Origin of the sequence: Capnocytophaga sp. oral taxon 902 (assembly GCF_013394735.1) — a bacterium.
Classification (GTDB): domain Bacteria; phylum Bacteroidota; class Bacteroidia; order Flavobacteriales; family Flavobacteriaceae; genus Capnocytophaga; species Capnocytophaga ochracea.
The window spans coordinates 1,002,844-1,060,514 of record NZ_CP058261.1 but is presented as its reverse complement, the minus strand read 5'-3'; the positions used below and the strand labels follow the sequence as shown (position 1 = coordinate 1,060,514).

Here is a 57,671-nt window from a genome sequence, read left to right as displayed (position 1 = left end):
CAAAAAGTCCTCCCCGAAAGGCATATCCTCAGTAGTGTGAGGTAAAGTTAAGCAAAAATCTCTAAAGGTTTCTATGTTCATTTCTTTCGAATGTTATATAATTCTCCGCCACTATCACTGTCTTTATAAATCAAGACCCTATCGCCCCAAAGGTCTTTTATTTGTATTATTTTCCGTGAGCTTTTGGTGTTCCATTTAAATTGGATAGAGTCATTGCCTATCTTAAAAGTATAGTATTTATAGCCGTAAGGATAAAACCAAAATGCAAAATGATTTCCTCCGCCCTGATTCCCCAAAACTACCTGATCAAATGAGTACAAATTATTGGTGATTTTATTATCTACTAAATGCTTATAGCTTGGTGTTTGAGTATATTCTATTTCATAAAAAGTATTGTATTTATAATCTTCCGTAAAATATTCGCCTTTGCTTCCTATACACACAATAGACGAGAAACCTACAGGAATTATTTTTTGTATTACACCTAATTGCTCGTCAATATATTGTCTGCCTATCTTTCTAATAGCTTCTAAATCATATTTTCCATTCTTATCTTTTGGAATAGAGTAGTTTTTAATAATACTATCGTGGCCTAAATACTGTAATTCCTTTACTTTTTCAGCTTTTGTCCAAGGATAAGTGTATTTATAGATAATATCCTTATATTTTTCATCTTCTTTCTTATCATAAAAAGTTTTATTTCCCTGAAAAACACCTTTAGCATTTATCTTTTGTTTGATTTTAAAGTTTTTATCAAGTAAAAACCAATCGTATTCTTTGTTTAAATATATAAAATCGTCAGTTGGGTCGTAGATAATCCTATCAGAGCTCATAACATCTTCTTCAGTAAGTAGTGTATCTACTATAAAAAGATTTTTGTCAAAGCCGTTAAACTCAGGAATCTCAGGGTGCTTGTCTTTCCCTGGTACTTCATAACCGCAACTGCTATATAAAAATAGTATTGCTAATAAAATTACTGTTTTCATATGTGAATTATTGTTTTATTCTGGTTATCTTTCGCTGAAAGCTTAAACAGATTTCTTCTATTGATGTTTGCTTAGTATTAAACACGAACTAGGAGAATCGCACCAGTAGGGGATAAATCTATTAATGAGCCGATTGGCAAATTAGCTAATTGCCAAATTACTCTTCACCATCTTGTATTTTTTCCTTTCTCCTTCAACAGTGGCTACTACTTTAAAACCAAGTTTTGTATAAAGACCTTTAGCTATGGAGTTGTCATCAAATACATTTAGGCTAATAGAATGAACTCTTTTATCCTCAAAAAGCATTGCGATAAATAACTGCATTGCTGAGGTGCCTAATCCTTTTCCTGTAAGCGAAGGATTGATAAGAAATCTACCAATATGTACGTTGCTCCCTTCTACTCTTATTTGCTGAATCATCCCTATAAAACTACCCTCTACCTCAATACGAAAACAGTGAGGCAAAGCATTGAGTGCTTCTATGGTAAGAGGATAAGGCAAAGCATCTCCCGCCCATTGTTGCAAGAAATAAGCATCTTTGCTATTTGTCCAGCGTATAATAGCTTGCTTATCTTTAGTTGATAATCCTTCAGTTATTCTCATTTTTCACTTACTAATACTGACATTCCGGGTCTTAAATCCTTTACTTTTTGAGTAGGGTAGGCTTTGATAGCAAAAGTTTTCTTGTCGAAATCGCCTTTGCTTTTGGTAGCTGTCCAAGTGGCGAAATCGGCTTGTACGGCGATGTGTTTTACTTCTAATTCTATCTCCTGATTGCCCAAAGCGGGCACAATACCTTTGAATTTAGTACCTATCTTAAAATCTGCCATTTTATCTTCGCGTATGTTGAACACCACCCACTCGTCTTGGGTATCAATGAGGTTCATCACAGGATAACCCGCATTTACGATTTCGCCTTCATTGGGGATAATGGTTTGTATCTCGGCATCGGCAGGAGCGAACACTTTAGCACCATCTTTATAGGCATTTACCTCAGTAATAACCCCTTGCGCTTGGGCTACAAGGGCTCGGGCAGCGGTTTTATCCTCTACACGAGCTCCGTTTTTCGCCATTTCGTATTGTGATTTGGCTGCTTCGGCTTGTTTTTGTAAGGCAACCATTTGGGTATAAGCCTCATCTTTCTTTTGAGCAGGCAATACCTTATCGTTATAAAGGTTGCTCACACGCTGATAGGTTTTTTCAGCAAGCTGGGCAGCCGCTTCGGCTTGTTGCCATACATTGTAAGCCCCTTGAATTTGTTCGCTGCGGGCACCGCGTTGTGCTTTATCGGATTGAGCTTGTGCAGCTAAACGTGCTGCTTCGGCTTGAGAGAGTTTGGCATCGAGTTCAGTGCTTTCTAGTTCCAAAAGGAGGTCGCCTTTGTGCACTTGGTCGCCTTCCTGCTTGTAGATAGCTTTCACCCTACCAGGTACTTTGGGAGCAACGTTGATTTGTTTGGCTTCTACTTGTCCTTGCAAATATACAGGTTCGCGATTACTAAAAAAGTAGATAGAAAGAATAAGAACTACTGCAAATACAGTGATTGTTACAATAAGACCGGTGATGTTTTTCTTTTTCATTGTTTATTTAGTTTAGCCCCCGTTCCCCCGAAGGGAGACAATCCATAAATAGGATAAAAATGAGGGTATTATTATGGTTATTATTTTTGTAATGTATTAATTCTGCTTGCGGCTTCGGCTTCCTTCGAGGCACGAGCTACAAGCTCGCGCCAGCGTATGATTATCAGGGTAGTCAACTTTGGCAAAGTTTTAGACCAAAACTGTAAGGAAGATTTATAAAGCACTGATTTTTAACTATGTTTTTTTGTAGGAATACTGTGTAAGTATTATCTTTGCAAAAAAAAGTTATGACCACTATAATAAAGAATAGAAAAAGAATTTCAAATATCTTTTCTAAGATAGAAGATAAAGAGTTAGAATTTCTTGTAAAAGAAACAGGAGTCGATAAATATAGCAAAAAACTTAAAGGAATAGAAATATTTAAGTTGCTAATTTTCGGTGCTTTGACAGATGATAGAGCTAGTCTAAGAACCTTTGAAAACTTTTATATCACAAATTTCTTTAAAATGATTGCTAAGATATCACTTACTAAAGTCATATCACACAGTAGCATTGCAGAAAGGATTGCTAAAATAAATGTAGTTTTCTTTGAAAGACTTTTTGCTTATTGCGTAAAGAAGTATGCACCTTTTTTAGAAGAAGGAATTACTTCTAAAATAAGTAGTTATGATTCTACAATAGTGAGTATCTCATCCAAACTACTCCATTTAGGAATGCAAAATGGACAGAAGAATAAAAAAGATGAGCAAGGAAAGCTAAGCTTAAAATTCACCATTGGATTTTCAAACTTACCATTCAAGTGTAAAATTCATCACCAGCAAGAAATGATAAGTGAAGATTTAGCACTTGGTGATATTCTCAAGGAACATACTGCTAATAAGGAAGATATAGCAGTGTTCGACAGAGGAATGAAAGACAGAAAGGTAATGGATGAGCTTTCAGATGAGCAGACTCAATATTTTGTCACCCGAATTTACAAAGACTCAAAGTATATTTTAGCAGAAGGGAGTCAAGTAAAGAAATTAGCTGAGCAAGATGAGCATCTGCGCTTAATTAGCAGTCAGAAAGTACATCTTTTCACTAAAAGTCAAAGGAGGACAAAAAATACCTTTCGTTTGATAGAGGGTAGACTGCTAAAGAAGGATGAGAAGAGAGGAGAAATTAAAGAAGAGAAGATACTGTTTTTAAGTAACTTAACCGATGATTTTAGTGATGAGCAAATAGCCGGAATTTATAGAAATCGTTGGAAGATAGAGCAGTATTTTCGTTTCATAAAACAAGAGCTTAACTTTAAACATTTCTTTTCAAGAAATCTCAATGGTATACAAGTGATGATGTATGTAATATTAATAGCATCAATATTACTATTGACATACATAAAAGAAGAAGGATTGAAAGGCTATAAAATCCCTAAAAGGCGATTTTGTTATGGTTTACAAGATGAAATAATTAAAGAAATTGTAATCCATTGCGGAGGAGATCCTTCAAAAATGTATTCTTATTCAGATAGTTAAAAATGTTCCTTACAACCTTAGTTTTAGACTTTGGCAAAGTATAGCGATATAAGAGGTAAGAGCATTTGTGTCGCTCTACCTTACTTGTTCGCTGAATTTATCGCTCATTCCGCAGGTTTCGAGGAGCTGGGCGAGGGTTTTGTCCATTTCAAAAAGGGCTTGGTAGCGTTTGATTTTAATAGAAGCCAAATAAAGGTTGGCATCGGCTACATCGGTGGAGGTGGAGAGACCTTCGGCAAAAGCTTTGTCGCGGGCACGTACGAGCTCTTCGGCAAAACGCAAACTCTCTTCTAAGCTGAGGTATTGTTCACGTTGCTTTTCAATCTCGGTGTACTGTTTTTTCACTAAGGTTTGTACGTCTTTTTCGGCTTGTGCAGTGATGAGCTCCACACTCTCACGCATTGCTTTGGCTTGGGCTATCTTGTTTTTGTCCTGCAAACCGTTGAAGAGATTCCACTGTAACCCTACGCCTACTACCCAGTTATCGGGTTCGGTTAAAGGTAGATTTTCGCTCCACAAGTATTTCTTGCCTACTACGGCTACATCGGGCAAATAAGCGGCTTGTTGCGCTTTTACACTTTGGGTAGCCATTTGGGCTTTCAGCTTGGCTTGCACAATCATAGGATAATGTTCTTTGGCTTGCTGTTGGTAGTACTCAAGCGATTGGAGAGGGGCTACTTCAAAGAGTTCGGTGGTGAGGGCAGTGAGCGGTTGCTCGGTAGTTCCCATTACGCCATAGAGCGCTGTTTGCGCTAATTGTATGTCCTTTTCAGCAGCCATCACCTCACGCTCGGCATCGGTAACGGCTTTTTTAGCTTGCATTGTTTCTACGGAAGCTATCATTCCGTTCTTTTCGAGCTTTTGGGCATTTTCATAGTGATGTTGTGCTGTTTCAAACGACTGTTTTCTCACTTCCAACGCTTTTTGGGCTAACTGTACTTGAAAATAACGTTCCGCCAACTCACTGATGAGGGCATTTTCGGTTTTTTTGCTCTCTACGGTGGCTATTTCGGTGTTGAGCGCACTCACGCGATTGCCTACACGCACCTTTCCACCAGCAAAAAGCACCCATTTGGCATCGGCGCTTACTTTCCAAATGTCTTGTTTCTGGAACTCATAGCGCCAGTCTTGGGCAAAAAGTGGTTGTATTCTGCCAAGTAGGGGGGTGATTAGCGGACGCATAGGGGCAGGCACTTGGGTAGCGAATCCCTGTAAGCCACTTTGCAGGGGCGCCTTATACTCGTTGAAGCTCAACGAAAGCGGGTCGGAGAGGTGCATATAGCTCGCATTGAGACTCAATTGGGGCAGATAGAGCCCACGGAATGACTTGCGATTATAATCGGCTGCTTCAGTTTGTTTTTCGATGCCTTTGAGTTTTTGGTTGCCTGAACGCATCTGGTTAAGCGCATCATTGAATGAGAGCGATTGCGCTCGTAATGAAGCTGTTATCCCTATAACGAAGAGGCATAGTAAAGTATATTTTTTCATAAAAGAAAACTTTTTATTTCTACGGGGCAAAATTACGGCGATTTTTCCAGATGAACGACTCGTTTGTTTGCAAAGTTTTTAAGATAGATTAAAAAATAAAGCCTCTTAATTTATTTCTTCTCTATTTGACAGCCGTATGACTTTGTTTTATCAAAGGTTAAAATATATCGTTTTCCTTGGTAGGTAAATCTTACCCCTATTTGAGCTGTATTTTCAAAGGTTTCAGTGCGGGGTAAATCGGGAAGAGCTGTATCGCCTACTTGGATAATATGCATAAACAAGTCTTCTTTAGAAGCTGTTTGTGGGCTCACTTCTATACGCCAATGTCCCAATTGTGGGTGATTGGCGGGAGGGAGATTCATATTATACCCGTAATCTTGTGGAGTGAGTTTGGGTAGAGGCCAGTTGCGTCCGTCAGACCAGAAATCCTTTCCACTTCCACCTATTTTAGTAAGTGTAGCATTGGCAGGGAATAAAGTACGGCAAATCATCTTACCTCCGTCGGAAGTTTCCGAGAACTCTCTGCTACCTTTCATCACAGGTTCGTTGATGGTGTGTATCAGCCACGTTTTGGGATAATTTTTGTCGGTAGATGTTACCCTATCGAACACTACAAAAAGGTCGGGGTAGAAATATATAAACTCACGTACGACTAACGAGGCTTTTTGGCTGTTGTAGCTTTTAGTAGCGTCGGAGGCGAGATATACATAATCGTCAGTGATACGCTTCTCTTTCAGCACAGAGCCTAATATGTTGTTTTGTCCGCCATCGTTGGGGATAGGTTCGAACTTGTTTTCGGTAGAAGCCCCTCCGCCCCAGTATTCGGGCATTTTTTCATTGGGCATTCTGATGGTTACGCAGTTATGGGCTACAGTACGGGCGTAGTAATGCGACAAATGCCAGCCAGGTTCGGGGCGGGTACCTGTATCTAACGCACGGTAACCTTTTTTGTAGATAGTGAAATGATTGTTATCGAAGTGCTTGTGGTAAGAGGTTTTGCCTCCGCTCACAAAAAGAGCATAAGTGTCGTTTTCGCCCGTTCCTGAACGCATAATGACTTCTCCCGTACCCTCGAAATACACGGCACCTTTACCTGAAGGTGTCGCTCCCTGAGTTCCTTGAGGATATTTTTGTAAGAACGGCATAAAGGGTAGTCGTTCTGTATAGTGTTTCTTATCGAATAAGCCTAACAGGCGTTGTATATTGGTAGAACTTCCATAAAGAGAGGCTATCTCTCTCAGGTGATAATTGATGTCTCTTTCGGGGAGCAAGCAATCGTAGTGATAACTGTCGCCAAAGCCAAACTCGCGATTGTTTGGTAAGCGATTCCAATCGATATAGTCCAAATATTTGAATACGTAGTTGAGCCTTTGAGAGAGGTCTATGCCTGTGGCTGCGCGATGACTGCGAATGAAATTGAAATCGGCGATAGGATAAGCACCTAACGAATAGCCTACACACCCTGTGACAGCCCCTCCGCTCATACCGATAATACCACGACGATATTCTGCCATTTTCATATTCAGAGCAAATCCTTTTTGAAACATATCTTCACAGCGTGCGTTATCAATACCGTCGTTGTGAAAGGTGATACCTATATACCACGGTAGGGCGTCTGTGCCATAAAATCCTGTATTGTATCCCCCTGTATTCTCCCGATTGCGCTCTGGGCGTAATCCTTTTCCGTGCCAAGCAATATCCATCATTACCTGATAAAGAGGTTTGCCTATTTGCTCGCGTTCTTTGGGGGTTAAGTAGTTGTAAATCCAATCATAAGCACATAATGCATTGATTTGAGGGAACACATACCAATCAGCATTCAAGTTGTGACTTACCCGAAGGCGGTAATATTCAGTGATTTTTTGTAAGAATTTTTTGGTATAGTCGAGATATTTTGCTTCACCCGTTATCAAATATAATATGGCGACTTGCGATACTTTGGAGATTTTCAAACCGTTATCAGTACCATTCACCGCGGTAGGATTTTCAAAAGAGATAGGTTCATTTAAGAGCTTATCCACATCTCTTTTAGTTTCGGTATACGTATCCAGAGCCGAGCTTTGGGCAGCGTTTTTGATATTCGGAATATCTTCTTTAGTAATAAAAAGGCGTGGGTGTTCGGTGCGAACAGCACCTGTTATCTCTTGCTCATTAGGGTCTGTATCTTTACGACACGATAGCATCGCTATTAACAGAGTCCATAGCATCATAAATACTGCTTTTTTCATAAGTAAAGAATGTTTTTAGTTTATTTAATTGTTCTTGTTGCTTTGCTATATTTAAGGTGAGTTCGACGTGAGAAAAGTGTAGCTTGCGCTACAGAAATCTTACAAATATTTACAAATCAAACAAATGGGCAACAAGTTGCCTTTAGACACATACTCTGCTATGCCAGCTCGCAGACTACACACAGATTACACGGATTGCACGGATAGTCTTTCAATTGACAATTGACAAATGTGATGGGCACGAATTGGCAACTGCGTTGCTGGATTTCACAGATTATAATATAAACACAACTGTAAATCAGTATTATATATAGAACTGACGTTATTTAAGGTGAGTTCGACGTGAGAAAAGTGTAGCTTGCGCTACAGAAATCTTACAAATATTTACAAATCAAACAAATGGGCAACAAGTTGCCTTTAGACACATATTCTGCTATGCCAGCTCGCAGACTACACACAGATTACACGAGTTTGACTCGGATATTGTTTATAAATGGAATGTGATTTGTTTCAACGATGCAAAGTTACGATGAAAAAATGAGATAAGCAACTGTAGCAAGACAGGTGGGAAAATTAGAAAATTAGAAAATTAGAAAATGAGAGAATTAACAAAGGGGGAGGGTTGAGGAGTTCGGAAGAAAACGGAGATTTTCAGAAGGAGGTTGAAGGGAATTTTGATGAGAAAAGGGTGTAAGGAGGGTGGGGTTAGCTTATAGAGAGCTTATAGGAAGCTTATACGAATCTTGGACGATTGGTATAGAAAGGGTATATAAGTAATTGACTTATAACACGATATAACAGTGCTAAAAATGTTAAAATAGGGGTTTCGAGGCGAAAGAAAGAGAAAGTAATAATGCTCTCACCTGCCCTCTATTTAAGAAAAAAATATAGAGAGGTAAAGGTTAGGGCGGAAAAATATAAAAGTACGAAAAACTTTTTTTAAAATCAATATTGACAGGTGTTTATTATTTTATATCTTTGTACCTTATTAATGTTATACTTTGTATTTTTTAAAGGCTTGAGATATGAAAGCAAGAAATATTATAATCTTTATCTTAATTTGCATTGCGTCGTTTTTCTATGTAAATTTCTTTTATGCTATAAAAGTTCCTTATTTTAGCTATGAGGCGATGTCGAAAACATTTTCTGTGCTAATCTTCCCTTTTGTGGGGATGTTTGTGTTCTTTTGGTTTCAAAAAAGAGGTTCTGAGCATTCTTGAGAGTCTTCTTCCGCTACGCTTTCAAAAAAGATTGATAATAAAAGTTATATTGACGTCGGTTAGACATAAAGTAGCTGGGGAGGTGAGAGGCTAATCATTGGAAATCAGGGCTACGAATTACGAAATGGCTTTTTAAGACTTCGATTGAAGATTAGAATTTGGGTAAAGTTTGAGACATTATCAGAATGAGAGGCACAAAGGAAGAAAAAAGCGCCTAATATATGGTATTGCTTCAACGTATTTTGTGATTATGTATAATATTATAAGTGTAAACAAATTGAAATAGAGATATGAAGACAAGTGTTATTTTATTTATAGCAGGTGTTGTGCTTATTGTTTTAGGAGCTCTTGCTAAGATATTGCATTGGGAAGTGCCTGTTAGTGGTTCTTTATTTATAGCATCAGGTTTTATACTGGAAATAACAGCTTTATGCTCACTTTTAGCAAGAAGTAGGAGAAGCAGGTAGTCTTTCTTGATAGTTAGGGATTTTCCTTATAAAAGGAAGTAAAAAAGCACCAAAGGTAAGGGAGAATAGTTCTTCCTTACCTTTGGTGCTTATAGAAAACGGATTTTAGATTCTATTTTTTGCTATTTTGTTTGCCTAAATAATGGTCGAGAGCTACGGTCATTGAGGGGCTCTCAGGTGAGGGAGCTTTAATATCAATGATAAGACCGGCTTCTTCGGCGGCTTTTAGGGTCGCATCGCCATAGACGGCTATTTTGGTTTTCTTCTGTGAGAAATCGGGGAAACTTTTAAACAGTGCCTCTATTCCTGCGGGCGAAAAGAAAGTAAGAATGTCGTACTTATTTTCTTTAATAGCTGAAATATCGCAATATACAGTGCGATAGAACACTACGCGTTCCCATTTTATCTTGATGTCGTTTAAAGCTGCGGTAGCCTCTGGTTTAGGGGCATCGGAACCTGGGAAGAGGAATTTCTCTTCTTTGTATTTTTTGAGGATAGGCAAAAGGTCAGCAAACTCTTTTTTACCTACGTATATTTTGCGTTTGCGATAGGTGATGTACTTCTGCAAATAGTAAGCGATGGCTTCGGACTGACAGAAATATTTCATAGTTGTAGGCACCTTAAAGCGCATTTCTTCAGCAATACGAAAATAGTGGTCTACCGATTTACGGCTAGTGAGGATAACGGCTGTAAAATTAGTAAGGTCAATCTTCTGCATTCTGACGTCCTTAGCGGTCATTCCTTCGACCTTAATAAAGGGCACAAAATCCACTTTTACCTTGTGGTTTTCAATAATTTGTGCATAAGGTGAGCTTTCGGCTTTCGGTTCTGGTTGCGAAACTAATATCGATTTTACCTTCATAAATGTTATTTCTTTACACCTCCTAACGCCCTATTATGAAACAAATTGAGCCATTTTCTGTACTTCAATTAAGTATTTTGTTCCATAGATGAGAAAGATATAGGGTGCGATTTCGAGGGTGCAAAGATACAAAATAAAATAGAATAAATAAGGTTTTATTTCTTTTTGATTGTTTTTTATGATTTTAATCCAACCTAATACATTGATTGCTAACAATATGGATACTAACACAAAAAGTAATAAAAATAGCTGATTTTTATTGGTGAAAGGGATATAAACTCCCAAAAAGAGGAGTATAACCATTACAATTGCGGCATAAGATGAATAAGAAACCCTGGTGAAGATGTAATCTCTTGCGAAATCATAAAGGTCGAACAGGCTACTAATCCATTGTTGTAAGAGGAGTTTTGTGATTAACAGTGAGAAGACTACAAGCACCAATTCCAGAAACATAAACTGAGAGTTGTAAAGTTCTGTGATGCCAAAATTCTTTAGCATAACATAGAAAAGAAGAGCTAAACACACACATTGCAGGAGAAAAAGCACTGTCATAAAGAGGTGCAATCGGCGTTCCTTTTTGCCGTAAATTACAATATATTTATTGTTAAACAGTAAGTTTTGATAATCGGCAAAGTGTTTAGGGTAGAATATACGCAGGAAAGCCACCAACCCAAAGATGAGTAGGAAGGCAGGAAATATCCACGAAAGATAAGACTGATGTAGTTCTAAGGCTTCCAAATACTGTATTTTATTATGGTTCGACTGTTGCTGGGTTCTCTTTTAGGGTCTCTAAGGGTAGCTTTCCAATGCTATCGCGTTGTTTTTTGAGTTTTTCTTCTACCTTTTTCACTATACGGTCATAGTCTTTAGGCAGGGAGGCGTAATAAACCATATTTTGTGCGAGCGAAAGGCTATCGAGCTGATATTTCTTGTAGATGAACTGTTGCGAATTGAATTGTAAAGAATCTAGCATTTGGGCTTGTGAAACCTTCATAGATTCTAAAACAGCCAAATCGTAGAGCAGACTTTCCATTTGCTTTTCGTCCAAAAACTTATCGGGTTTGGGTACGATGTTCTTTTTGCAGGCTACTACAATGAGTAGCAAAGCGAATATATAAATGATTTTTCTCATAGTCTTATCTGTTAAAAGTGATGCGTTGCCCCTGAGGCTCTGCAATTACCTTGCCATTGTGGTACACCTCTTTGCCATTTACGAAGGTACTCACTACAGCCGAGTGAAATTGTTGCCCTTCGAGCGGACTCCAGCCACATTTATACAGCAAGTTGTTTTTCTGTACCGTCCACTGTGTATCCATATCCACCAAAACAAGGTCGGCGTAATACCCTTCGCGTAAGAAACCGCGTTCTTTTACCTGAAAAAGGATTGCAGGATTATGACACATTTTCTCTACTATCTTTTTGATAGAAATAGTACCTTTGTAAGCTTTTTCGAGCATTGCCACGAGCGAGTGTTGCACCAAAGGTGCCCCCGAAGGGATATTCAGATAGCCCTTGCGCTGTTTTTCTTCAAGGGTATGAGGTGCGTGGTCGGTAGCAATCACATCGAGACGGTCGTCTAAAAGGGCTTGCCACAGCACAGTACGGTCATCGGCAGTTTTTACAGCAGGATTCCATTTAATGAAAGCTCCACGAGTAGTATAGTCTTCATCAGTAAACCACAAGTGATGCACACACACCTCAGCGGTGATTTTCTTGTCCTTTAGCGGAATATCATTGCGGAAGAGCTCGGTTTCTTTAGCCGTAGAAAGGTGGAACACGTGAAGACGTGCGCCCGTTTTTTCAGCCAAAGCAATGGCATGTGAAGAGGACAGATAGCAAGCCTCAGCACTGCGAATATGAGGGTGCATCGCAATAGGGATATCCTCGCCGTACAATTCTTGATAGTGGGCTAAGTTCTTTCGGATAGTCGCTTCATCTTCGCAATGGGCAGCAATTACTAAATCGACATTATTGAAAATAGCTTCTATGGTTTTCTCGTTGTCTACAAGCATATTCCCCGTAGAAGAGCCTAAGAAAAGTTTCACCCCTGCACAAGCATTTTTATTTAAGCGTTTCAATTCTTCGAGGTTGTCGTTTGTTCCTCCCAAGAAGAAAGAATAGTTTGCAAACGACGATTGTTTGGCAATGGCAAATTTCTCTTCCAAAAGCGGAATCGTTACGGTTTGAGGTACGGTGTTAGGTTGCTCAAAAAAGGTAGTTACGCCCCCTGCTATCGCAGCACGGCTTTCGGTAGCGATAGTAGCTTTATGAGTAAGCCCAGGTTCTCGGAAGTGTACTTGATCGTCAATCACCCCAGGGAGGAGATATTTACCTTCGGCTTCCACCACCTTATAATTCCCTTTAGGAGTGATGTGAGTACCTATTTGGGCAATGCGCTCTCCCTCAATCAGGAGGTCGCCTTGAAAGAGGGTATTTTCGTTTACGATGATTGCGTTTTTGATGAGGGTTTTCATTGTTTTACCACTTTTTATCTTTGAGCTTATTATAATTTCTTTCTTGATAAAAGGTTAAGAAACTATTATCTGTAGCTGGAAATTCTTTTAATATTTCATCTTTGATATGTGTGAGCACTATATTAGCTATACTATCTGCATATTTACCTCTCAAAGCCTTTTCATACCATTCTACCAAATTACTTTCTGTAATAATACTTTGTATTTTTGATTTCCAACCTATTTGATTTAAGAGAGAAACTATTATTTTTTCTTCTGCATCTTTACACACAATAATAATTCTATCAGCAGTAATTGAAGAAACAATATTATGTGCTAATTCTTCTGTCAAAGACAAATGTTTAATTTGAATAGCCATACCAAAATTTGCCCACATATCTAATCCTCTATCAGCTGCATTAGTAACTCCTACTCTATTAATTTTAGCTTTTTGTTTATATTCAGAAGTATCTAATGACAATAATAATACATTTTTAGAAAAGTCTTCAAATTCTTTTAAAATATCCTTCTTTTTAGAATTATATTTCACCTCTACTGTTACTTCAATAGCTTCTACTAATGCTGAAAATAAAGAATATACTACAATTTCATATATCTTATCAATACTTCTTCGCAAGCCTGCTTCTTTCCAGAATAAGTTTAAAAACTCTGTTAACTCAAAAGTATCTTTTAAATGTTCTTCACAATAAGATAAAGCAGAAGACATTTTGCTAAATCTTTCAAAAAATTTTTTATAAATATAAGCTTCTACTATCCCTTTTTTCTTTTTATTTTCTTTAGATAATACATTCAACAAACGAGGCGGTACTGCATTATTATTAAAAATATCATCTTGATATTTAGCAGAGGAAGTAGATATTCTTCCTAAAAACTGAAGAGATATTTTATCTCTCCACTTTTTTGAAATATTTCTATAGGTCTCTAAATCAGAAATAGTAATATCACAATACACTCTATCTCTATACAATATTTCAGCTATCTGTATAGGTTTATAAAAGTGTACCCTTGCTTTTGTAATAATCTTATCTAATGCCTTTTTTGCTTCTTCTAACTCCATAAGCTTAATTGTTGGTTTATATTATCGGTTTTTTGTGTATTTTGTTCAAGTGAATATAACATTTCTTTTGCTATAGCTTTAATCACAGGGACTGTTACAGAGTTCCCTGCTACTTTTCTAAGTTGAGAGTAAGGAATGTTTATTTTAAAATTCTCAGGAAATCCTTGTAGTCGTAACATTTCTCTATCGGTAAGTCGTCTAATTCCATTTACAACTAAATAGTTATAACTACCTCCAGCTCTAAGGGCACAAGAATAAGGTAAAGCTGAAATATTACCTCCTATATTTTCATGCCAAATAGAAGGAAAAGGAGGATCTTTTTTTATAGCATTAAGCCTTTTTTGTTTCATTTCTTCTGAAAGAAAATAATTTTGAGAGACATTTTTATCATCTTCAAGAATATCTTCAAGAGGTTTATAATAACCTAATGGTTTAGGAAACTTAAAAGCTAAAGAATCTCGAAATCCTACTATATAGATGCGTTCTCTTTTTTGAGGAACTCCAAAATGTAACGAATTTAATACTTTATAATAAACTGTATAGCCTAATTCATTTAATTTATCAAGAATTACTCTGAATGTTTTCCCATTATCATGTGTAGTAAGTCTTTTTACATTCTCTAAAAGAAATGCTTTAGGTTTCTTCTCTTTTAAAATAGATTGTATATTAAAAAATAATGTTCCCCTTGTATCATCAAATCCAAGCCCCTTGCCTGCAATACTAAATGGTTGACAAGGGAAACCTGCTAAGAGAATATCATGAGAGGGAATGTCTTTAGGAGATATAAGATTAATATCACCAAAAGGTTCCTCTCCAAAATTCTCTTTATACATCTGTTGTGCATATTTATCCCATTCAGAAGAAAAAACATTTTCACATCCCAAGGACTCAAAACCAAGTCTAATACCTCCTATTCCTGCAAAAAGATCTATTGTTTTATACTTCATGATTAATAAAATAGATTAGTTGTAGTAATGTCTTTAACTGTAAAATTTAAATATATAGTTTTCTTTTTAAATACTTAATCGTTTATTGAATACACAAGGTGTTTATACATTCCGCCAGCGAGGGCTTGGTGGTTTACATACGTAAATCCTAAACGGGTGTAAAGGCGTTCGGCAGCGGGGTTTTGTACATCCACGAGTAAGCCTATGGGCTGAGTAGTGACCTTTTTGAGGTGGGCTACCAATTGTGAGCCTATGCCCTTGCCTTGAGCAGAGGGCAATACGCTGAGGGTATCTATGTAAAGTTCGCCTTTGGCTGTCTCGTCCTCTAAAACAATATCAATACCATAACTACTGCGAATGAGCGCCAGTACAGGGGCACGCAAGGTGTGCAAATGCGCACCATCATAGGCAATAAGCGACCCTATTACAGTATTATTTTCCTCGTATACCAAAGCATTTTTATAAGAATACTGATTGCCTTCCTGCTCAAAGAGATTTTGGAGTAGTGCAATGGCATCTTCTCTATGTTCTTTGCCAATCATCTTATAGACGATTTCTTCCATTGCCTGAAACATCAGAGGGGCAACGGCAGAGGCATCGGTAGGGGTTGCGGGTCGTATCATCAGTTTAAAAATATCAGTTTTTGAATGAGAGGTTCCCCTAAACGTTCGTTGAGGTTATCAATAATCTTACTCTTGCCATAACTGAGTTCGTTAGTGAGTGCAGGCGAGGTAAGACGGACGTATAATGTACTGCCTTTTAGCTCTACTGAGGAGGTATACTTAGCGATTGCTTTGCCCATCAGTTCATTCCACAGTTCCGGTAACGAGGCTTTCTGTAGTCCGTACGTTAAATGATTTTGTTTGACAATTTGCTGAATGACCTCTGAAAGAGTATTTGTATTTCCGTCCATAAATGCAAAGGTACAAAATAATTGCGAATAATGAATATTTCTATAGCTCTCCGTCTTTAAAATCTAATAATTTCAGTTCCTCACCATCGAAAACGGCATAGGTAAAGTAGTGTATCCAGTCGCCGGTGTTGATATAAGTACTTCCCTCCCCTACTTTGATAGTCATCGGCAGGTGGCGGTGACCAAAAAGGAAATAGTCGTAATGTTGCGTCTCAAGTTTGCGTTTGCAATACTGTACTAACCATTCGCTATCTTCACCCAAGAAACGCACATCTTCAGCCCCTGAGATGAGCTTGTTTTTCACTGAGAGGTATTGCGCCAATCGTACACCTATATCGGGGTGTAACCAGCGGAAGAGCCACTTACAAAACGGATTAGTAAAGACTTTCTTCATCCGCTTGTAGCCTTTATCACCGGGACCTAAACCATCGCCGTGTCCTATCAAGAAGCGTTTACCATTACATTCCACTTCTAGCGGGCGACGGTATACGGGAATGTTCAATTCGGTTTGGAAATAATCGTCCATCCACAAATCGTGGTTGCCTACGAAAAAGTAGATAGGGATACCACTATCTCGCAGTTCAGCGAGCTTGCCAAGAGTGCGCACAAAGCCTTTGGGGACGACCTTTTTGTACTCAAACCAAAAGTCGAAAAGGTCGCCTAAAAGGAATATTGCCCCTGCATCGGCTTTGATGCTGTCAAGCCATTGCACAAATTTAGCTTCTCGAGGTTTGCTTTCGAGAGCAGTGGGTGCTCCGAGATGATTATCGGAAGCAAAGTATATCTTTTTATGAGGTGGCAGTGGTAACTGTAACATTATTTCTTTTTTTTAGATATCGAACTTATCAGACTGATAAGACAAGTATGACTGGTTTGACGAGCAATAGTTAACGGCTAAAAACTAAGCACTAACGATTCATCAGTTCAGTGAGGTCTTTTTGTAAAAACTCGGTATCGACATAAACTTCCTTGGGGTTTTGTGGGTTGTAATACACATTGATATAGCCTTGTACATTAAGCTTTACTTGCGCTACACTGGCATCTATATCGGCAACAGTAGTTTGATATACTTTTACAGGAGTAGTAGTTTTGTCGTAACACCTTATATAACTAAGCTTCAATTTTTCTTCTCCTAATCGCAATTTACTGAATAACATTGTCTCAGTGAGAAGCATTGTTTCCTCGAAATCACTTTTCATACGATTGTCTTCTACGGCTTGCAAATCGAAGGTTGTATTTTCATTCATCACATCACAATGTTCAGCATCAATACGCTTTTCTCGCCAGTGTTTACGAATATAGTTTGGTGTATTCCTGTTTAAGGTCTTTTGAGTAAACGAATTGCGCAAACGTTTCTTGACGTTTGTTTTGTAAAACCAAAAGATAATGCTTAATATAATTATTAGTACAAGTGCCATAGTTTACATATTTATGTTATGAATTTTTTTAAAGGGTTAATTGCCATTAGCCCCTACAACAGAACGTAAAAGCAACTGATTGTCGATATAATCAAATTATCCAAAGGTGCGAGCCGCACAGGCAAAAACTTTGGCAAAATGTATAACGTCTTACTTTCCTCTTAATTATCTGAGGCGAACCATTCGGCATAGGAGCTTTCGGTTTCGCATAGGCGTACTGAAAAGAGCTCGACCCCGGCGGGTAGTTGGTAAGCGATGCGTCGGGCAAAGTCGGTTACGAGGTTCTCGCTGGTGGGCTGATAGGGCACGGTGATGATGCGATGACCTTTGGCGCGCAATTCTTCGGCTAATGCCTTGTGAGGTGAATGTTCGTTGAAAACCATAGCGTGGTCGAACGCTTCGATGATTTGCTCCTGCACGATGCGTTTGAGGTCGCCGAAGTCTATTACCATACCGTTTTTCACGTTATGGGGGTCGGTAATAGGTTCGCCTATGACAGTTACGTAGAGCTTATAGCTGTGTCCGTGCAGGTTTTTGCATTTGCCATCGTAGCCGTAGAGAGCGTGTCCTGCTTCAAAATCGAATTTTTTAGTAATGCGAATCATAACAATGAACAATTAATATTTCAGTTGATAAGTAGTGTTTTGATGTATGTTATAAGTTCGTATTATTTTAATCTCTGAGATTTTCTTTTCACCACCTTGCTGTTTATAATTAATATAATAATCAATCACTTTGTCTACTGGTAGATGAATAGGTTTGTTGTTTTTATCTTTTTGTACGATTGTTTGGCTACTAATTCTCACTACATATTTTTCGTTGTTTTTTAGGAGTTCTCGAAAGGTATATCTCTTTTCTGTCCCGTTTTGTATACGACTGATAAGCGCTTGTAAAGAGTTCCATTTCTGAGTAGCATATTCTCCAGATATTCTTGATTCACCTTCAATACGTCCGTTTGTAATAGCTTCTTCTTTTATAGTTTTAACTGTACCATCAGCATTAAACTCATAGCTATATTTACTTATAAAATCTGAAGGTAACCCATTTTGCTGATAAGTAGTTTGTTGAAGGAGATTTTTAGTGCCTTTCCCCCTCGGAATGAATATTTGTTTAAGAAAATAATCTTTATATCCGGTTACATCGTGTATTTCCAAAAGACCTAAGAAAAAATTGTTTTTATTAAGATTTTGCGTATAAGATAGGGTACATTCTGTAAGAGCGTCATAAATTTTAAGGTTTATTTTGGTACAGTTATCATCTTTCCAAGAGTATTGATTTTTACCTAATTGAAGCAATTGTTGCTTTTCATTATAACGAACATCGAAGTCTGTGATATTTCCGTCATTGTTTAGTGATAGTTCTTTTACTCCTTGTTCGTCATCAAAATTAGATAAAGTAATTTTGTTTGCACTATATGCTGCTGTAACAGTAGTAGCTGTTCCTTCGGTAATATCATTTGTTTTTAGTGTTATAAGCCTTCCTTGGGTATCATACTGATAAGACACCACAATTTCTTTCGCTGTAAAGAAATATGTACCTAACTGAGTATCGTTCAAAAAATCTTCACCTTCACTATAGTCATTATAGTTATTGCTAAGGTCAAAATCTACATAGGAAAAACGCACCTCAGAAGGTTTTGGCACTAGTGTTTCTTCTTTGGGTTTATCCTTTTTAGGTTCATCATCTTTATTTCCACAGTTTATCAGAGCGAGTGGAGCAAATAATAAAATTGTTTTAAAAATGTTTTTCATTGTATAGTTTTTTGTATTAAAGTGCAAAGGTATGAAATAATTAGGAAATTAGAAAATTTGGAAATGAGAGAATTTGAAAATTAGCAAATTAGAAAATGAGGAGGAGGTTACAAGAAACGCGCTAGAGGAGGTGATTAACTTTGCCAAAGTTTCAAACTTTGGCAAAGTGTGTGCCGTAAAAAGTGACACATTGGAGGGTTCGAAATAAAACGAAATTTTACAAAAGGAGGTTAAGGGGTATTTTGATGAAAAAAGGCTTTTAGGAGGGTGGGGTTAGCTTATAGAGAGCTTATAGGAAGCTTATACGAATCTTGGACGATTGGTATAGAAAGAGTATGTAAAAAATTGATTAATAGTATAATACAACAATGCCAAAAATGCCAAAAACGGGGTTTCGAGGCGAAAGGAAGAGGAAGAGGCACTAGGCCTTAGGCCATAGGCAATAGGGGGGAGTATGACGGAAAAGGAATTAATGACGAATGACAGGGTGATGTGAAGCATAGCGCGATGATAGATTAACTTTGGTAAAGTGTAGGGAATAAAGGCATTGAGAAATTGGTAATTTGAGAAATTATCAGTATTTTTGCACCTATTAAAATCACATTTATTAAATATCAATAAGTAATGAGAAGGGTATTTTTGTTTTGGCTATTAGCTTGCTCTTTTGTTCAAGGGCAGACTTCTATTTGTATAGGTGAACAATTATCGGTTTCTTCTAAAGTGTTAGGTGAAACGCGTACTATAAGTGTGTATTTGCCTGATTCGTATTACGACTCTACTTTAAAAAAGACAAATTATCCTGTGGTGTATCTGCTTGATGCAGAAACAAACTTCAACTATTTTACTACTTTGATGGAGAAATTGGCTCAGGGAATCCCTAATGTACCTGAAATGATTGTAATTGGAATTGAAAACACACAGCGCGAAAGGGATTTTGGGAGCGATAGTGACCGTTTTTGGCAGTTTGTAGCTGATGAGCTTATTCCTTTGGTTAAAAAACAATACAGATGTAGTGATTTTCGCATTTTAGTAGGTCACTCATTGAGTGGTTTGGCGGTGGTTTCTGCTCTTAACAAACATACAGAGCTATTTAATGCTTATATTGCACACGACCCAAGTTTATGGTGGGGAGAAAACGATGGAGAGCGGTTGTTCGAAGCGAATAAAGGGAAGGATTTTAAACATCGGATTTTTTATTTATCGTATTCGGGGAAGAAGGTGCGCAACAATGGACGCAGTAGGCATCGGGAGGCGATAGAGGCGGTGCAGGCAATGGCGACAAAGGGAGCTTTTAAGAATTTGGAGACTTATTTTGTTGAATATCCCAACGAGAATCACGGCACAATACAAGTGGTAGGAAATATGGATTTGATGCGGAGGCTTTTTGCAGAGATGTTCATCGACCGCAACGATATTGAGGAGAATCCAGCAGTTATCCAGCAGCGGTATGAGGCACTTTCTAAAAGGTTACATTATAAGTTTGTGCCGAGTGAGAAGTATTTGAGAAATACCGAGAAATGGCTGAAGAAAGTAAAAAGTGAAAAGTAAAAATAGAAAAGGTGCTTAGAGAGATTGTTTTCCAAGCACCTTTTTGTTTTGTTATTTAAAGCGACCGATAGCGTTGATGAAAGAAGCTCCTTTTACAGTGAGACCTTTGGTGGCTACATTAGTAGCAGGATTAATTACATAGATAGCAGGGTCACTGTTTTTTACATTTACTGGTAGATAGACTTTACCATTATAGACAGCAAGCTCTACGGGGTTTGACGTCATATTAGCAAAATCAGAGAGAGCTGGCAGTCCAGTTACCCAGTTGAAGGATTTAGCTTCCATATCTACAATAGCAAAGCGGTTTACATCTACTCCATTGAGGGCAGCTTTTGAAGCATCATTAAAGAACTCAAGCAAGAACTTATTACCGGTGATATGCCATACACGACGGAAGATTCCGTTACCGGATACTGCAGAAATATCAAAGAAGTAAGAGCTATCAAAGTCGGTAGCGCCTTGTTTGATACGCAAAGCACCTGCAGGTTTTGTTGAAGCAACATCGGGGGTTTGAGGAGCTTTTACTTTAGGAGGATTCTTAGCAATTGCACCTGAAAATACATATACATCGCCATTATCGGCTTTACCCATTTCTAACAAATATTGAGATTTGAAACGACCTGCGCTATAGCTGAGCTTATCGCTTTTATAGCTACGTTTGAGGTTCAAGTCTTTATCGAGTACCCCTACATATACTACATCAGGATTGTGGATTTTACCAGTGCTTGAACCTTGAGCTACTTGCACATCTTTGTAATCAGAAACTATCATACCGCTGAAGAACTCACCGTTACCATTGTCTAAGATACCAGCAAACGACACGATTTCTTGAGTAGAAGAGGAGGTGTTCATCTCAGGAAGAAGATTTGCTGTATGGATAGTTTTGGTAAAAGCTTTGGTATAATTGTTGGCATTGCGGAAGTTGAAGGTTGCACCGTCCTTTTTGCCTTCGTATTCTTGTCCGCCTACTACAGTTATCCAATAATCACTGAAGAAACCGAAAGTAGTGGCACGTTCGGCTACGTCAAAATCAGTAAGATGTTTTACACCTTGAGCTGTTTTTTCGTAAGAAATACCGATACCAGCTCCTTTAAAGCCATAGGATAGACCTACTGCTGTGTTCTTGTTGAACTGCCAGAAATAGCCATTGGCTTCTTTGAATTGTTCTTGGTTAGCAGAAAGAGGGAGTTCCCCATTTTCTACGTTTTTAGCGACCAATAGATAACGAGTTTTATTTTGATCACCTCCAGCATCGATGAAGAAGTTAGCTCCCTCTGCAGAAGGAGGAGGAACTGGAGTATTATCGTCTTTTTTGCAAGACGTAAGGGCTACGAAGCTAACTAATGAGCCTACAAGTAGCGTTTTTTTGAATGTTTGAAAATTGATATACATATATTTAGAAATTAGTTGTTAGAAATTAGGGGTTAGTAGAATCGGTAGGAGAGTTTGGCATAGAAAGCGCGACCAGCTTTTTGGAGGCTGTAGTTATCGTACAACAATTCATCGGTGATATTTTTGGCTTCTACGGAAAGACTTAACCGTTTGTTAGGAGTGTAGTAGGTAAGACTCACGTCGTGAGAAAGTTGACGAGGGACTTTAATTTTTGTTCCTTCGCTTTGCCACGAGGTAAAAAACTCTTCGGTGAAAAAGAGATTATAGTTTAGTGATAGTCTGTCGTGTTTAGCAATGAGGCTTTCTATATTACAAGTAGCATCGGCGTTGCCAAATAGATAAGGCATATTAGGCAAACGGTCGTTATAGATAGCAGAAGGGCGACCTGTTTCAGTAAATTCTTCTTTGTTACGCAAGTTCATATAAGACAAGTTGCCACCTACTGAAAATGCATCTTTATAGAAGAAATAGCGCAGGGTAGCATCGACTCCCATATTGAGTACCTTACCGTGATTTCGGCTTCCTGCGGAGCCTTCATTAGCTCCTGCACTGATAATACTTCTGATGATATAATCTTTGATATAACGATAGGCAAAACCCACTTCTACTAAGAATGAATGCACTTTGAACGCAGGTTGATAAGAGAGATTTACATTCAAGTTATCGCTATTTTCGGGTTTGAGCTTATAGTTGCCAATCTCTAAATCGCCATCGCCAAAGAGTTCGGTATCAGTAGGTAGACGGAAGCTCTTTTCATAAGAAAGTTTAGCTTGTAGAGGCTTTAAGAGCTGATAAGTAGTCGCCCCACCATACCCCCAAGCCTGAGTGTGATGAGTTTCTTCTTCATATACCGCGCGACTTCCATATCCAGTAACAATCACTGGACCTGTTACAACTGTATTGTAATATTTACCGAAAGCTAATATATTCCAACGCTCGGAAGGGGTAAACTTGTAGGAGAATCCAGAAATATTTTTCTCATTGACACGCCTCATAAAATCGGAATCGAGGGTATAGTTGGTAATGAGCATATTTTTGTTACGCCGAATGTAATTACTGAATGTGTGTGTGAGTTGAAAAGAGTGTTTTTCATTGAGTTGATAGTCTAAGTGTGAAGTAATATAGCCCGTTTTACCTTCAAAAATAGTGTTTTGGAGTTGCGATTCACCACGAGTAACCATTGGTTCATACTCACCCGTCCAGCTATAACGGCGAGCTTCTTCATCTACATTCTGAGTGGTGGTAAAATCATAACGCCCTGTAAGGAAGAAAGAGAGACCGTTGAGGATATTCTTTTTCTCATATTCTACTGAAGATGAATAGTTATGAGATTTGCGGTACTTACCTCCGAAGACTTTTTGCATTAGGTTGGCGTTTTGGAGTTGTTTATCCTCTTGACTATAATTAAGTGCAAAAGAAAGTTTATCAGCCCATTTTTCATCGAAGATATTCACACGACCTATGATAGCCTCGTTGTGATAACGGTCGTGAAAGCGTTTGAACCAACGTTTTTCTTTAGAGTAAGAGCCTGTTTGGAGGTCGAGATATTCGGTAAATACTTTATAGCTGTTATCGGAGTAATTTTGGTAAGCATTGAGTTCTACACTGATGTTATCGGTGAGGAATTGCCCGAGGTTTAAGGTACTTTTATGGGTGTTGAAAGAACCAAAAGTATAGGATAGATTGCCGTAGTTGTATCGGCTTTTGCGCGTTACTACATTTATAGCGCCCCCAAGAGCATCGGCACCAAAAGTAACAGGCACCACACCTTTGTAAATTTCGATACGTTCGATAAGTTCAGCGGGGATATTATTAATGCGAAAAGAGGCATTAGCTTCGTTCATAGGTACCCCATCGATAAAGATACGCACGTGACGACCGGTAAAGCCATTAAGATTGATTGCTGTCTCTGCCCCAACTCCACCAGTTTCGCGCATCTTCACCCCCGATACACGAGCAAGCATATCGGCAGCATTGCTGTTAAGATTGCGGAGCTGTTGAGCTTCGATAGCAACCACGTTGTAAGCTGCTTTTTGCACTTGCTTGATAGGTGATTGCCCTGTGAGCACAACCTCACTGAGTTGCGTAACTTCTTCATCTACAGGTTGAGAGAAGAGTTGAGTTACACAAAAAGAAGTGAGTAAAAGGATTATATTTTTAGGTGATAAAGGCATTAATATTATTTCTGATGAGAAAAAAGAGGGTGCAAAGATAGTAAATAAAATGGAATGATTCTAAAAAAATAGAAAATATTTAATATTAATAATATCAGAAGTGCTAATAATCAACCTTTACAAAGTTTCAAACTTATGCAAAGTGTGTATTGCTAAAAGTGATACATCGGAGTTTTTAGATTTTTAGGAAAATCTCGGAGGGACTAGGGTTTTCGGAGGAAAGTTTGGAAAAGAGCATAGAGGTTAAGGAGGTTCGGAAGGAAACGGAGAGATTCAAAAGAAGGTTAAGGTGATTTTTGGTGAAAAAAGGGTGTAAGGAGGGTGGGATTAGCTTATAGAGAGCTTATAGGAAGCTTATACGAATCTTGGACGATTGGTATAGGAAGGGCATATAAGTAGTTAAGAATGAGGAGTTAATAGTTAAGTAAAAAAGGTAGTTTTGAGGGTAATAAATCGAAAGAAAAGAGAAGAGAAATTGGTGAATTAGTCAATGAAAAAGCGCGATGTTTAAAATAATAAACATCGCGCTTTTCTTATCACTTTGTCAAAATCTAGAGATATTGGCAAAGTGTTTAACAGCTTGTCGTGCTACGACCGACTAACGACTATTCTTGTTGTTACTTCGTCAAAGGCTATTTCTTCACCCTCTGGCAGGCTATTTACAAAAGTGATGCTATCAGTAAGGGTTTCGTTCTTGATATAGGCTTCGTTGGCTGTAACGGCTGCTTGTAGGGCAGGGTGCGCTTGAAGGCGTATTTGTATGCGGTCGGTGATGTCGTAATCGTTGTCCTTACGGATATTCTGAATGCGGTTCACCAGCTCGCGAGCGATACCCTCTTGGCGCAGTTCAGGAGTGATGTGAATATCTAAAGCTACCAACAGACTGCCAGCGGTGGCTACCAACCAGCCTTCTATATCTTGGGTGCTGATTTCTACGTCGTCCAAACTCAAAGTAACCGTTTTGTCGGGCAGTTGCAAGCTGTACGTTTGTGCTTTTTCAAACTGTGATATTTCCTGCTGACCAAATTCTTGTACCGCTGTGGCTATAGCTTTCATATCCTTGCCAAACTTAGGTCCTAAGGTCTTGAAGTTCGGTTTGATTTGTTTTACCAATATACCTGAGGCATCTTCCAAGAGTTCTATTTCCTTCACATTCACCTCGTGCTTGATGAGGTTTGCTACGGCTTCTATTTCAGCGCGCTCAGTGGCGTTGGCTATCGGTATCATTATCTTTTGCAATGGCTGACGCACCTTGATGCTTTCTTTCTTGCGCAACGATAGTACTAAGGACGAAATAGTCTGCGCTTTCTGCATCTTGCTTTCCAATGATTTATCAATGTAGCTTTCATTAGCTACTGGGAAATCGGTGAGGTGTACACTCTCTTTGTTTTCTTTACCGGTAACGCTCACCAAGTCTTTGTACAATCTATCAGCATAGAAAGGTGCTACAGGCGCCATCAGTTTGGCGATGGTTATGAGGCAGGTGTAAAGGGTTTGGTAAGCGGCTATCTTATCAGTTTCGTATTCTCCTTTCCAGAAACGACGACGTGAGAGGCGTACGTACCAGTTACTGAGGTTTTCTTGTACAAAATCGGAAATAGCACGCGTAGCACGGGTAGGCTCATACTCAGCATAGAGCGCATCTACTTCTTTAATGAGGGTATTGAGTTCCGAAAGTATCCAGCGGTCTATTTCAGGGCGTTCAGCCAGTGGTATATCGGCTTCTGCATAAGTGAAGCTATCGGTATTGGCATAGAGTGCAAAGAATGAATAAGTGTTGTAGAGCGTACCGAAGAATTTACGGCGCACTTCGGCTACTCCTTCCAAGTCGAATTTGAGGTTATCCCAAGGGTTTGCGTTAGAAATCATATACCAGCGAGTGGCATCGGCACCATACTCGGCTATGGTAGTGAAGGGGTCTACCGCATTGCCCAAGCGTTTCGACATCTTTTGTCCGTTCTTGTCGAGCACCAATCCGTTCGATACTACGTTTTTGTACGCCACACTATCGAATACCGAAGTAGCAATTGCGTGAAGTGTATAGAACCAACCGCGTGTTTGGTCTACCCCCTCCGCAATAAAGTCGGCTGGATAAGCGGTATGTTTTTCTATATAGTCTTTGTTTTCAAAAGGATAGTGCCATTGTGCATACGGCATAGAGCCAGAGTCGAACCATACGTCGATAAGGTCGGTTTCGCGGTGCATTGGCTTGCCCGAAGGCGATACGAGCACTATGTTATCTACGATATTTTTGTGTAAATCTACCTTGTCGTAATTGCTTTCGGAGTTGTCGCCCACTACAAAATCTTTATAAGGGTCGGCTGTCATCACTCCTGCCGCGATAGCTTTTTGTATTTCGGCTTTTAGTTCTTCTACCGAACCTATGCAGATTTCCTCTTGTTTATCGGCTGTACGCCAAATAGGTAGCGGGATACCCCAATAGCGCGAACGCGAAAGGTTCCAGTCGTTAGCATTTTTAAGCCAGTTGCCAAAACGCCCTTCACCAGTAGCTTTAGGTTTCCAGTTGATGGTTTCATTGAGCTCGAACATACGGTCTTTGAAGTCAGTAACCTTTATAAACCACGAGTCGAGCGGATAGTACAACACGGGTTTATCTGTACGCCAGCAGTGCGGATAGCTGTGTACGTATTTTTCTACTTTGAAGGCTTTGTTTTCTTCTTTTAGGAGAATCGCCAAGCTCACATCCCACGATTTTTCAGGCGCTTGCCCTGCATCGTAATACTCATTTTTGATGTATTTGCCGGCAAAAGCCTCAGGAATATTGTGCCCTGTGATAAATTTTCCTTGTAAATCTATTAACGGAATCAAATTGCCGTGAGCATCTTTCACAAGTATTGGAGGGATACCATATTCTTTGGATACGCGGGCGTCATCAGCACCAAAAGTAGGAGCGATATGTACAACACCGGTACCTTCATCGGTGGTAACAAAGTCGCCTGCAATCACGCGGAAAGCTTGGTCAGCATTCTCGGCAGGAGTGCACCAAGGAATGAGCTGCTCGTAAGTAGTACCCACGAGGTCAGCGCCTTTGCATTCTCCTAATACTTGGTAAGGAATTGTCTTGCTTTCAGGCGTATAAGCTGCTAAGGCTGCAGCATCGCCCTCTACGAATTTCTTGCCGAATTGTTTTGCTAAAAGCGGTTTACCGATGATGATTGTTATCGGCTCAAAAGTATATTGATTGTAGGTTCTTACGAGTACATACTCAATCTCTTTGCCCACAGCAAGTGCAGTGTTTGAAGGCAATGTCCAAGGGGTGGTCGTCCAAGCGAGGATATGAATAGGTTCTTTTATACTTTCAAAGTGTTTAGCCAACTTTTCTGGGAACTGACGCACTTTAAACTGTGCCACAACAGTAGTATCGCTCACATCGCGGTAGCAACCAGGTTGGTTGAGTTCGTGCGACGATAAGCCTGTTCCTGCCTTAGGCGAATACGGCTGAATGGTGTAGCCTTTGTAGAGCAACTGTTTGTTGTACAGCTGTTTCAAAAGCCACCACACGCTTTCCATATATTTGGGTTTATAGGTGATATAAGGGTCTTCCATATCCACCCAGTAGCCTATTTTCTCGGTAAGGTCATTCCAGATATCGGTATAGCGCATCACGGCTTCCTTACAAGCCTTGTTATAGTCCTCTACGCTTATTTTTTTGCCTATATCTTCTTTGGTAATGCCGAGTTCTTTCTCTACCCCAAGTTCTACAGGCAAGCCGTGAGTATCCCACCCTGCTTTGCGTTTTACTTGAAATCCTTTCTGAGTTTTATAACGGCAGAAAATATCCTTAATAGAGCGCGCCATCACGTGGTGAATACCAGGTACGCCATTGGCAGACGGTGGTCCTTCAAAAAACACGAACGGAATAGCGCCCTCGCGTGAGGTGATACTCTGCTCAAAGATGTTGGCGGCTTTCCAGAAAGCCAATATTTCTTCTGCTATCTTAGTAAGGTCTAAGTGTTTGTACTCGTTGAATTTCATATAAAACAATAATTAATGATGAATGGTAAATGGTTAATATTGGTGCAAAAGTAGAAAAAAAGTTTCAAAGTACCAAGTTACTCTTCTAATCAGGGTTCTCAGGTGTTTTATAGCGACTCTTCACTTCCGCCAGCATCGTCCAAACATCTACGCCTCCTATTTTGGTTTGGTGAATTTGCTCAAAACCGTGTTTTTGGTAGAAAGATACATTTGTTTCGGTATTAGTAACCAAACTAAGTTGGCTACCTCCTTCACGTGCTACTAAAGGCAAAACGGCTTCGTCTAAAAATCTACCTCCTATGTGTTTGCCTTGCCACGCGGGACTCACTACAAAACTCTCTAAATACCATCTGTTTTCAGAAGTTTGTTTTTTGGCGTGCTCGCTACTCTTGTCTAAGAAAGGCAAGAAACATTGAGTGGGTTTGGCATAACGCCAAAGCGCAAAAGCTCCTGAGCGTAGGTAATCCCAAAGGGTAATACGAGTGTATCGCAACGATTGCATCACGGCAACGGCTATAATTTCGTCGTTTTCTTCGGCTATCAAGCAATAACCCTTACGGATATTACTCATCACTTGCACATAATGCAATTTGTTCAGATAGTCGATATACTTGCTATCGGTAGTAAAAAAAGAGTTGAGCACCGCGCGATACATATTGTAGTTAGCAAAAGCATCGGTGAGCACAGTGGCTACTTTGCGCGCATCGGCGGGAGAGGCAAGACGGTAGTTCATAAGTGGACGATTTGTAGATGAAAGTACAAAGATACAATATTTTTGTTAATGCACCAATTGTTCTCAGCTCTACCTCTACTATAAAAAACTTTGCCAAAGGCTCTTGTCCTTTGGCAAAACATATAAAAATAACAGCATCTAATTTCTATGTTCTATTTTCTAACTTCTACTGAAATCTTTCCTTTTAGCGTTTTACTTTTTGCCTCAATACTAATTTCGCCTGCTTTTTCACCTGCTTGTACCATCATTACTAATTTTCCATTGAAAAGGTGCATTTTAGGTAAGTGGAATGGGTCGGTGCAAGTAGCATCGCCATTGGCAGCTGCTTTATAAAAGCCAGCACCTTTAACGCTGAACTGCACAAGGTCATTCACTGTTGGGCATAAATTACCGTCCTTATCTACCGCTTCTACGGTGATGAAAGCGAGGTCTTTACTATTAGGGGTAAGCACTGTTTTGTGCTCAGTGCTAAGGCGCAAAGCATAAGGCTTGCCAGCGGTACGTATTTCTTTTTCGGCTACTGCCTTACCATTAGCATCGTAAGCTACTACTTTCACAGTACCAGGTTCGTACTTAGTATCCATCCACATTAGGCGGTAACGTTTCTGACGTTCTAAATCTGAAGGATTGCCGTCTTTTTCTTCCTCTTCTAATTTTATAGAGAGGTCTTTACTGCGTTTTCCTTGACTCTTGCCATTGATAAACAATTCGGCAGAAGGATAATTAGTATAAACGAAGATAGGAGTTACTTCACCCTCGCGCCCTTCCCAATTCCAATGAGGCAGGATATGCAAGGTTTCGGCTTCCTTATTCCAATGTGAGCGGTAGAGATAGAAGCGGTCTTTGGGTAGCCCAGCCAAATCTACTGCTCCAAAATAGGAACTATGTGAAGGCCATTCTACATAGTAAGGAGTAGGTTCGCCGAGATAGTCGAAACCTGTCCAGATAAACTCTCCTATGGTATAAGGCAAATCCTCTTGATGTATCCAGTCGTCTTCGGGCAAGTTCGACCAACCGCAGTGTTCTACGTCATAAGATGACGATTGCATATCGGGGTATTTAGCCATTGATTTGCGCTCTACGGGGAACTTATACACTCCACGCGAGCTCACCGTCGAAGCCGTTTCACTACCCAAAATAAGCTGTTGTGGCAACTTGCGGTAAGCCTCTTTGTACTTAAACGGACGGTAGTTGAAGCCCATTAACTGCATCGTTGCTGCCATATTGTTTTTAAGTACATCGTGGGGTCTATCCATACCATTGCTCACGGGGCGGGTACTATCGTATTTTTTGATGATATCTTGCAAATAGCGCGCTACTTGTGAGCCACTTTCTACACTCTGTTCTTCCACCTCATTCCCGATGAACCACATCAGCACACTAGGGTCGTTGCGGTAGTGTTTTACAAGGTTCGTAAGGTCTTTTTCAGCCCAGTCTTTGAAGTACAAATGATAACCGTTTTCTACTTTGGGGATAGCCCATTCGTCGAAACTCTCTACGGCGAGTAGCATACCCATTTCATCGGCAGCGCGCACATATTCAGGCGCGGGCATATTGTGCGAAGTGCGGATAGCATTCACACCCATATCCTGCATAATGCGTATTTGTCGGCGTATAGCACTCTCATTTACTGCCCCGCCCAGCGGACCTAAATCGTGGTGCATACACACCCCTTGTATTTTGATTTTGCGTCCGTTGAGGTACAGACCATCGTTAGGCTTGAGTTCGATAGAGCGCACCCCAAAGGTAGTGGTTACCACATCTTTCAGCGTATCACCTTCATAGAGCTTGGTAACCGCTTTATAGAGGTAAGGCTTGCCGATGTCCCACAAGTGAGGATTATCAATATACAGTTCTGCTGAAATCTTATCGGTAGTGTAAGGAGTCGCTTTGGTATTAGCATACGCTACTTTTTCACCTTGATTATTGAAAATAACAGTTTCTGCCACAACAGAAGTCTTCTTATCAGCTACAAACTCAGTATTTACTACTACTTTGGCGAAGTTGTTTGTTATTTCGGGGGTGGTAATCTGTACGCCCCAAATAGGGATATGCGTCTTGTTTTTAGTGATAATATGCACATTGCGGTACAAGCCTGCCCCTGGATACCAACGCGACATCTGGGTGAGGTTGTTGAGTCGCACTGCCAAAGTGTTGTTATTGGCTTTTACGTAAGGAGTGATATCCAAAAAGAAAGTGTTGTAGCCGTTGTGCCATTCACCCGCTTTTTGTCCGTTTACGAATACTTCGGGGTTACTCATCGCCCCGTCAAACTGTACAAACACCTGCTTATCGGACGTAAGTTCAGGCACGTTAAACTGCGTGCGGTACCAACCTACGCCTACAAAAGGTAACCCTCCCGTACGCCCTGTGTGTTCAATAGCCGCTTTTTGTCCGTCCTGCTTGATAGCCGTGCGCTGGATATCGTTTTCCATATCAAAAGGACCATAGATAGCCCAGTCGTGGGGCACGATTACGCGTTGCCATTTCGCATCGTTGTAATTGGTTTGTGAGAACACTGGTTTATCCTCACGGGTAAATTTCCACCCTTTTTCAAGAGTTTGCTGTTGTTGCGACCAGCTTGTAGCGACAACGCCTAATAAAAGTAAAAGGTTGATTTTATTCATTATTATAGGTTATTTCTTATAGTGATTTAATATACTATTTATCTTTATTTGTTCTTTTTGTTTTATATAGTTTTCCATAAAATTCCAATCAGGACTCCCTTTTTCATTAACAGGAAGAAGAATCTTTGTTCTATTTAATCTTCCTAAAGTAGCTCCATTACTACCCCAAGAGAATTTTTGCATTTGTAACTTCAATAAAGGAATTATAAATAAAGCAATATATTTGTTTAGATAAGGATTTCTTAGAATTTGAATATTTTGTCCAGTATAAAAGGGATTTTCTTGATAAAAAACAGTCTGAGTATCCAAGCCGATAGTAATAACATTTCCTTCATCTGCTTGGTATATTGTTTTTTGCTTATTTACAAACATTTGGATACCATTATCAATGTTACTACGAGTAATATATGGGGTATTTCCTTCTATTATGGAAAGTTTATTTTTGTCTATACCACTTTTTGTAGCTTTGATATCAAAAACCCCATCTTCACCACCTATAAAAAATGATTTCCATTGTTTGTCTTTCAAATTTTGGTCTATAATGGTAATGTTAAGATTTTTATGAGTGTAATATGTGGTTAAAAGCTTTTTAAAAGTAAATTCCTTTTGCTTTATATAATTTTCCATAAAAAGCCAATCTGGGAGAGATTCATTATTTATGGGTAATAACATTTTTTGTCTCCTTAATATAGAAGTAGATAATTGATAACCATAATGATATTTAAAAGCGAACTTCTTTATTATGGGTATTAAAAATTTTGCTGAATAAGAATTTAAATTGTATCCTTTTGGAGAAATACCATGTATTTTCATATCAAGACTTGAAAGGTTTTTTTGATAAAATACACTCCCTAAAAAAGAGATACTAATGAAATTTTCAAAAGTTCTAAATTTATTACTTTCTACTCTATTAGTAAAAAGAGCTACTCCATTATTAATATCAGTAGCTGTTATTCTAGGAATATTACCTTCCTGCATTTCTTCTTTATTAAGTAAAGCTCCTGTAAAGATATAAAAAATATCACTTACTTTAAAGGATTTCCACTTTCTATTGTTTAAATTTAACGCTTCTTTCATAGTTTATTTTTTTCTTCAAAAAGATAAGCTCGCCCATGAGTGATCATATTCACTTCAAAAGTAAGGTAATCAGCTATTACTTTTTCAAAATCATCATCTACAGGTAGTTCATCATTGAAATAGTAAAAAGAATGTAACCATTCATCATCAGCCTCAATGGTAGTTTCTACACAGAATTTTGTCTCTGCCTCTTGCCTATCAAACCATACGTCAAGCAAATGCTGTTTTTTGTCTTTTGCCGATTGAGTTGCAATAAGTCCTATATGTTTTTGAACTTCAAAACCATCATTTTCAAAATTAATAAACTTAACTATTTTATTTTTATAGTGAGGTATTCCAGCTGTAAAAATTGCAATACAAGGGTTAGTACCTACCCCATAAAACGTATTTCTATTAAGAGTAATAACTCCTTCTAAAGTATGCTTTTTGAGAATATTTTTTTTAATTTCTTTCTCTTCTTTTGTTTTTCCTGTCACAGCCGATTGAGGAATAATTACAATAGCTTTTCCCTCGATAGTTAAAGAGTCTAATAAATGTTCCGTAAAAGCTATTTCATACAAGGTTGGATTTGTTTTTGAACCTTGTGAATAAGGTGGGTTCATCATTCCTATATTACAACCTTTTAATTGTAGTTGATGAGCATTTTGTTTTAAAAAATCTTCTTGTTCTAAATTACTTTTTCCATCCCCTCGTAAAATCATATTAGTGGTAGCAATAGTAAACATATAAGGTTGCATCTCTAATCCATGTAATTGTTGTTTTTTGATATTAGCCTGTAATTGTACATCTTGAGTTTGTTGCAACATATAGTGCATTGCTGAAATGAGAAAACCCGCCGTACCACAACAGGGATCAAGCACTGTGTCAGTGGATTTCAGTTGAATGAGTTCGCAAAAAAGTTCTGTAATGTGTTTAGGAGTAAGAACAATGCCTAAAGATTGGGCATCACCACTTGAATAGGACATAAATTCGCTATAAAATCTTCCTATATAATCTTCAGCTGAAGAAATATATTTCATGTTATGATAAACATTAGAATCTAAAAATTCTGTATAGTGTTTTAAGGGTGTCTTACCTAAAGAGGTATTTATTTCGTTAATGGCTTTAGTGTCCTTAATAATCGTAAATTGGCTTAGCAATTTGTCTTTTTTTACTAATGGGGAAACTCGAGCTCTATCCAAGTTAGTTGCGATAGCATCATATATTTTTTCTCCATCAGTTTTCATACTATCCCCTGTAAGGGTATTAATTGAAAAACTGCCAAATTTTACTTCATTGAGAGCAAGGAGAATACCTGATACAATCAAAGGTTTGTCTTTATCTTGAATACTACCATAATCTCTCAAATCTTTATGTAATACTTTAGCATCTTTAAGAATTTCTTCTGTAGTTTTTTCTTGTGTAGTTTTTTCTTTTACAACACTTTGAATATAATATTCTTCAATGTTTTTTTCATTGAATAATGTAAAAGTTTCCACATCTTCTAATTCTTTATATTCTCCTCGTTCATTTATAAAAATAGGAGTTATTCGATGTCTTTTTTCATCACCTGAAATTCCAAAAGCTAAGATTTTTTTATATGAGGTATTCTTGATAAGATGCAAGCCATAGTGCAAAGCCCCGTTCAAAGCATAGTTAATGGTTCCATTTATATCTTGAGCAATAAGATTATTCTCATTTCGTTTTACATGTAAAGTAGTGTCCTTTTTATCTTCTATTACAAGTAAAAAATCTTTTACTGTAGCAATATATTCAGGACTGCCTTTTTCTCCATTTTTTTTCTTGGAGGCAGTTTTTAGAGCCTTATCTATCTCTAGTATGGAACTTCCTTGTGCTGTAGGTGTAATACCAGCTTCTTTAAGTAAATCATATACCCACAAATCAGTATTTGCTTCTATTTTCTTAGACATTTTCTTATTATTTTTTTTGGCAAAGATAAATCATAAAAACTATTTTTCCTAATTAAATTATTCCTATTTCTTCACTTTCCGAAGCTTCTTAAAAAACGTTTCTTCCCGCTCGGCTATGGTGTACAACTGCTGTGAGAGGGCGTTATACACATCAGCTTGGGTGCTGCGGTTCTTGTATACGCGGGCTATGGCTACTGCAAAGTCGCGCCACGCATCACCTATATCCGTAATTTCTTTGGAGAGCTCTAATAAGGCATCGTTTTTTAGGAGTTTGCCTGCTTCTTGCAAGAAAGCACCGTAGATAAACCTAAATCCCGCACCCCCAGTACCTATCTCTTCCTGCATACGTATCAGCTGAGCGAGGTAGTGATTGGTAGTCTTTGCACCTTTCTTGCGGTGCCATTTCAGTATATCCTTGCTGAGTTTCTTAATTCCTGCTACACCCACTATGGGCACAGGAGCGAGCATCGTACTGCACGTCTGCTTAATACCCTTCCATATTGCCTTTTCCAACTGAAGCTCTTTGGGTAAATGAGTAGGGTAGTAGAGGTGTCCTTTGGGTGCCAATACGCCATTGGCAAAACGCACTTTGGTGAGCTCCTCAGGTGTAAGCGTTGTAGTATAAGGAATCACAGGGTCGCTGATAAGGTACTTGCCGTCTTCTTTGCCATAAACTACAAGGTTGTGCGCGTTGAAATGAAAGCGGTACTCATCGGGGAAATAAGGTAGGTTGAACACCCCCACTTGCAAACCCGTAGGGATACCCTTGGCAAGATTGTCGTCGAGGGCTTGTTCTGCTTTTTCAGCAGAAGAGAATTTTTGGCGTTTCACCTTAAATCCTAAGCGTTTGGCTACTTTGCTGAAAATGTGTCCCGGCATTGTGCGGTAACTAATAGCAGGTGCTTCGTTCACTCTTATCCAAGGAAAGTAGAAGAACAACAGTCCCGACCCAATCCCAAAGACCATCGGTTCACTCAGTTCCACTCCATTGAAGTGCAACAAATTAGAAGCTACTCCATTTTCACAGTGCGCCGACTGTTTATGTTCAAAATCTATTGTCATAGTGAGTAATAAAGCGCAAAGGTAGGGCATAATTAGCAAATGAGCAAATTTCACAATTTGCGAAAGCGCACAAATGTAAGAAAATTATCAGTGTGAATCAAAATTTTAAGGAATGATTATCTCTGATTTACAACCTCATAGTCGTTTTTCCGTCCCTACATTCCCCCTTTGGAGGGGGCTAGGGGGAGGTTTCTTTTGATTTTCCGTCACTACAATTCCCTCTTTGAGGTAGCCAGCAACAGCTGGGTATGTGCCCCGCGAGAACGTAGTATGTGATAGGGGTGAGGTTTGTCACCTTTTTCCAGCTTGTCCCCCTTCGGGGTTCGGGGGCTTACCGAATAAAAGACTCGCCACATTCCCCCTTTTTCGTCGCTCTCTACTCGTCACTACACCCCCTCTCCTTGGGAGAAGTCTCCGAATAGGAGAGTATGTGAACGGGGTGAGGATTCCTCTTTCTTTCGCCTCGAAACCCCGTTTTTACCATTTTTAGCCTTGTTGTATTATACTATGAATCAATTGCTTATATACCCTTTCTATACCAATCGTCCAAGATTCGTATAAGCTTCCTATAAGCTCTCTATAAGCTAACCCCACCCATCTTACAGCTCATTTTTTACCTCTATCCTAAATCACTCCTTCCGAATCTCTCCGTTTCCTTCCGATAGCTCCGATATGTCACTTTTTGCGGCTCGCTCCTTTGCCAAAGTTAATCGCCCGTAGCTTTTCCGTTACCGCATTCTCCCTTTGAAAGAAGTCCGCGAGGGCGGGTGTTTATACAACAATAATGACCGTCGCTTCTCCCCCTAATGCCTATGGCCTAAGGCCTAAGGCCTCACTTCTTCTTTTTGCTAATAAAAAATTATTTTGTACCTTTGCCTTTATATTTACATTTAATAAAAACAGTATTAAAATGAAAAACATATTTATTATTTTATGTGTGATGAGCATTAGCATAGCCTGCTCTCAGCAAGAAAAGGAAGACCCTTCAACAAAAGAAAATAACGATTATTTAAAAAAAGGAGGGTGGAAATTAGTTTGGGAAGACGATTTTAATCGCGACAATATCTTTGCTACCGGTATATGGTCAAAAATATGGGGGTGCCCAGATTCGGATGCTGATTGGTGCAAAACAATGAGTCAAGACCCTAGCTTGTTCGAGATAAAGAATGGCAATCTTATCCTCTTAGGCAAACCCAGTACAGACCCCGCCAAAGACAAGTCTAAATATATCACTGGGGGTGTTTCTACCAAGGACAAAAAATACTTCGAAAAAGGACGCTTAGAAATCCGTTGTAAGCTCGAAGCCACTCAAGGAGCCTGGCCTGCTATCTGGATGGTACCCAATGCTCCTTGGCCTACGGGCGGTGAGATAGACATCGTCGAACGACTCAATTACGAGCCTTTTGTACACCATACGGTACACTCCACTTACACCAAAGCAGGTAATAAAACTCCTAAAAGCACCGCTACAGCTCCTATCAACCCCGATGATTATAATATCTATGCCGTAGAGCTCGACACCGATGAATTGCGCTTTTATGTAAACGGCAAACAAACTTTTAGTTATGCACGTGTGCTCGGGAAAGAAAGTGAAGGGCAATTCCCCTTTGCTCGCCCCTATATGTTGCGCATCGATATGCAATTAGGCGGTAGCTGGGTAGGCGAAGTAAAACCTTTTACCAAACCGGTAAGAATGTACGTAGATTGGGTGCGTTTTTATCAGAAATAATAATCCCAAATAAAAAAAATAACATTTTTATTTTGGTAGTTCTGAAAATAATACTAATTTTACGCCCCAATTTAAATAAGTACTATAATTTTTATGGAAGAAGGAAACATCAGAGTGCGCTATTCCGATAAGGAATTAGAAGAATTTAAAGCGCTTATAGAAGAAAAAATCAAAAAAGCACAAACCGATTTAGAGCTTATCAAGAGTTCATATATGAACAGTGCCACTAATGGTACCGACGATACATCTCCGACTTTCAAAGCCTTTGAAGAAGGCTCTAAGGTAACTAGCAAAGAGGAAAATACCGCATTGGCTATTCGTCAAGAAAAGTTCATACGCGACCTCAAGAATGCACTTATCCGTATCGAAAACAAAACCTATGGCATCTGTCGTGTAACAGGTAAACTCATCGATAAACGTCGCCTTATGGCAGTACCTCACGCTACTCTTAGCATCGAGGCTAAAAATATGCAATAGCCATACCCTAAAAATGACGCTCACCGAGTACTTACACCAAGAAACTCAAATCAACACCGAGACACTTGCTTTTATCAATAGCCTATTTGAGCAACAAGAGTACAAAAAATACCACTTGTTGCTCAAAGAAGGCTCACATTCCAAACAATTGTTTTATGTTGAAAAGGGGCTCTTGCGCCTGTTTTATAACAAAGAAGATAAAGACATTACCCACACCTTCCTTTTGGAACAAATGTTTTATTTTCCCGTAGAAAATATCTATTTCTCCCAGCCTTCACTCTTCTCTTTAGAAACGCTGGAAGACAGTGTAGTATGGGTAGCCTCTTTCCCCGAAGTAGAACGCGTAATAAACGAACATCAAGAACTCGAACGCCTAATGCGATTCCTATTAGTGTCAGCCATCAAATCGCTTACAGAGCGTCTACATACTATAAAATTCCAAACTGCCCAAGAGCGGTATGACCTCCTCTTGCACACTTATCCTCAAATACTTCTGCGTGCCCCCTTAGGGCACATAGCTTCTCTATTAGGTATTACTCAACAAACCCTCAGCGTTATTCGTGGAGCAACTCGCACAGGTGATAAAGGGGTAAAATAATTTGCTATTTCAAAAAATAGTTGTATATTGCGCCCATCAAACAGTGTAATAATACCCTATTTGTCTATGCAAACAAAAGAAAAATATCAATTAGAAGTTACCGTAAACGCCTCTCCGCAATTGCTCTATCAATACATCTCTACCCCAGCAGGTCTCGCTTCGTGGTACGCCGACGATGTGCGCGCTAATGAAGAAATCTACACTTTTGTATGGAATGGAGTAGAAGAAGCAGCTCAGATATTGCGCAAAAAGTTGGACGACCATATTCGTTTCCATTGGGAAGACGATAACGACGCTTCTACTTATTTCGAAATTAAAATCAATGTGAATGATATGACTCAAGAAGTCTCCCTTATCATTACTGATTTTGCCCTCCCTAATGAAATAGAAGAAGCTAAACAGCTTTGGGAGCTCCAAATAAACGACCTTAAAGCTAAAATAGGAGCAAGCTAAATATGAAACTCAATTATAACGGTAACCTCATTACCGATAGCGATACCGTCTTAACTATTAAAAACCGTGCTTTCCTCTACGGCGATGGCGTGTTCGATACTTGCAAATACAGCTACCAAAAACTAATCTTTTGGGAAGAACACTACCTGCGCCTAATGGCAGGTATGCGTATCTTGCGTATGGATATCCCTATGGTATTCTCTATGGAGTACCTCGAAGAGGAAATCCTTACACTTATTAAAGCCAATAGCCTTGAAAATAATCCGGTACGAGTGCGTATTACTGTTTTCCGTAAAGATGGGGGTAAGTATACACCCATTACCAATGAGGTAGATTATATCATAGAAACCGAAGTAATGAACAATCCTTTCTATGTACTCAGCGAAGAACCTTACGAGGTAGAACTCTTTAAAGACTTTTTTGTACAACCCGACCTCTTAGCAAATGTAAAGCACATTAATCGCACGGTGAACGTGTTAGGCAGTATCTTTGCCGAAGAAAACGACTATCAGAATTGCATCTTGCTGAACAGCAACAAGAGTATTGCAGGAATGCTGAACGGTAACCTGTTTGTAGTACAAGGCAATACCTTAAAAACACCCCCACTAACCGATGGAGCACTGAATGGTATTACCCGCAAGATGCTTATCAAAACCCTTAATAAAACCGAAGACTACGAGGTGATAGAGACCTCTATTTCACCTTTTGAACTTCAAAAAGCCGACGAGCTGTTCTTTACCAATAGTCTTGTAGGGATTCAGCCCATCAGTCAGTATCGCAAAAAAGCATATCCTTGTACTACTGCCAAAAGCCTTATCGGTAAACTGAATACTAGTGCCCGATTTGGAGTGGTATAAGTGTGAGCCACACGGGCAATTAAAAAGAGGTGAATAAATTATGAATGTTGAGATTAAAAAACTTAAAGAGAAAAAAATATTGGTTGCCATTAGTGGCGGTATCGATAGCGTAGTACTCACACATTTACTGTACACTCACGGTATAGAACTGCTTTTAGCACACTGCAACTTTCAATTGCGCGGAACAGAAAGTGACGACGATGAGGCTTTTGTACGCACTTTTGCTGCGGAGCTTGGCGTTCCTTTAGAAGTAAAGCGTTTTGATACACATCAATATGCGAGTTCTCATCAATTGAATACTCAGTTGGCTGCTCGCGAATTGCGCTATCAGTGGTTCGATGAGTTGGCAAGCACCCATTTCTGCGATGCTATCGCTACGGCTCATCACGCCAATGATAACCTCGAAACCTTCTTTATTAACCTTTCCAGAGGTAGTGGTTTAGAGGGGCTTTTAGGCATTCCAGAAGAAAAAGATACTATTATACGTCCGTTATTACAATTCTCTCGTCAGCAGATATACGAATATGCGCAAGCAAAACGCCTTAAATGGCGTGAAGACAGCAGTAATGAAACAAATAAATACGTGCGCAATGTAATTCGGCACGATATAATACCGAAATTAGCATTAGTGCACCCTAATTATTTAGAGAATTTTAATCAAACGCAGGAATACTTACACCAATCAGCACGATTTATAGACTTTTATATAGAAAAACTCAAAGAAACTTGTTTTGAAGGACATAATCCTATACAAATAAACATAGAAAAACTACAAGTTGTTCCTGAATTGGACTTTGTTTTACATAAACTCTTCTACCCTTACGGATTTGGCAATGTAAAAGACCTCAAAAACCTATTGCTGAATGCCGAAGCGGGTAAACAAGTACTTTCGCCTACCCATATCCTCATAAAAGACAACACTTGTCTTTGGTTAAAGCCAAATGAAGCAAAACGCAGTTTAAGTTTGCTGATTTCGGAAGATATGGCTGAGGTATACGACCCCGTTCATCTTCGTTTTGAATTTATAGAGGGCAAGGTGAAAGTGAAAAATCCAATCCCTACTGAAATATATGTTGATGCCGACAAATTGCAATACCCACTTATGTTGCGCTATAAGAAAGAAGGCGATGTGTTTTATCCTTTTGGAATGAACAGCGAGAAGAAGCTCAGCAAGTTCTTTACCGATGAGAAATACACCCAAATAGAGCGCGAAGATCAAGTGCTTTTATGTAGTGGTGACGATATTGTGTGGGTGGTAGGCAAGCGCTTAGACGACCGTTTTAAAATTACCAAAGAGACCAAAAGAGCAGTAAAAATTAGCAAATTAGAGAATTAGCAAATTAAAAAATGGTGACGGAAAGTCGAAGGTAATGTGGCGGGAACTATTCTTTCGGGTGGAGTTTTCTTAAAGAAAATATAAAGCTATGACAGCTATAATACTCTATTTGACCTCATATAAAATAATTTTATTTCGTTTATTTTGCTATTTCATTTTTTTGTTGTACCTTTGGCACATATTTTAAAGAAATCAACCTCATAGTATTATGTTAAGGAAATTATATCTCTATGTGCTATTGTTCGTATCGGTTTCGGCGTTTTCGCAAGTGAAAGTGGAAGGAACAGTGATAGATGAACTAAACAGCAAGCCTTTGCAAGGGGTAAAAGTGCGTGTGAGCACTTCTCCGCGCGAAGCAGTTACCAATAGTAAAGGTAAGTATACGCTTCAATTGCCAGAAGGGGAACACTTGCTACTCTTCTCCCTTAGTGGTTATAGCAGTGCTGAGCAACTCATTTCATTAGGAGACACTCATCCTTACACCGTGCCTACGGTTTCCCTCTCGGGTGACTATCAGCAGGAAGCTGAGCAATTGGCAGTGATTACTGAAAGCGAACTAGAAGACGACGAAAGTGGTGCTGATGCGATGTCGGGACTTTTGCAAAGTTCACAAGATGTGTTTATGCGTAGGGCGGCTTTCGATTTCAGTTCGGTGTTCTTCAAACCTCGTGGTTATGACTCCAAAGACGTAACGGTGCTCATTAACGGTATCCCGATGAACCGACTTGAAAACGGTCGTGCCCAATGGGCGAATTGGGGAGGGCTTAACGACATCACTCGCAACCAAGAAATGAGCAACGGATTGGTAAAATCCGATTATACTTTTGGGGGATTGATGGGCTCTAACTACATCAATATACGTCCGTCGCTTAACCGTGCAGGACTTCGCATAACAACTTCAGCCAGCAACCGCAGTTATACCGGTAGGCTTATGGCTACTTACAACTCGGGTGTACAGCGCAACGGATTGGCGTATATGGTTTCGGCTTCACGCAGGTTTGCGCCTCAGGGTAGTTGGGTAGACGGTACGCTCTACAACGCTTATGCTTTTGCAGCAGGAATAGAATATCAGCTTAATAACTATAGTAGCTTTAACCTGATAGGAATGTTTTCGCCGGTGAAGCGCGGTAAGACCTCGCCACTGACTCGTGAGGTACTCGATTTGATGGGCTACCAATACAATCCTTTTTGGGGTAAACAAAATGGCGACAAGCGCAATTCGCGTAACCGTATCGTTTCAGAGCCTATCTTCGTTTTGTCTTATAACTATTTGAAAAACGACACGCGCCTGAATGTGGACTTGGGTTATCAGTTTGGTGAAATAGGCAATACGCGTATTAGTTATTCGAATGCTCAAAATCCTGAGCCTAATTACTATAAACTTCTGCCAAGTTATTACTTAAACCAAAACCCTTCTGACGAAACGATGGCAGCCTTACAGAAAGACTATTTCTTAACGCATTCGCAACTGGACTGGGAAGAGCTTTATCGGGCGAACTACAACACTACCGATAAGCGCAGTGCTTTTATTGTGAGTAATGATATCAATCGCGAACGCACGTTCTCAGCCAATGTGAACTTTTCTACGCCTATTCACGAAAACATCAAATGGACATCGGGTGTAGTGTACCGCAATGTTTCTTCCGATAACTTTGCTGAAGTAGACGATTTGCTTGGCGGTGATTACTTTATGAACTACGATTACTTTGAAGGGAAGCCTTACAATGCCGATGAAACAGATATGAAGAAAAAGGAAGGCGACAAATGGAATTACTTTTATGCGCTTAAAAGCAATGTAGCCGAAGTTTTCTCGCAGTTTGAATTTACGTTTAAAAACGTCGAGTTATTTGTAGCAGGACGTTACCATTATACTGATATCCAACGCGAAGGTAAGTTCAACTATCCTCTCTATGCTGATTCTTACGGAAAGGGTGCTATGCAAGTGCAAAACGGAATGAGTACCAAAGCTGGACTTACCTACGCACTTACCGGTCGCCATTTGTTACAAGCGAACGTGGGGTATTTTAATACACCACAATCAGTGCGTAATATCTATGCAAATGTGCGCAATTCTAATCGCTTGTTGCCTAATATCAAGAACGAATTGGCTTACACTGCCGATGCGAGCTATATTTTGCGTATGCCTTACCTAAAAGGACGCCTTACAGGGTTCTTTACCGAGATAGAGAATACTGCGGAAACAAACTTCTTCTATACTGAAACGGCTCTTACTGATGAAATAGACAGAGACTTTGTGGCTCAAACGGTAGAAGGCATCAAGAAACGCCATTTTGGGTTGGAGTTTGGAGCGGAAGCACAACTTATACCTACTCTTAAACTTACGGCAGTAGCTTCGGTAGGACAATATACTTACATCAATAATCCGTCGCTTTACATTTCATCAGGAGAGGTGAACAAGGCTATTGATGAGGTAACGATGAAGAATTACCACGTGCCCAGCGGTCCGCAACAAGCCTATTCATTAGGTTTGGAATATCGCCACCCTAAGTATTGGTGGGTAGGAGCAACGGCTAATTTCTTGGCACAAAACTACGTATCGTTATCAGCTTTGAACCGCACTTCGCAGTTCTTTATAGACCCCAGCACGAAAGCGCCTTTTACTAATATTGATACTGACTTAGCTCGGAAGCTTCTCAAACAAGAACGTTTAGACGATGTATTCTTGGTAAATCTTGTGGGTGGTAAGTCGTGGAGACTCAACAAAACCTATGTAAGCCTAATGGTGAGCGTGAATAACTTGTTTGACACTCAATTCCTTTCAGGAGGTTTTGAACAATCGCGTACTGCCAATTATGGCAAGATGGTACAGGATAACGCACAAGGCGTGCCTTCGTTTGGCAATCGTTACTTTGTGGGTTACGGACGTACTTATATGGTGAACTTAGCGGTGAGTCTTTAGTGCGAGCCGCACAGGCAGTTAACAAGATAAAAGGTAAAGTTTTAAAAGTAGCCTTGCCTACTTAGTGGGCAATTGTAGAGTAAGAACAAAACAAAACGTTGTTCATTTGAACATTAATAAATATAATGAATAAAAAATCTATTTTCAGAAGAGGAGCTTTAGTGCTCCTTGTAGCAACTATTGCATTAGTAGGTTGCTCTAAAGACAATAATTCAAACCCTGACCCCAACAATCCTAAAGGGACACCCTATATGATATTTACCACTGATAAAAAGGCGGGGAGCGAAATAACACTGACAATAAACGCCAAAGAAGCGGATAAAAAAGATGTGTGGGTAGACTTAAACAACAATGGTGTGTACGACAGTGGTACTGATGTTCGCCTAAGTGCTACTACAGCAAAGTATAAGCTACAGGGCAATACTGTGAGAGTTTACGGTAAGGTAACGACTTTCTATTGTAATGATAATGAAGTGACTTCGTTAGATGTAACTCGCAATACCGTATTGGAGACATTGGATATGAGCCATAATAAAATAAAAGAAGTAAACTTGCACAATAACACTGAGCTTGCTTATTTGAAAGTATCGGCTTTGCCTCTTGAAGGCTTAGATCTTACCACTAATAAAAAGCTGAAAGAATTACGCTTTAACCTTACCTTTTCTGGTCAAAAACTCAAGAAAGTTGTGAGCACTATGCACGAAAATGGTGGAGGCACTGTTTATATGAACCCAAGAGTTAAAGACAATCCAGAAGAGCAAGCTACAATGCAAACGTTGAGAAACAAGAAATGGACTATAGGGCATTGCGAATAAGCAAACCTTAAAATAAAACAAAACACTGATAACTGTAAACTTATAGCCATATGAAACTAAACCTATTAAAACCAGTGGCGATAGCCCTACTTACGGCATTCGCTATTACATCGTGTGTAAAAGACGACGATTATGATATTCCCGATCCTAACGGGAAAAAGCCACTGCCTGACTATAGCGGTCAAGTAGTAAGTTTTGCTAACGTACTCACAAAAGTAACTGCCTCAGTGGCTACCTATACTGCTGATGAAGCTATTGAGGGGTATGTAATATCTAGCGATGAGGGAGGTAACTTCTACAAGAAAATCTACATACAGAACGCTGATAAGAATCAAGGACTTTCAGTAGCGATTGACAAAAGTGGTCTTTATACCGAGTTCCCCGTAGGAGCTAAAGTACAATTGCGCTTGAAAGACCTTACCACTCAACTTAACAACAGTGCTATAGAGGTAGGTCACGGCACTTATACTGCCAAAAGCGGAAGAGTGAGTGTAGGCACAATGGCTGAGGCGATTTATAAAAAACACTTGTTTGACACAGGAGAGCGCAAAACAGTTGCCGAATTAGCCAAAGTGAGTAACTCTATACAAGAAGTATCTACCGAAGCACACGTAGACCAGCTCATTACCCTTAAAGGGGTACATTTCCCTACTGATGCCGTAGGTAAAACACTTTATGACAAGAGCAATGCCCTTGGAGGTGCCACTAATTACAAGCTTACCGATGCTAATGGGAAGACTATTATCTTCAGAACTAGCAGTTATGCTAAGTTTAAAGACGAGAAAGTGCCTGCTGGTGAAGTCGAAGTAACAGGAGTGCTTACCAAATTTAACAAAGATTACCAATTTATGATAAGCAATTATGCTGATTTGGTAGTAAAAGGAGGTACTTCTACCAGTACACAAACTGGTACACAAACCTCTACAACTGTTGAGACCTTAGAAGCGAGCAATGCTACTGTAGCTGATTATGTAGTAGGCAAAACCGTAAAACTGCACGGTACGACAGTAGTAAAAAGCGGAAGAACCTACATCGTTTTCAAAGATGGTACCGAAATACAAGTATTTTCAGCTAAGGGCGTAACTATTTCAGATGCAGCTAAAGAAAAATTGGCAACAGAAGGTTATGAAATAAACGTTACAGGAGTCTTTACTGATTATGCCCTTAAAAATGGTACTGTTGTAAAAGAAATACTGTACAGCAAAGAAAGTGATATAGAATTTATAAAAGCGCCTGCTGCGATTACTTATGTAGATGTAGACGCTACAACCGCTACTCTTGCCAGCCATTACCAAGTGGGTAAGCACGTAAATTTAAAGAATGCCACTGTAAAAGTTGAAGGTGGAAAATCTTACGTTGTTTTCTCTGATGGTAATAAAATACAGTTGTACTCTCCTAATCTCAAATCTTTTAGTAAAGACGCTCAAACTAAATTGGGTACTGACGGACAAAAGCTCACTTCAATTAAAGGAAAATTTGAAGATTATAGTGTAAATGGAAATACCGTACATCAATTGGTTTATGCTGTGGAAGGTGATATTGTATTTGGTAATACCCCAGTAGTACAGCTTCCTGAGCTAAATGCAGCTACCGCTACTGTTGCTGATTTCAATAAATACAAAGACAAAAAAGTGAAATTAGAAGGAACAATTACTGTAAAAGGTTCCTCTTCTTTCATAGTTTTTACTACGGATAATACCGAAATACAACTATATGCTACTAATACTGTATTTAAAGCGTTATCCAAAGAAACTAAAGCCAAACTGAAAACAGCAGGTACCAAACTTATTGTTACAGGTACTCTAGGAGAACATACCAATAAGAATAATGTAACCACTAAGCAAATTAAATACGAAAAAGAAGCCGATTTAGACTTCCAGTAGAAAAGAAGTTTTTTGGATTTATTCAAGAAGAGTGAGCCTTCAAAAAGGCTCACTCTTTTTTTGTCTTTGCTATTTCGCTCGAAAACATATTTCTTTCGTAATATTTGCATATTAAATAAAAAGCACTATCTTTGCCCTCAAAAGAAAATAAAAAAGAAACCTATGGCTTTATTTCTTAGCGTACTTCCGATAGTACTACTCATCTATTTGATGGTTAAAAAGAACGCACTTCCCTCGTATATAGCACTCCCGCTTATTGCAGGATTGGTGTATGTGTTGCACCTAACTTATTTTGAAGGCTCTTTTGTAGCCGTAAATGCTAACTTTATTAAGGCTATCATATCGGTAGCTACGCCTATTACGGTAATATTTGGGGCGGTGCTCTTCAACCGAATGATGGAGATGACAGGGGCAATGAATGTGTTGCGCCGTTGGTTAGGCAACATCAGTCCGAATCCTGTGGCACAGCTGATGATTATAGGCTGGGCTTTTGCCTTTATGATTGAAGGAGCCAGTGGTTTTGGTACGCCTGCGGCTATCGCAGCACCTTTATTGGTAGGATTAGGCTTCAAGCCGTTGCAAGTTGCCATTCTCACACTTATTATGAACTCGGTACCCGTATCGTTTGGAGCGGTGGGTACCCCTACGTGGTTTGGTTTTGGTACGCTTATTGGTAATGGAGCTATTTCCGACTCCGAGCTTTCCGATATAGGTAGGATTACGGCTATTGTGCATCTGTTTGCTGCTTTTGTAATTCCTGTGATGGCACTCAAAGTGATTGTATCTTGGCAACAGATACGCCGAAATATAGTTTTTATACTCATTAGTATTCTCTCGTGCACGGTGCCTTACGTGGTTATTGCGTGGTTCAATTACGAGTTTCCCGCTTTGGTAGGAGGGGCTATCGGACTCTTTATCTCGGTGGGCGTTGCAAGCAAAGGAATAGGACTATCTAAAACTGATAACCGTGAAATACATCACGAGAAGGTAAAATCTTCAGAACTCATCAAAGCCCTTTTTCCTACGTCTTCACTCATTTTCATTTTAGCACTTACCCGCATTAAACAACTTCCACTAAAAGCACTTTTGAATGATACAACTGAGTGGTTTACTATAAAATTGGGTTATCTGGGCGATTTTGAGGTTACTAAAGGACTCATTTTTTCACTGAACAATATTTTTGCTACGGGCGAAAACGAGAGCTATAAACTGCTCTACGTGCCTGCACTCATTCCGTTTGTCGTTACAGTACTCATTTCCATTCCGTTATTCTCGCTGAAATGGAAGCAAACCAAAGAGCTTTTTTCGGCGAGTTTTGTGCAGATACAGAAGCCTTTCTTGGCTTTGGTAGGTGCGCTTATTATGGTAAATGTAATGCTGATGGGAGGAGAAAACTCTATGGTGCAAATTATCGGTCGTGGATTGGCACAAGCCACAGGCAGTCACTGGACGATGTTTTCATCGTATTTAGGAGCGGTAGGGTCTTTCTTTTCAGGCTCTAACACCGTATCGAACCTTACTTTTGGAGCCGTGCAATACTCGGTTGCTAATACCACAGGACTTTCGGTACCTCTGATACTCGCCTTGCAATCAGTAGGAGGAGCGATGGGTAATATGGTGTGTATCAACAATATTATTGCGGTATGTTCGGTATTAGGCATTGATAAAGCCGAAGGGAAAATAATGAAAATTACCGTTGTACCTATGATGGTATATGGAGTGATAGCTGCGCTGGTAGCATATCTTGTTATTCCGCTAATATTCTGATAGGTAAAGGGATATTGCTATAATTTATAACAAAGCTCTTTTGTTCTTAATTTTTTAGATGTATATTTTTGTAGCCTATCGCGCTACTACTTCATAGGTGAGTTTCTTGTAGCTCATATTTATCGTTTTTTCTTATCCGTGAGACTTGTGTCTCGGATATTTTTAGAGTTTTTCTATGATTTTTTAGAAACTTCTATAAAAATACACATCTCATTATCAAGCAACTAAAAATTTTCTTCAAAAAAAATGTATAAAAATTTTGGAGGTTAGGAAAAAGGTTATACCTTTGCACCCGCAAAAGAGGAAGGTAAAGCCTCTGGAGTAGAAAAAACAACACGTACCTTGACATAATGTTGTACAGCACAAAAAAAGATTTAAAGAATTGAGTGAAACCTGAAGTCAATAACTAAAAGTCGGTTAGAAGATATAAAAGATTTTAACGATGAAGAGTTTGATCCTGGCTCAGGATGAACGCTAGTGGCAGGCCTAACACATGCAAGTCGAGGGGGAAGTTACTTTCGGGTGACTGAGACCGGCGTACGGGTGCGTAACGCGTATACAATCTGCCTTTCACTGGGGGATAGCCCGAAGAAATTTGGATTAATACCCCATAGTATAGGAGCACGGCATCGTGATACTATTAAAGCTTAGGTGGTGAAAGATGAGTATGCGTTCTATTAGCTAGTTGGAGAGGTAACGGCTCCCCAAGGCTATGATAGATAGGGGTTCTGAGAGGGATGTCCCCCACACTGGTACTGAGATACGGACCAGACTCCTACGGGAGGCAGCAGTGAGGAATATTGGACAATGGTCGGAAGACTGATCCAGCCATGCCGCGTGCAGGATGAAGGTCTTATGGATTGTAAACTGCTTTTGTAAGGGAAGAATAAGGACTACGTGTAGTTTGATGACGGTACCTTATGAATAAGCATCGGCTAACTCCGTGCCAGCAGCCGCGGTAATACGGAGGATGCGAGCGTTATCCGGAATCATTGGGTTTAAAGGGTCTGTAGGCGGGCTTGTAAGTCAGAGGTGAAAGCGCTCAGCTCAACTGAGCAACTGCCTTTGAAACTGTTGGTCTTGAATGGTTGTGAAGTAGTTGGAATGTGTAGTGTAGCGGTGAAATGCTTAGATATTACACAGAACACCGATAGCGAAGGCATATTACTAACAATTAATTGACGCTGATAGACGAAAGCGTGGGGAGCGAACAGGATTAGATACCCTGGTAGTCCACGCTGTAAACGATGGATACTAGCTGTTTGGACGCGAGTTTGAGTGGCTAAGCGAAAGTGATAAGTATCCCACCTGGGGAGTACGTTCGCAAGAATGAAACTCAAAGGAATTGACGGGGGCCCGCACAAGCGGTGGAGCATGTGGTTTAATTCGATGATACGCGAGGAACCTTACCAAGGTTTAAATGGGGACTGACAGAGGTAGAGATACCTTTTTCTTCGGACAGTTTTCAAGGTGCTGCATGGTTGTCGTCAGCTCGTGCCGTGAGGTGTCAGGTTAAGTCCTATAACGAGCGCAACCCCTGCCATTAGTTGCTAACGAGTCGAGTCGAGCCCTCTAATGGGACTGCCGGTGCAAACCGAGAGGAAGGTGGGGATGACGTCAAATCATCACGGCCCTTACATCTTGGGCTACACACGTGCTACAATGGCCGTTACAGAGAGCAGCCACTGCGTGAGCAGGCGCGAATCTATAAAGACGGTCACAGTTCGGATCGGAGTCTGCAACTCGACTCCGTGAAGCTGGAATCGCTAGTAATCGGATATCAGCCATGATCCGGTGAATACGTTCCCGGGCCTTGTACACACCGCCCGTCAAGCCATGGAAGCTGGGAGTACCTGAAGACGGTTACCTAAAGGAGCTGTTTAGGGTAAAACTAGTGACTGGGGCTAAGTCGTAACAAGGTAGCCGTACCGGAAGGTGCGGCTGGAACACCTCCTTTCTAGAGAAGACCGATTTAATTATTAATGGTTAATTATTAATGATTAATGACTGATGGTATATTTGATTCTTTAAATCTTGCTGGCAACAAAATAAAATTTGCAAATTTGCTAATTTACAAATTTGCTAATTAGAACAAAGTCTCATAGCTCAGCTGGTTAGAGCGCTACACTGATAATGTAGAGGTCGGCAGTTCGAGTCTGCCTGGGACTACAAGCAAAAGAAGCTTAAAAAGAAGGAAATTTCTAGGAGTGAGCTAGGGGAAGGATCCTCTTACCTCTTACCACATATCTCTTACCTAGAGACAGGGGGAATTAGCTCAGCTGGCTAGAGCACCTGCCTTGCACGCAGGGGGTCAAGGGTTCGAATCCCTTATTCTCCACAACAAACGTACATTGACATATTGGGATAAAGAGCATAAGAGATCAATAATAGATTATTGATTAATCTAACGAAATATTAAAAAGAATCAAAGAGAACGAGAGGTACCTAGATAATTGACAATTATCAATTGTTAATTGTCAATTGACTAGGACTACAAGCGCGAAAAGTTATGTAAAGGCGTATGGGGGATGCCTAGGCTCTCAGAGGCGAAGAAGGACGTGATAAGCTGCGAAAAGTTGCGTGTATTGGCACATACGAGATGATACGCAAATATCCGAATGGGGCAACCCAGTACATTGAAGATGTACTACATCGTAAAGGTGGGCAAACCTGCTGAACTGAAACATCTTAGTAGGCAGAGGAGAAGAAAACAAAAGTGATTCCCAAAGTAGTGGCGAGCGAAATGGGAATAGCCCAAACCCACTTTGTTACGGCAGAGTGGGGGTTGTAGGACCCAGATATAGGTTGTAGAGCTGGATTAGAAGTGTTTGGAAAGACACACCACAGAGAGTGAAAGTCTCGTATAGGTACAGTTTTATAAATCTTATGGGAATCCTGAGTAGGTCGGGGCACGAGGAACCTTGACTGAATCAGCCGGGACCATCCGGTAAGGCTAAATACTCCTGAGAGACCGATAGTGAACTAGTACCGTGAGGGAAAGGTGAAAAGAACCGTGAATAACGGAGTGAAATAGACCCTGAAACCATACGCTTACAAGCGGTCGGAGCAGCGTTAGGCTGTGACGGCGTGCCTTTTGCATAATGAGCCTACGAGTTACTGTTACCAGCGAGGATAAGTATTTCAGATACGAATCCGCATCGAAAGAGAGTCTGAATAGGGCGTTAAGTTGGTAGTAGTAGACGCGAAACCTGGTGATCTACCCTTGGGCAGGTTGAAGCGCTGGTAACACAGCGTGGAGGACCGAACTGGTTGTCGTTGAAAAGACTTCGGATGACCTGAGGGTAGGGGTGAAAGGCCAATCAAACTGGGAAATAGCTCGTACTCCCCGAAATGCATTTAGGTGCAGCGTTGGTGTGAGTTTAATAGAGGTAGAGCTACTGATTGGATGCGGGGGTTTCATCGCCTACCAATTCCTGACAAACTCCGAATGCTATTAAATGCTCATCAGCAGTGAGGGTATGGGTGCTAAGGTCCATATCCTAAAGGGAAAGAACCCGGACCATCAGCTAAGGTCCCCAAATATATGCTAAGTTGACCAAACGCGGTCTGACTGCACTGACAGCTAGGATGTTGGCTTGGAAGCAGCCATACATTTAAAGAGTGCGTAACAGCTCACTAGTCGAGCGGTTGGGCATGGATAATAAACGGGCATAAGCATATTACCGAAGCTATGGGGTAGTACAGAAGTACCTACCGGTAGGGGAGCATTCTATAGGCGTCGAAGCTAAAGTTGTGAGACATAGTGGAGCTGATAGAAAAGAAAATGTAGGCATAAGTAACGATAAGGCAGGCGAGAAACCTGCCCGCCGAAAGATCAAGGTTTCCTCAGCTATGCTAATCAGCTGAGGGTTAGTCGGGGACTAACGCGCACCCGAGTAGGGGAAGTGGATGTACAACAGGTTAATATTCCTGTACCATTAATCTGATAAAAGTGACGGAACGAGATAACTACCGCGTACTGACGGAATAGTACGTTAAAGGAGCAGTTATAGCTTTGATAGTACACTGAGGCTTCGGCTAAGGTGATAGAGTGGTGACAACGTTTCCAAGAAAAGCGAAGATTAATGCCCGTACCGTAAACCGACACAGGTGATTGGGAAGAGAATTCTAAGGCGCTCGAGAGATTCATGGCTAAGGAACTAGGCAAAATAGACCTGTAACTTCGGGAAAAAGGTCGCCTATCGTAAGATAGGCCGCAGTGAAGAGGTCCAAGCGACTGTTTATCAAAAACACAGGACTCTGCAAAATCGAAAGATGAGGTATAGGGTCTGACACCTGCCCGGTGCTGGAAGGTTAAGAGGAGAGCTTAGTGGTAACACGAAGGTTTGAATTGAAGCCCCAGTAAACGGCGGCCGTAACTATAACGGTCCTAAGGTAGCGAAATTCCTTGTCGGGTAAGTTCCGACCTGCACGAATGGTGTAACGATTTGGACACTGTCTCGGCCATGAGCTCGGTGAAATTGTAGTATCGGTGAAGATGCCGATTACCCGCAGTGGGACGAAAAGACCCTGTGCACCTTTACTATATCTTCGTATTGGTCTTGGATAAGTGATGCGTAGGATAGGTGGGAGACTTAGAAGCGGCTATTCTGGTAGTTGTGGAGTCGTTGTTGAAATACCACCCTTTGCTTATCTGAGGTCTAACTTTGCGTAAGGCAAAGGACAATTCGTGGAGGGTAGTTTGACTGGGGTGGTCGCCTCCAAAAGAGTAACGGAGGCTTCTAAAGGTTCCCTCAGCACGCTTGGTAACCGTGCGGAGAGTGCAATGGCATAAGGGAGCTTGACTGAGAGACCCACAAGTCGATCAGGTACGAAAGTAGAGCATAGTGATCCGGTGGTTCCGTATGGAAGGGCCATCGCTCAAAGGATAAAAGGTACGCCGGGGATAACAGGCTGATCTCCCCCAAGAGCTCACATCGACGGGGGGGTTTGGCACCTCGATGTCGGCTCGTCACATCCTGGGGCTGGAGAAGGTCCCAAGGGTTGGGCTGTTCGCCCATTAAAGTGGCACGCGAGCTGGGTTCAGAACGTCGTGAGACAGTTCGGTCTCTATCTACTGTGGGCGTTAGAAATTTGCGTGGATCTGACTCTAGTACGAGAGGACCGAGTTGGACGCACCGCTGGTGTATCTGTTGTCTTGCCAAGGGCATAGCAGAGTAGCTAAGTGCGGATGGGATAAGTGCTGAAGGCATATAAGTACGAAACCCGCCACAAGATGAGATTTCTTTTAAGGGTCGTGGGAGATGACCACGTTGATAGGTTACAGGTGTAAAGGTGGTAACATCATAGCCGAGTAATACTAATCACCCGTAGACTTTTCGCGCAGCATTCTTTTTTTACTGAAACGTTAGTTAGAACAATTGTTAATTATTAATTATCAATTGTCAATTGAGAAAATATGTTTTTTATCCCTATATGTTAAAAATATGATTAGGAATTGGTATTTTAGGTTAAGATACAAAAAGGAGTTTTAAAAAGCTCTTATCTTTTACCTCTTACCTCTTACCTAAAACGATTTAAGGTGGTTATAGTCAAAGGTCTCACCTCTTACCATTCCGAACAGAGCAGTTAAACCTTTTAGCGCAGATGGTACTACACTTGTTGTGGGAGAGTATGTCGCCGCCTTCTTATAAAGAGCAATTCTGATAAAGAATTGCTCTTTTTTTGTTAATAAAAATTTTACTTTAAAAACTTCTTAGCTTCATTCGCAATAGCAGTAATAAGTTTATTGCTAACTCCATTGCTTAATTGTCGAGTATGGATAAGAATACGTTTGTTATCCTTACTAAAATGTAAGTTATACCAATTTTTATTACCTACTTCTGTTGTTTTTCCCTCCCATTTTACATTAAATGTTTGTTCTAAGTCAATTTGGTAACGTCTTGGATAATCATTGGCTGCTACAATTACAATAGGGAACTCTTTGAAAAAAGGCATTGCAAAGAGAGGTTTACGCTCTTCTATAGAGTGTTTTCTAAGGGCTTCTATATCTTCATTTTTGTAGCTTTCTTTAGTAGGATAGTCGCTGAACTCGGTGATGAAAAACTCTTTTTGAAAGTTGATTTTCTCAAGTTTTTCACCTTGTAAAAATAGCTCTTCGTAGAGTTTTTCGTAGTTTAAATAGGTGCTACTTGTACCATCATTGTAAGGTTTTCCTTCTTTTCTTATATTCCTTTTGTTAAACTGATTGCCATAAGCATATAAGGGATTTTCGTGAGAGATGGGACGCTCACCATCGTAGTTAGGCACTTCATTGGTAGAGAGTATGTGTTCCCATTGAGATACATTACTTTGGAAGAGTTCTTCTTTCTTCTTTTCTAAATTTTCGATAGTCTCTTCTTGGGGAATGTGTGCGGCTTCTTTGCCGATTACTAAAACTTTACCATTAGGGTTACCATACCCTACAAATAGATTGTTGGCTTTGCAGTAGGCTACTGCCTCTTTGAATGCTTGTGTGTACATATAATTTAAGTTTTTAAAAATGTTATATTCTTTTCTGATAATACTCTTAGGTACTCCTTTTTCATAATAAACTGTTTCCCATAAACCATTTTCGAGATAAGTACGAATGTATTTTTTTGTTTCATTACCATTTTCGTCATATTGAGTGCAAGAAAATACATTCTCATCATATCTATCATAGTCTAAAGAATCGTCAGGTTCTTCTTTGTATTTAACATCTCTAAAGAGGAGAATATTATTTTTTCCTTCTAGATCAGTAGTATAGTACTCCATTTTTTTTCGTTCAAAATCTTTAAAGAGAATTACTGTTTTTTCTCTATCTGCATTGATAGTGGTACGTTCTACTTTTCCGTCGAAAAATTTGTAGGTGATAGTTTTTTCAACTCTGAAATCTTTGTAATAGATTTCAAAAAACTTTATTTCTACGATTCTACCATTTTCGTCATAATGAATCACTTCTTTATTGCCTTTTTCGTGATACACTATTTTAGCACCTGTTTCATCATACTCAATAAGTTCATCGGTGTCTGATTCTTCTTCTTTTTCATTAGGGTCGTAATTTATAGTTTTAATATCTTTACCCCAATTCTGGATATATTGCAAAAGCTCCCCATTTTTATCATATCTCCATTCTTCGCTATAGCCACAGCAGTCTTTTATTCTTCTCTGAAGCATTCCATTTTCGTAGTAGAAGAATTTTCGAGTGTGTATTACACTATCTTCAATAGTTGCCGTCCATTGGGTTAATTGTTCTTTTGTGTTATATTGAAAATTGAAGAGAATATTTCTGAAGGCGAAAGTATCCAAGAGATAAGATTTGATTAGTCCTTTTTTATCATACACAATTTTTGATTTATGAGTGAATGTTGTAAAATGACGTAAACTTCTGTCAAATATTTTCTTTACGTATGGAGGGTTAGGGGCATAACGTGCAATGCGAAGGCAGTAATCTAATAATTCTGCAAAAAAGTAAGGACCATAACCTCTCTTCTTTTCTAAAAATTTTCCTATTTCAACAGTATTATCTTCAGTATTAGTTACTGCCTCATACTCTTTATAAACTATCTCAATAGTTTTGTTAGCAAGGTGTTTATTAGCTGGAATATTCTCTATGTAAAAAGAAGCATTTTTATTGCTCATATTGTTATTGTTTTAAAAAGTTATTATTTACAGAATAGTACATTCTTTTCTTACGATATGTATTGAGTTTTCTCTGCGGCGATAGATAATAGCTTCCCATTCTTCGTTAGGAAAATAATGAAATATAGTCTTTTTTATCTTATAACCTTCTGGATCGTATTCGGTATAAGAAAAAATATTTTCGCTAAACAGAAAATCATTCCAGTTGTAAAAGGGACGATAGCGATAGAACTCTTCAAGATACTCAATGTCTTTACAAACAATAACTTCTTTGTACAAATTGTTGTCTATGTAAGTACATTCTACCTTATCTTCAAAATATTGGTAGTTAATACTTTCTTTTAATACAAAGTCTCGGTAAGGTTTGTGTTCAAAGTACTGTTTCTGGGTAATTCTCCCTTGTTCATCAAATAGAAGAGACTTTTTATCTCCACTATCGTAATGCAAGATTTCCTGCTTGCTGAGCATATCATTTTTATAGAAATTGATAAATACTTTTCGCTCGTCTTCATCTTCTTCATCTTCTGAGTAAAATACATTGTATTGTACTTCATTTCCTTTTTCGTCGTACAAGAATGATTTTTTTAAACAAAAACGGTCATAGGAATACTCTTTTACGCCTATTAACTCTCCTTTTTGGTTGTAGTTATACTCATATTTTTGAGTGATTATATCATTTTTTACGATGGCTACAACATCACCTTTCTCATTGTATAACCACTCTTTGGTTTTACCTGAGGGGAGAGGGGCAATCACTTTGCTAAGGAGTTTATTTTTGTTGTACAAAAATTGTCGTGTACAAGGTATTTGTCCTGAGATTGTAGCTGTCCACTCAATGATTTGATCGTTTTCATTGTACTTAAAGGCAATGAGAATGTTGTCTATTTCATAGCTTGTTATAAAACCTTTATCGTTGTAAGTTGTTGTAAAGTATTTATTATCACGAGAGTACCTACGGGAATTAAAGATTTTTTGTATTTCAGTTTTTCTATCAAAGGAATTTATATCATATAAAGTTTCTGCCATTTCGCAATATTCCCTAATAAGTGTTTGGATAGCTTCAGGAATAAAAAGTTTATAATCTTTAAATCGTATAGTGCTGTTCTCATCTTCTACTATCTCGTATTCTTTGTAAGTAGTTTGCACTTTTTTGTTAGCAAAGAAAGTATTAGGCTTCATTATAGCGATATAAGGTGAATCAGGGCATTTTAAGTTGTTATTTTGTATTTTCATTGTTGTTAAATCTTTTTTAGAAGGAGTAACAAGCCTAAGTTTTATTATAGGCTTGCACTCCTTGTGAAATGTAAATTAAATGCTTCTTATCTTTCCACCATTTTGGTTTCTCAGTTCCATATCTCCGTTTTTTAAGGTGATTAGTATGTCTGATTTGTGAAAAATAGCTTTTACAGCATTACTTTCTGCAACTGTAGATTTCCGTCCTCCAGAATCGTTACAAAGATCTGTTCTACCATTGCTGTAGGTGATTAGAATAGATTTTTCATCATCACTAAGAGTAGCGTCAATTACATTGCTTTGTGCAATCGTTCTGATACGACCTCCTGAATCACTGAGAAGATCTAATCTTCCATTTACAATTTTTAAAATCATATTATTATAGTTTTTAGTGAGTGCCTACTCTAAATGGTTTTCGGCTTCCCCAATGTTTTACAAAAATAGTTTGCGGGCATCCCGTTTTACTTAGCTCGTTGCCCGACCAAAGGCATAAATACAAAGCAAAAGGAACGCCCGCGTACGCGAACGCTTCCGGCTTTACTTTCTTGTACTTATT

The 57,671-nt window shown here is 39.5% G+C and carries 41 protein-coding genes, 2 tRNA genes and 3 rRNA genes (1 of these 46 running past the window's edge); 17 read left to right on the top strand and 29 right to left on the bottom strand.

Annotated features, from left to right (window positions below; genetic code table 11):
• From HW278_RS04420 to HW278_RS04405, 4 genes are all read right to left on the bottom strand, one after another.
• Positions 1 to 81, bottom strand: the beginning of a protein-coding gene (locus HW278_RS04420; RefSeq protein WP_178977053.1) for an MmcQ/YjbR family DNA-binding protein. Its footprint begins 273 nt before the window's first position; only the first 81 of its 354 coding nucleotides appear in the window; the start codon lies at positions 79 to 81; its stop codon lies off the left edge, out of view.
• On the bottom strand, positions 78 to 986 hold the full coding sequence (locus HW278_RS04415) for a hypothetical protein (protein WP_178977052.1): 909 nt from the start codon (positions 984 to 986) through the stop codon (positions 78 to 80). The genes HW278_RS04420 and HW278_RS04415 overlap by 4 nt, the downstream gene beginning before the upstream one ends.
• A 141-nt stretch (positions 987 to 1,127) precedes the next feature.
• The gene (locus tag HW278_RS04410; protein ID WP_178977051.1) at positions 1,128 to 1,589 is read right to left on the bottom strand and encodes a GNAT family N-acetyltransferase; all 462 of its coding nucleotides are present in this window, start codon (positions 1,587 to 1,589) and stop codon (positions 1,128 to 1,130) included.
• Positions 1,586 to 2,566, bottom strand: a complete 981-nt coding sequence (locus HW278_RS04405; protein WP_002674037.1) for an HlyD family secretion protein — start codon at positions 2,564 to 2,566, stop codon at positions 1,586 to 1,588. Before HW278_RS04405 ends, HW278_RS04410 begins: the two co-directional genes overlap by 4 nt.
• Positions 2,567 to 2,853: 287 nt before the next feature.
• Between HW278_RS04405 and HW278_RS04400 the strand changes: the two genes are divergently transcribed.
• The gene (locus tag HW278_RS04400; protein WP_178977050.1) at positions 2,854 to 4,080 is read left to right on the top strand and encodes an IS4 family transposase; all 1,227 of its coding nucleotides are present in this window, start codon (positions 2,854 to 2,856) and stop codon (positions 4,078 to 4,080) included.
• A 75-nt stretch (positions 4,081 to 4,155) separates the two neighbouring features.
• Here the strand turns inward: HW278_RS04400 and HW278_RS04395 are convergent, their stop codons facing one another.
• The 14 genes from HW278_RS04395 to HW278_RS04330 form a co-directional block, all read right to left on the bottom strand.
• Positions 4,156 to 5,568 (bottom strand): TolC family protein, encoded by a 1,413-nt coding sequence (locus HW278_RS04395; RefSeq protein ID WP_178977049.1) that lies wholly within the window; start codon positions 5,566 to 5,568, stop codon positions 4,156 to 4,158.
• 110 nt (positions 5,569 to 5,678) lie between these two features.
• The gene (locus HW278_RS04390; RefSeq protein ID WP_178977048.1) at positions 5,679 to 7,796 is read right to left on the bottom strand and encodes a heparinase II/III family protein; all 2,118 of its coding nucleotides are present in this window, start codon (positions 7,794 to 7,796) and stop codon (positions 5,679 to 5,681) included.
• Positions 7,797 to 9,595: 1,799 nt separating this feature from the next.
• On the bottom strand, positions 9,596 to 10,345 hold the full coding sequence (locus HW278_RS04385) for a uroporphyrinogen-III synthase (RefSeq protein WP_009410955.1): 750 nt from the start codon (positions 10,343 to 10,345) through the stop codon (positions 9,596 to 9,598).
• A 33-nt stretch (positions 10,346 to 10,378) separates the two neighbouring features.
• Positions 10,379 to 11,083 (bottom strand): DUF4271 domain-containing protein, encoded by a 705-nt coding sequence (locus tag HW278_RS04380; RefSeq protein ID WP_178977047.1) that lies wholly within the window; start codon positions 11,081 to 11,083, stop codon positions 10,379 to 10,381.
• A gap of 13 nt (positions 11,084 to 11,096) precedes the next feature.
• A complete protein-coding gene (locus tag HW278_RS04375; RefSeq protein WP_178977046.1) occupies positions 11,097 to 11,477 on the bottom strand; it encodes a DUF4296 domain-containing protein in 381 nt (126 codons plus the stop codon).
• A gap of 4 nt (positions 11,478 to 11,481) precedes the next feature.
• The gene (locus HW278_RS04370; protein ID WP_178977045.1) at positions 11,482 to 12,819 is read right to left on the bottom strand and encodes a dihydroorotase; all 1,338 of its coding nucleotides are present in this window, start codon (positions 12,817 to 12,819) and stop codon (positions 11,482 to 11,484) included.
• Positions 12,820 to 12,823: 4 nt separating this feature from the next.
• A complete protein-coding gene (locus HW278_RS04365) occupies positions 12,824 to 13,876 on the bottom strand; it encodes a HaeII family restriction endonuclease (protein WP_178977044.1) in 1,053 nt (350 codons plus the stop codon).
• Complete coding sequence (locus HW278_RS04360) at positions 13,867 to 14,823, bottom strand: DNA cytosine methyltransferase (protein ID WP_178977043.1); 957 nt, start codon at positions 14,821 to 14,823, stop codon at positions 13,867 to 13,869. Before HW278_RS04360 ends, HW278_RS04365 begins: the two co-directional genes overlap by 10 nt.
• Positions 14,824 to 14,897: 74 nt before the next feature.
• Positions 14,898 to 15,446 carry a GNAT family N-acetyltransferase gene (locus HW278_RS04355; protein WP_178977042.1) on the bottom strand — a complete coding sequence of 183 codons (549 nt, stop codon included), beginning with the start codon at positions 15,444 to 15,446 and terminating at the stop codon, positions 14,898 to 14,900.
• Positions 15,446 to 15,736 carry a DUF721 domain-containing protein gene (locus HW278_RS04350; RefSeq protein WP_178977041.1) on the bottom strand — a complete coding sequence of 97 codons (291 nt, stop codon included), beginning with the start codon at positions 15,734 to 15,736 and terminating at the stop codon, positions 15,446 to 15,448. Before HW278_RS04350 ends, HW278_RS04355 begins: the two co-directional genes overlap by 1 nt.
• A gap of 40 nt (positions 15,737 to 15,776) precedes the next feature.
• Positions 15,777 to 16,553, bottom strand: coding sequence for a UDP-2,3-diacylglucosamine diphosphatase (locus HW278_RS04345; RefSeq protein ID WP_178977040.1), 777 nt, complete (start codon positions 16,551 to 16,553; stop codon positions 15,777 to 15,779).
• A 91-nt stretch (positions 16,554 to 16,644) separates the two neighbouring features.
• Complete coding sequence (locus HW278_RS04340; RefSeq protein WP_178977039.1) at positions 16,645 to 17,154, bottom strand: hypothetical protein; 510 nt, start codon at positions 17,152 to 17,154, stop codon at positions 16,645 to 16,647.
• Positions 17,155 to 17,315: 161 nt separating this feature from the next.
• Entirely contained in the window at positions 17,316 to 17,759 is a 444-nt protein-coding gene (locus tag HW278_RS04335; protein ID WP_009410945.1) for a 6-pyruvoyl trahydropterin synthase family protein, read from the bottom strand.
• A gap of 12 nt (positions 17,760 to 17,771) precedes the next feature.
• Entirely contained in the window at positions 17,772 to 18,905 is a 1,134-nt protein-coding gene (locus HW278_RS04330) for a hypothetical protein (protein WP_178977038.1), read from the bottom strand.
• Between the two features lie 624 nt (positions 18,906 to 19,529).
• On the opposite strand from HW278_RS04330, the gene HW278_RS04325 reads away from it, so the two are divergent.
• Positions 19,530 to 20,453, top strand: a complete 924-nt coding sequence (locus tag HW278_RS04325; RefSeq protein WP_178977037.1) for an alpha/beta hydrolase — start codon at positions 19,530 to 19,532, stop codon at positions 20,451 to 20,453.
• 51 nt (positions 20,454 to 20,504) lie between these two features.
• Here HW278_RS04325 and HW278_RS04320 read toward each other — a convergent pair whose 3' ends face one another.
• The 8 genes from HW278_RS04320 to HW278_RS04285 all read right to left on the bottom strand — a co-directional run bounded on the left by HW278_RS04320 (position 20,505) and on the right by HW278_RS04285 (position 35,424).
• Entirely contained in the window at positions 20,505 to 21,845 is a 1,341-nt protein-coding gene (locus HW278_RS04320; protein ID WP_178977036.1) for a DUF4374 domain-containing protein, read from the bottom strand.
• Between the two features lie 32 nt (positions 21,846 to 21,877).
• Entirely contained in the window at positions 21,878 to 24,019 is a 2,142-nt protein-coding gene (locus tag HW278_RS04315; protein WP_178977035.1) for a TonB-dependent receptor, read from the bottom strand.
• A 588-nt stretch (positions 24,020 to 24,607) separates the two neighbouring features.
• The gene (gene ileS / locus HW278_RS04310; RefSeq protein WP_178977034.1) at positions 24,608 to 28,015 is read right to left on the bottom strand and encodes an isoleucine--tRNA ligase; all 3,408 of its coding nucleotides are present in this window, start codon (positions 28,013 to 28,015) and stop codon (positions 24,608 to 24,610) included.
• An 85-nt stretch (positions 28,016 to 28,100) separates the two neighbouring features.
• On the bottom strand, positions 28,101 to 28,748 hold the full coding sequence (locus HW278_RS04305) for a GNAT family N-acetyltransferase (protein WP_178977033.1): 648 nt from the start codon (positions 28,746 to 28,748) through the stop codon (positions 28,101 to 28,103).
• Between the two features lie 152 nt (positions 28,749 to 28,900).
• The gene (locus HW278_RS04300; RefSeq protein ID WP_178977032.1) at positions 28,901 to 31,375 is read right to left on the bottom strand and encodes a DUF4982 domain-containing protein; all 2,475 of its coding nucleotides are present in this window, start codon (positions 31,373 to 31,375) and stop codon (positions 28,901 to 28,903) included.
• 9 nt (positions 31,376 to 31,384) lie between these two features.
• A complete protein-coding gene (locus HW278_RS04295) occupies positions 31,385 to 32,452 on the bottom strand; it encodes a restriction endonuclease subunit S (protein WP_178977031.1) in 1,068 nt (355 codons plus the stop codon).
• Entirely contained in the window at positions 32,449 to 34,362 is a 1,914-nt protein-coding gene (locus tag HW278_RS04290) for a class I SAM-dependent DNA methyltransferase (protein ID WP_009418598.1), read from the bottom strand. The genes HW278_RS04295 and HW278_RS04290 overlap by 4 nt, the downstream gene beginning before the upstream one ends.
• 63 nt (positions 34,363 to 34,425) lie before the next feature.
• The gene (locus HW278_RS04285; RefSeq protein ID WP_178977030.1) at positions 34,426 to 35,424 is read right to left on the bottom strand and encodes a BtrH N-terminal domain-containing protein; all 999 of its coding nucleotides are present in this window, start codon (positions 35,422 to 35,424) and stop codon (positions 34,426 to 34,428) included.
• Between the two features lie 910 nt (positions 35,425 to 36,334).
• Between HW278_RS04285 and HW278_RS04280 the strand changes: the two genes are divergently transcribed.
• The 15 genes from HW278_RS04280 (at position 36,335) to rrf (ending at position 53,908) form a co-directional block, all read left to right on the top strand.
• Positions 36,335 to 37,153, top strand: coding sequence for a glycoside hydrolase family 16 protein (locus HW278_RS04280; RefSeq protein WP_178977029.1), 819 nt, complete (start codon positions 36,335 to 36,337; stop codon positions 37,151 to 37,153).
• A gap of 93 nt (positions 37,154 to 37,246) precedes the next feature.
• The gene (locus tag HW278_RS04275; RefSeq protein WP_002673934.1) at positions 37,247 to 37,630 is read left to right on the top strand and encodes a TraR/DksA family transcriptional regulator; all 384 of its coding nucleotides are present in this window, start codon (positions 37,247 to 37,249) and stop codon (positions 37,628 to 37,630) included.
• A 13-nt stretch (positions 37,631 to 37,643) separates the two neighbouring features.
• A complete protein-coding gene (locus tag HW278_RS04270; RefSeq protein WP_002673935.1) occupies positions 37,644 to 38,228 on the top strand; it encodes a Crp/Fnr family transcriptional regulator in 585 nt (194 codons plus the stop codon).
• A gap of 66 nt (positions 38,229 to 38,294) precedes the next feature.
• The gene (locus HW278_RS04265) at positions 38,295 to 38,681 is read left to right on the top strand and encodes an START-like domain-containing protein (protein ID WP_002673936.1); all 387 of its coding nucleotides are present in this window, start codon (positions 38,295 to 38,297) and stop codon (positions 38,679 to 38,681) included.
• Positions 38,682 to 38,683: 2 nt separating this feature from the next.
• On the top strand, positions 38,684 to 39,538 hold the full coding sequence (locus HW278_RS04260) for an aminotransferase class IV (RefSeq protein ID WP_178977028.1): 855 nt from the start codon (positions 38,684 to 38,686) through the stop codon (positions 39,536 to 39,538).
• Positions 39,539 to 39,578: 40 nt separating this feature from the next.
• Positions 39,579 to 40,874, top strand: a complete 1,296-nt coding sequence (tilS, locus tag HW278_RS04255; RefSeq protein ID WP_178977027.1) for a tRNA lysidine(34) synthetase TilS — start codon at positions 39,579 to 39,581, stop codon at positions 40,872 to 40,874.
• 208 nt (positions 40,875 to 41,082) lie between these two features.
• Entirely contained in the window at positions 41,083 to 43,794 is a 2,712-nt protein-coding gene (locus HW278_RS04250) for a TonB-dependent receptor (protein ID WP_178977026.1), read from the top strand.
• 125 nt (positions 43,795 to 43,919) lie between these two features.
• A complete protein-coding gene (locus HW278_RS04245) occupies positions 43,920 to 44,609 on the top strand; it encodes a hypothetical protein (protein ID WP_178977025.1) in 690 nt (229 codons plus the stop codon).
• Between the two features lie 50 nt (positions 44,610 to 44,659).
• Positions 44,660 to 46,492, top strand: coding sequence for a DUF5689 domain-containing protein (locus HW278_RS04240; protein WP_178977024.1), 1,833 nt, complete (start codon positions 44,660 to 44,662; stop codon positions 46,490 to 46,492).
• A gap of 162 nt (positions 46,493 to 46,654) precedes the next feature.
• The gene (locus HW278_RS04235) at positions 46,655 to 48,259 is read left to right on the top strand and encodes an L-lactate permease (protein WP_178977023.1); all 1,605 of its coding nucleotides are present in this window, start codon (positions 46,655 to 46,657) and stop codon (positions 48,257 to 48,259) included.
• Between the two features lie 439 nt (positions 48,260 to 48,698).
• Positions 48,699 to 50,216, top strand: a 16S ribosomal RNA gene (locus HW278_RS04230).
• A gap of 138 nt (positions 50,217 to 50,354) precedes the next feature.
• Positions 50,355 to 50,428: transfer RNA gene (locus tag HW278_RS04225), tRNA-Ile, on the top strand.
• A 95-nt stretch (positions 50,429 to 50,523) separates the two neighbouring features.
• Positions 50,524 to 50,597 (top strand) — tRNA-Ala (locus HW278_RS04220).
• 162 nt (positions 50,598 to 50,759) lie between these two features.
• Positions 50,760 to 53,603: ribosomal RNA gene (locus HW278_RS04215) — 23S ribosomal RNA — on the top strand.
• Between the two features lie 194 nt (positions 53,604 to 53,797).
• Positions 53,798 to 53,908 (top strand): 5S ribosomal RNA (rrf, locus tag HW278_RS04210).
• Together the 16S, 23S and 5S rRNA genes with 2 tRNA genes alongside form the textbook arrangement of a ribosomal RNA operon.
• Positions 53,909 to 53,959: 51 nt before the next feature.
• Here the strand turns inward: rrf and HW278_RS12435 are convergent.
• From HW278_RS12435 to HW278_RS04195, 3 genes are all read right to left on the bottom strand, one after another.
• The gene (locus tag HW278_RS12435) at positions 53,960 to 55,882 is read right to left on the bottom strand and encodes a hypothetical protein (RefSeq protein WP_255493759.1); all 1,923 of its coding nucleotides are present in this window, start codon (positions 55,880 to 55,882) and stop codon (positions 53,960 to 53,962) included.
• A 27-nt stretch (positions 55,883 to 55,909) separates the two neighbouring features.
• Entirely contained in the window at positions 55,910 to 57,115 is a 1,206-nt protein-coding gene (locus HW278_RS04200) for a hypothetical protein (protein WP_178977022.1), read from the bottom strand.
• Positions 57,116 to 57,190: 75 nt separating this feature from the next.
• Positions 57,191 to 57,490 carry a hypothetical protein gene (locus HW278_RS04195; RefSeq protein WP_016479930.1) on the bottom strand — a complete coding sequence of 100 codons (300 nt, stop codon included), beginning with the start codon at positions 57,488 to 57,490 and terminating at the stop codon, positions 57,191 to 57,193.
• Positions 57,491 to 57,671: the final 181 nt, after the last annotated feature.

Excerpts from the sequence above, each read along its gene's own strand:
- HW278_RS04390 (WP_178977048.1), bottom strand. The coding sequence starts at position 7,796 with ATGAAAAAAGCAGTATTTATGATGCTATGGACTCTGTTAATAGCGATG.
- HW278_RS04385 (WP_009410955.1), bottom strand. The coding sequence starts at position 10,345 with ATGAAGGTAAAATCGATATTAGTTTCGCAACCAGAACCGAAAGCCGAA.
- HW278_RS04325 (WP_178977037.1), top strand. The coding sequence starts at position 19,530 with ATGAGAAGGGTATTTTTGTTTTGGCTATTAGCTTGCTCTTTTGTTCAA.
- HW278_RS04280 (WP_178977029.1), top strand. The coding sequence starts at position 36,335 with ATGAAAAACATATTTATTATTTTATGTGTGATGAGCATTAGCATAGCC.
- HW278_RS04265 (WP_002673936.1), top strand. The coding sequence starts at position 38,295 with ATGCAAACAAAAGAAAAATATCAATTAGAAGTTACCGTAAACGCCTCT.
- HW278_RS04355 (WP_178977042.1), bottom strand. The coding sequence starts at position 15,446 with ATGATACGACCCGCAACCCCTACCGATGCCTCTGCCGTTGCCCCTCTG.
- HW278_RS04370 (WP_178977045.1), bottom strand. The coding sequence starts at position 12,819 with ATGAAAACCCTCATCAAAAACGCAATCATCGTAAACGAAAATACCCTC.
- HW278_RS04360 (WP_178977043.1), bottom strand. The coding sequence starts at position 14,823 with ATGAAGTATAAAACAATAGATCTTTTTGCAGGAATAGGAGGTATTAGA.
- HW278_RS04365 (WP_178977044.1), bottom strand. The coding sequence starts at position 13,876 with ATGGAGTTAGAAGAAGCAAAAAAGGCATTAGATAAGATTATTACAAAA.
- tilS (WP_178977027.1), top strand. The coding sequence starts at position 39,579 with ATGAATGTTGAGATTAAAAAACTTAAAGAGAAAAAAATATTGGTTGCC.
- HW278_RS04340 (WP_178977039.1), bottom strand. The coding sequence starts at position 17,154 with ATGGCACTTGTACTAATAATTATATTAAGCATTATCTTTTGGTTTTAC.
- HW278_RS04200 (WP_178977022.1), bottom strand. The coding sequence starts at position 57,115 with ATGAAAATACAAAATAACAACTTAAAATGCCCTGATTCACCTTATATC.
- HW278_RS12435 (WP_255493759.1), bottom strand. The coding sequence starts at position 55,882 with ATGAGCAATAAAAATGCTTCTTTTTACATAGAGAATATTCCAGCTAAT.
- HW278_RS04235 (WP_178977023.1), top strand. The coding sequence starts at position 46,655 with ATGGCTTTATTTCTTAGCGTACTTCCGATAGTACTACTCATCTATTTG.
- HW278_RS04290 (WP_009418598.1), bottom strand. The coding sequence starts at position 34,362 with ATGTCTAAGAAAATAGAAGCAAATACTGATTTGTGGGTATATGATTTA.
- HW278_RS04250 (WP_178977026.1), top strand. The coding sequence starts at position 41,083 with ATGTTAAGGAAATTATATCTCTATGTGCTATTGTTCGTATCGGTTTCG.
- HW278_RS04300 (WP_178977032.1), bottom strand. The coding sequence starts at position 31,375 with ATGAATAAAATCAACCTTTTACTTTTATTAGGCGTTGTCGCTACAAGC.
- HW278_RS04320 (WP_178977036.1), bottom strand. The coding sequence starts at position 21,845 with ATGTATATCAATTTTCAAACATTCAAAAAAACGCTACTTGTAGGCTCA.
- HW278_RS04410 (WP_178977051.1), bottom strand. The coding sequence starts at position 1,589 with ATGAGAATAACTGAAGGATTATCAACTAAAGATAAGCAAGCTATTATA.
- HW278_RS04295 (WP_178977031.1), bottom strand. The coding sequence starts at position 32,452 with ATGAAAGAAGCGTTAAATTTAAACAATAGAAAGTGGAAATCCTTTAAA.
- HW278_RS04270 (WP_002673935.1), top strand. The coding sequence starts at position 37,644 with ATGACGCTCACCGAGTACTTACACCAAGAAACTCAAATCAACACCGAG.
- HW278_RS04400 (WP_178977050.1), top strand. The coding sequence starts at position 2,854 with ATGACCACTATAATAAAGAATAGAAAAAGAATTTCAAATATCTTTTCT.
- HW278_RS04415 (WP_178977052.1), bottom strand. The coding sequence starts at position 986 with ATGAAAACAGTAATTTTATTAGCAATACTATTTTTATATAGCAGTTGC.
- HW278_RS04330 (WP_178977038.1), bottom strand. The coding sequence starts at position 18,905 with ATGAAAAACATTTTTAAAACAATTTTATTATTTGCTCCACTCGCTCTG.
- HW278_RS04335 (WP_009410945.1), bottom strand. The coding sequence starts at position 17,759 with ATGATTCGCATTACTAAAAAATTCGATTTTGAAGCAGGACACGCTCTC.
- HW278_RS04395 (WP_178977049.1), bottom strand. The coding sequence starts at position 5,568 with ATGAAAAAATATACTTTACTATGCCTCTTCGTTATAGGGATAACAGCT.
- HW278_RS04315 (WP_178977035.1), bottom strand. The coding sequence starts at position 24,019 with ATGCCTTTATCACCTAAAAATATAATCCTTTTACTCACTTCTTTTTGT.
- HW278_RS04240 (WP_178977024.1), top strand. The coding sequence starts at position 44,660 with ATGAAACTAAACCTATTAAAACCAGTGGCGATAGCCCTACTTACGGCA.
- HW278_RS04350 (WP_178977041.1), bottom strand. The coding sequence starts at position 15,736 with ATGGACGGAAATACAAATACTCTTTCAGAGGTCATTCAGCAAATTGTC.
- ileS (WP_178977034.1), bottom strand. The coding sequence starts at position 28,015 with ATGAAATTCAACGAGTACAAACACTTAGACCTTACTAAGATAGCAGAA.
- HW278_RS04375 (WP_178977046.1), bottom strand. The coding sequence starts at position 11,477 with ATGAGAAAAATCATTTATATATTCGCTTTGCTACTCATTGTAGTAGCC.
- HW278_RS04405 (WP_002674037.1), bottom strand. The coding sequence starts at position 2,566 with ATGAAAAAGAAAAACATCACCGGTCTTATTGTAACAATCACTGTATTT.
- HW278_RS04195 (WP_016479930.1), bottom strand. The coding sequence starts at position 57,490 with ATGATTTTAAAAATTGTAAATGGAAGATTAGATCTTCTCAGTGATTCA.
- HW278_RS04305 (WP_178977033.1), bottom strand. The coding sequence starts at position 28,748 with ATGAACTACCGTCTTGCCTCTCCCGCCGATGCGCGCAAAGTAGCCACT.
- HW278_RS04245 (WP_178977025.1), top strand. The coding sequence starts at position 43,920 with ATGAATAAAAAATCTATTTTCAGAAGAGGAGCTTTAGTGCTCCTTGTA.
- HW278_RS04345 (WP_178977040.1), bottom strand. The coding sequence starts at position 16,553 with ATGTTACAGTTACCACTGCCACCTCATAAAAAGATATACTTTGCTTCC.
- HW278_RS04285 (WP_178977030.1), bottom strand. The coding sequence starts at position 35,424 with ATGACAATAGATTTTGAACATAAACAGTCGGCGCACTGTGAAAATGGA.
- HW278_RS04275 (WP_002673934.1), top strand. The coding sequence starts at position 37,247 with ATGGAAGAAGGAAACATCAGAGTGCGCTATTCCGATAAGGAATTAGAA.
- HW278_RS04260 (WP_178977028.1), top strand. The coding sequence starts at position 38,684 with ATGAAACTCAATTATAACGGTAACCTCATTACCGATAGCGATACCGTC.